Annotated in this window: 56 protein-coding genes and 3 tRNA genes (1 of these 59 cut by a window edge); 16 read left to right on the top strand and 43 right to left on the bottom strand. The window is 64.4% G+C overall.

Translation table 11 applies throughout. From position 1 onward, the window contains the following. The 7 genes from glpE to ACOJCM_RS09635 form a co-directional block, all read right to left on the bottom strand. Nucleotides 1–36, bottom strand: the start of a protein-coding gene (gene glpE, locus ACOJCM_RS09665) for a thiosulfate sulfurtransferase GlpE (RefSeq protein WP_445211841.1). Its footprint begins 303 nt before the window's first position; 36 of the gene's 339 nt are visible here — the first part of the coding sequence; the start codon lies at nt 34–36; its stop codon lies off the left edge, out of view. Nucleotides 37–62: 26 nt separating this feature from the next. Continuing rightward, nucleotides 63–890, bottom strand: coding sequence for a symmetrical bis(5'-nucleosyl)-tetraphosphatase (locus tag ACOJCM_RS09660; protein WP_445211840.1), 828 nt, complete (start codon nt 888–890; stop codon nt 63–65). Between the two features lie 35 nt (nt 891–925). Beyond that, the gene (gene apaG, locus ACOJCM_RS09655; RefSeq protein ID WP_445211839.1) at nt 926–1,324 is read right to left on the bottom strand and encodes a Co2+/Mg2+ efflux protein ApaG; all 399 of its coding nucleotides are present in this window, start codon (nt 1,322–1,324) and stop codon (nt 926–928) included. Next, complete coding sequence (gene rsmA / locus ACOJCM_RS09650; RefSeq protein ID WP_445211838.1) at nt 1,321–2,133, bottom strand: 16S rRNA (adenine(1518)-N(6)/adenine(1519)-N(6))-dimethyltransferase RsmA; 813 nt, start codon at nt 2,131–2,133, stop codon at nt 1,321–1,323. Before rsmA ends, apaG begins: the two co-directional genes overlap by 4 nt. Before the next feature lie 63 nt (nt 2,134–2,196). Further along, nucleotides 2,197–3,240, bottom strand: a complete 1,044-nt coding sequence (pdxA, locus tag ACOJCM_RS09645; RefSeq protein WP_445211837.1) for a 4-hydroxythreonine-4-phosphate dehydrogenase PdxA — start codon at nt 3,238–3,240, stop codon at nt 2,197–2,199. A 4-nt stretch (nt 3,241–3,244) separates the two neighbouring features. Then, on the bottom strand, nt 3,245–3,913 hold the full coding sequence (locus ACOJCM_RS09640; protein WP_445211836.1) for a SurA N-terminal domain-containing protein: 669 nt from the start codon (nt 3,911–3,913) through the stop codon (nt 3,245–3,247). Between the two features lie 58 nt (nt 3,914–3,971). Beyond that, nucleotides 3,972–6,407: an LPS-assembly protein LptD gene (locus tag ACOJCM_RS09635; protein WP_445211835.1), complete on the bottom strand. Its 2,436-nt coding sequence runs from the start codon at nt 6,405–6,407 to the stop codon at nt 3,972–3,974. Between the two features lie 137 nt (nt 6,408–6,544). On the opposite strand from ACOJCM_RS09635, the gene ACOJCM_RS09630 reads away from it, so the two are divergent. The 3 genes from ACOJCM_RS09630 (at nt 6,545) to ACOJCM_RS09620 (ending at nt 8,982) form a co-directional block, all read left to right on the top strand. Continuing rightward, the gene (locus tag ACOJCM_RS09630) at nt 6,545–7,585 is read left to right on the top strand and encodes an aminoglycoside phosphotransferase family protein (RefSeq protein WP_445211834.1); all 1,041 of its coding nucleotides are present in this window, start codon (nt 6,545–6,547) and stop codon (nt 7,583–7,585) included. Next, nucleotides 7,582–8,253 (top strand): N-acetylmuramate alpha-1-phosphate uridylyltransferase MurU, encoded by a 672-nt coding sequence (gene murU, locus ACOJCM_RS09625; RefSeq protein ID WP_445211833.1) that lies wholly within the window; start codon nt 7,582–7,584, stop codon nt 8,251–8,253. Before ACOJCM_RS09630 ends, murU begins: the two co-directional genes overlap by 4 nt. 309 nt (nt 8,254–8,562) lie before the next feature. After that, nucleotides 8,563–8,982 carry an OsmC family protein gene (locus ACOJCM_RS09620; protein WP_445211832.1) on the top strand — a complete coding sequence of 140 codons (420 nt, stop codon included), beginning with the start codon at nt 8,563–8,565 and terminating at the stop codon, nt 8,980–8,982. Nucleotides 8,983–9,042: 60 nt separating this feature from the next. On the opposite strand, the gene ACOJCM_RS09615 is transcribed toward ACOJCM_RS09620, so the two are convergent. From ACOJCM_RS09615 to phaR, 7 genes are all read right to left on the bottom strand, one after another. Continuing rightward, entirely contained in the window at nt 9,043–9,648 is a 606-nt protein-coding gene (locus ACOJCM_RS09615; RefSeq protein WP_445211831.1) for a DNA-3-methyladenine glycosylase family protein, read from the bottom strand. A gap of 7 nt (nt 9,649–9,655) precedes the next feature. Then, complete coding sequence (gene coq7 / locus ACOJCM_RS09610) at nt 9,656–10,300, bottom strand: 2-polyprenyl-3-methyl-6-methoxy-1,4-benzoquinone monooxygenase (RefSeq protein ID WP_445211830.1); 645 nt, start codon at nt 10,298–10,300, stop codon at nt 9,656–9,658. Nucleotides 10,301–10,411: 111 nt separating this feature from the next. Continuing rightward, the gene (locus ACOJCM_RS09605) at nt 10,412–10,756 is read right to left on the bottom strand and encodes a histidine triad nucleotide-binding protein (RefSeq protein WP_445211829.1); all 345 of its coding nucleotides are present in this window, start codon (nt 10,754–10,756) and stop codon (nt 10,412–10,414) included. A 47-nt stretch (nt 10,757–10,803) separates the two neighbouring features. Beyond that, nucleotides 10,804–11,676: a phosphoribulokinase gene (locus ACOJCM_RS09600; protein ID WP_445211828.1), complete on the bottom strand. Its 873-nt coding sequence runs from the start codon at nt 11,674–11,676 to the stop codon at nt 10,804–10,806. Further along, nucleotides 11,676–12,116 carry an acyl-CoA thioesterase gene (locus ACOJCM_RS09595; RefSeq protein ID WP_445211827.1) on the bottom strand — a complete coding sequence of 147 codons (441 nt, stop codon included), beginning with the start codon at nt 12,114–12,116 and terminating at the stop codon, nt 11,676–11,678. Before ACOJCM_RS09595 ends, ACOJCM_RS09600 begins: the two co-directional genes overlap by 1 nt. 46 nt (nt 12,117–12,162) lie before the next feature. Beyond that, nucleotides 12,163–13,458, bottom strand: a complete 1,296-nt coding sequence (gene purD / locus ACOJCM_RS09590; RefSeq protein ID WP_445211826.1) for a phosphoribosylamine--glycine ligase — start codon at nt 13,456–13,458, stop codon at nt 12,163–12,165. Nucleotides 13,459–13,592: 134 nt separating this feature from the next. Continuing rightward, nucleotides 13,593–14,069 carry a polyhydroxyalkanoate synthesis repressor PhaR gene (phaR, locus tag ACOJCM_RS09585; RefSeq protein ID WP_445211825.1) on the bottom strand — a complete coding sequence of 159 codons (477 nt, stop codon included), beginning with the start codon at nt 14,067–14,069 and terminating at the stop codon, nt 13,593–13,595. Between the two features lie 92 nt (nt 14,070–14,161). On the opposite strand from phaR, the gene ACOJCM_RS09580 reads away from it, so the two are divergent. Continuing rightward, nucleotides 14,162–14,875 carry a 16S rRNA (uracil(1498)-N(3))-methyltransferase gene (locus tag ACOJCM_RS09580; protein WP_445211824.1) on the top strand — a complete coding sequence of 238 codons (714 nt, stop codon included), beginning with the start codon at nt 14,162–14,164 and terminating at the stop codon, nt 14,873–14,875. Nucleotides 14,876–14,892: 17 nt separating this feature from the next. Here ACOJCM_RS09580 and rloA3 read toward each other — a convergent pair whose 3' ends face one another. Further along, nucleotides 14,893–15,447: a retropepsin-like aspartic peptidase RloA3 gene (gene rloA3 / locus ACOJCM_RS09575; RefSeq protein WP_445211823.1), complete on the bottom strand. Its 555-nt coding sequence runs from the start codon at nt 15,445–15,447 to the stop codon at nt 14,893–14,895. A gap of 178 nt (nt 15,448–15,625) precedes the next feature. Here rloA3 and ACOJCM_RS09570 point away from each other — a divergent pair, with 178 nt between their 5' ends. Beyond that, nucleotides 15,626–16,219, top strand: a complete 594-nt coding sequence (locus ACOJCM_RS09570) for a PRC-barrel domain containing protein (RefSeq protein WP_445211822.1) — start codon at nt 15,626–15,628, stop codon at nt 16,217–16,219. A gap of 44 nt (nt 16,220–16,263) precedes the next feature. Here the strand turns inward: ACOJCM_RS09570 and ACOJCM_RS09565 are convergent, their stop codons facing one another. From ACOJCM_RS09565 to ACOJCM_RS09530, 8 genes are all read right to left on the bottom strand, one after another. Next, entirely contained in the window at nt 16,264–17,559 is a 1,296-nt protein-coding gene (locus ACOJCM_RS09565; RefSeq protein ID WP_445211821.1) for a lytic murein transglycosylase, read from the bottom strand. Between the two features lie 122 nt (nt 17,560–17,681). Beyond that, complete coding sequence (gene mnhG / locus ACOJCM_RS09560) at nt 17,682–18,086, bottom strand: monovalent cation/H(+) antiporter subunit G (RefSeq protein WP_445211820.1); 405 nt, start codon at nt 18,084–18,086, stop codon at nt 17,682–17,684. After that, the gene (locus tag ACOJCM_RS09555; protein ID WP_445211819.1) at nt 18,079–18,348 is read right to left on the bottom strand and encodes a monovalent cation/H+ antiporter complex subunit F; all 270 of its coding nucleotides are present in this window, start codon (nt 18,346–18,348) and stop codon (nt 18,079–18,081) included. Before ACOJCM_RS09555 ends, mnhG begins: the two co-directional genes overlap by 8 nt. 22 nt (nt 18,349–18,370) lie before the next feature. Continuing rightward, nucleotides 18,371–18,844: a Na+/H+ antiporter subunit E gene (locus ACOJCM_RS09550; protein ID WP_445211818.1), complete on the bottom strand. Its 474-nt coding sequence runs from the start codon at nt 18,842–18,844 to the stop codon at nt 18,371–18,373. Further along, nucleotides 18,841–20,415: a Na+/H+ antiporter subunit D gene (locus ACOJCM_RS09545; RefSeq protein ID WP_445211817.1), complete on the bottom strand. Its 1,575-nt coding sequence runs from the start codon at nt 20,413–20,415 to the stop codon at nt 18,841–18,843. Before ACOJCM_RS09545 ends, ACOJCM_RS09550 begins: the two co-directional genes overlap by 4 nt. Then, a complete protein-coding gene (locus ACOJCM_RS09540) occupies nt 20,412–20,759 on the bottom strand; it encodes a Na+/H+ antiporter subunit C (protein WP_445211816.1) in 348 nt (115 codons plus the stop codon). Before ACOJCM_RS09540 ends, ACOJCM_RS09545 begins: the two co-directional genes overlap by 4 nt. 51 nt (nt 20,760–20,810) lie before the next feature. Continuing rightward, entirely contained in the window at nt 20,811–21,242 is a 432-nt protein-coding gene (locus ACOJCM_RS09535; RefSeq protein WP_445211815.1) for a Na+/H+ antiporter subunit B, read from the bottom strand. Then, on the bottom strand, nt 21,235–23,568 hold the full coding sequence (locus ACOJCM_RS09530) for a putative monovalent cation/H+ antiporter subunit A (protein ID WP_445212072.1): 2,334 nt from the start codon (nt 23,566–23,568) through the stop codon (nt 21,235–21,237). The genes ACOJCM_RS09535 and ACOJCM_RS09530 overlap by 8 nt, the downstream gene beginning before the upstream one ends. A 426-nt stretch (nt 23,569–23,994) precedes the next feature. On the opposite strand from ACOJCM_RS09530, the gene ACOJCM_RS09525 reads away from it, so the two are divergent. From ACOJCM_RS09525 to ACOJCM_RS09500, 6 genes are read left to right on the top strand one after another with little or no spacing between them, the layout of a single operon-like run. Next, nucleotides 23,995–26,805, top strand: a complete 2,811-nt coding sequence (locus ACOJCM_RS09525; RefSeq protein WP_445211814.1) for a monovalent cation/H+ antiporter subunit A — start codon at nt 23,995–23,997, stop codon at nt 26,803–26,805. Beyond that, entirely contained in the window at nt 26,805–27,149 is a 345-nt protein-coding gene (locus tag ACOJCM_RS09520) for a Na+/H+ antiporter subunit C (RefSeq protein WP_445211813.1), read from the top strand. The genes ACOJCM_RS09525 and ACOJCM_RS09520 overlap by 1 nt, the downstream gene beginning before the upstream one ends. Further along, nucleotides 27,146–28,702 carry a monovalent cation/H+ antiporter subunit D gene (locus tag ACOJCM_RS09515; RefSeq protein WP_445211812.1) on the top strand — a complete coding sequence of 519 codons (1,557 nt, stop codon included), beginning with the start codon at nt 27,146–27,148 and terminating at the stop codon, nt 28,700–28,702. Before ACOJCM_RS09520 ends, ACOJCM_RS09515 begins: the two co-directional genes overlap by 4 nt. Continuing rightward, complete coding sequence (locus ACOJCM_RS09510; RefSeq protein WP_445211811.1) at nt 28,699–29,196, top strand: Na+/H+ antiporter subunit E; 498 nt, start codon at nt 28,699–28,701, stop codon at nt 29,194–29,196. Before ACOJCM_RS09515 ends, ACOJCM_RS09510 begins: the two co-directional genes overlap by 4 nt. After that, nucleotides 29,190–29,459, top strand: coding sequence for a K+/H+ antiporter subunit F (locus ACOJCM_RS09505; RefSeq protein WP_445211810.1), 270 nt, complete (start codon nt 29,190–29,192; stop codon nt 29,457–29,459). Before ACOJCM_RS09510 ends, ACOJCM_RS09505 begins: the two co-directional genes overlap by 7 nt. Before the next feature lie 11 nt (nt 29,460–29,470). Further along, a complete protein-coding gene (locus tag ACOJCM_RS09500) occupies nt 29,471–29,905 on the top strand; it encodes a Na+/H+ antiporter subunit G (protein ID WP_445211809.1) in 435 nt (144 codons plus the stop codon). A gap of 58 nt (nt 29,906–29,963) precedes the next feature. Here ACOJCM_RS09500 and hemH read toward each other — a convergent pair whose 3' ends face one another. The 10 genes from hemH to rnr form a co-directional block, all read right to left on the bottom strand. Beyond that, the gene (gene hemH / locus ACOJCM_RS09495) at nt 29,964–31,040 is read right to left on the bottom strand and encodes a ferrochelatase (protein ID WP_445211808.1); all 1,077 of its coding nucleotides are present in this window, start codon (nt 31,038–31,040) and stop codon (nt 29,964–29,966) included. A 121-nt stretch (nt 31,041–31,161) separates the two neighbouring features. Further along, on the bottom strand, nt 31,162–31,464 hold the full coding sequence (locus tag ACOJCM_RS09490; protein ID WP_445211807.1) for a DUF6482 family protein: 303 nt from the start codon (nt 31,462–31,464) through the stop codon (nt 31,162–31,164). 160 nt (nt 31,465–31,624) lie between these two features. Then, nucleotides 31,625–31,918, bottom strand: coding sequence for a hypothetical protein (locus ACOJCM_RS09485; RefSeq protein ID WP_445211806.1), 294 nt, complete (start codon nt 31,916–31,918; stop codon nt 31,625–31,627). Nucleotides 31,919–31,995: 77 nt separating this feature from the next. Beyond that, the gene (gene dnaB, locus ACOJCM_RS09480; RefSeq protein ID WP_445211805.1) at nt 31,996–33,384 is read right to left on the bottom strand and encodes a replicative DNA helicase; all 1,389 of its coding nucleotides are present in this window, start codon (nt 33,382–33,384) and stop codon (nt 31,996–31,998) included. 171 nt (nt 33,385–33,555) lie between these two features. Continuing rightward, on the bottom strand, nt 33,556–34,002 hold the full coding sequence (gene rplI / locus ACOJCM_RS09475) for a 50S ribosomal protein L9 (RefSeq protein WP_445211804.1): 447 nt from the start codon (nt 34,000–34,002) through the stop codon (nt 33,556–33,558). Between the two features lie 15 nt (nt 34,003–34,017). Continuing rightward, nucleotides 34,018–34,872 (bottom strand): hypothetical protein, encoded by an 855-nt coding sequence (locus tag ACOJCM_RS09470; RefSeq protein WP_445211803.1) that lies wholly within the window; start codon nt 34,870–34,872, stop codon nt 34,018–34,020. A gap of 12 nt (nt 34,873–34,884) precedes the next feature. Next, complete coding sequence (rpsR, locus tag ACOJCM_RS09465; protein WP_010629658.1) at nt 34,885–35,112, bottom strand: 30S ribosomal protein S18; 228 nt, start codon at nt 35,110–35,112, stop codon at nt 34,885–34,887. Between the two features lie 24 nt (nt 35,113–35,136). After that, nucleotides 35,137–35,517: a 30S ribosomal protein S6 gene (gene rpsF, locus ACOJCM_RS09460; protein ID WP_445211802.1), complete on the bottom strand. Its 381-nt coding sequence runs from the start codon at nt 35,515–35,517 to the stop codon at nt 35,137–35,139. 159 nt (nt 35,518–35,676) lie between these two features. Continuing rightward, nucleotides 35,677–36,516, bottom strand: a complete 840-nt coding sequence (rlmB, locus tag ACOJCM_RS09455; RefSeq protein ID WP_445211801.1) for a 23S rRNA (guanosine(2251)-2'-O)-methyltransferase RlmB — start codon at nt 36,514–36,516, stop codon at nt 35,677–35,679. Beyond that, entirely contained in the window at nt 36,516–38,915 is a 2,400-nt protein-coding gene (gene rnr / locus ACOJCM_RS09450) for a ribonuclease R (RefSeq protein ID WP_445211800.1), read from the bottom strand. The genes rlmB and rnr overlap by 1 nt, the downstream gene beginning before the upstream one ends. A 265-nt stretch (nt 38,916–39,180) precedes the next feature. Between rnr and ACOJCM_RS09445 the strand changes: the two genes are divergently transcribed. From ACOJCM_RS09445 to ACOJCM_RS09435, 3 genes are all read left to right on the top strand, one after another. Next, nucleotides 39,181–39,267 (top strand) — tRNA-Leu (locus ACOJCM_RS09445). A 61-nt stretch (nt 39,268–39,328) separates the two neighbouring features. Then, nucleotides 39,329–39,415 (top strand) — tRNA-Leu (locus ACOJCM_RS09440). A gap of 45 nt (nt 39,416–39,460) precedes the next feature. Beyond that, nucleotides 39,461–39,547, top strand: a tRNA-Leu gene (locus ACOJCM_RS09435). Between the two features lie 244 nt (nt 39,548–39,791). On the opposite strand, the gene ACOJCM_RS09430 is transcribed toward ACOJCM_RS09435, so the two are convergent. From ACOJCM_RS09430 to coxB, 5 genes are all read right to left on the bottom strand, one after another. Beyond that, on the bottom strand, nt 39,792–40,676 hold the full coding sequence (locus ACOJCM_RS09430) for a DNA/RNA non-specific endonuclease (protein ID WP_445211799.1): 885 nt from the start codon (nt 40,674–40,676) through the stop codon (nt 39,792–39,794). Nucleotides 40,677–40,754: 78 nt separating this feature from the next. After that, complete coding sequence (locus tag ACOJCM_RS09425) at nt 40,755–41,030, bottom strand: Lrp/AsnC family transcriptional regulator (protein ID WP_043510462.1); 276 nt, start codon at nt 41,028–41,030, stop codon at nt 40,755–40,757. Nucleotides 41,031–41,139: 109 nt separating this feature from the next. Next, nucleotides 41,140–41,490 (bottom strand): hypothetical protein, encoded by a 351-nt coding sequence (locus tag ACOJCM_RS09420; RefSeq protein ID WP_445211798.1) that lies wholly within the window; start codon nt 41,488–41,490, stop codon nt 41,140–41,142. Continuing rightward, entirely contained in the window at nt 41,490–44,018 is a 2,529-nt protein-coding gene (gene ctaD / locus ACOJCM_RS09415) for a cytochrome c oxidase subunit I (protein ID WP_445211797.1), read from the bottom strand. The genes ACOJCM_RS09420 and ctaD overlap by 1 nt, the downstream gene beginning before the upstream one ends. Continuing rightward, nucleotides 44,015–44,971: a cytochrome c oxidase subunit II gene (gene coxB, locus ACOJCM_RS09410; protein ID WP_445211796.1), complete on the bottom strand. Its 957-nt coding sequence runs from the start codon at nt 44,969–44,971 to the stop codon at nt 44,015–44,017. The genes ctaD and coxB overlap by 4 nt, the downstream gene beginning before the upstream one ends. A 135-nt stretch (nt 44,972–45,106) precedes the next feature. Here coxB and ACOJCM_RS09405 point away from each other — a divergent pair, with 135 nt between their 5' ends. Further along, nucleotides 45,107–45,571, top strand: a complete 465-nt coding sequence (locus tag ACOJCM_RS09405) for a DUF2231 domain-containing protein (RefSeq protein ID WP_445211795.1) — start codon at nt 45,107–45,109, stop codon at nt 45,569–45,571. Between the two features lie 54 nt (nt 45,572–45,625). On the opposite strand, the gene ACOJCM_RS09400 is transcribed toward ACOJCM_RS09405, so the two are convergent. Continuing rightward, nucleotides 45,626–46,045, bottom strand: a complete 420-nt coding sequence (locus ACOJCM_RS09400) for a CopD family protein (protein ID WP_445211794.1) — start codon at nt 46,043–46,045, stop codon at nt 45,626–45,628. 352 nt (nt 46,046–46,397) lie between these two features. On the opposite strand from ACOJCM_RS09400, the gene ACOJCM_RS09395 reads away from it, so the two are divergent. Next, nucleotides 46,398–46,712, top strand: coding sequence for a high-potential iron-sulfur protein (locus ACOJCM_RS09395; protein ID WP_445212071.1), 315 nt, complete (start codon nt 46,398–46,400; stop codon nt 46,710–46,712). Nucleotides 46,713–46,791: 79 nt separating this feature from the next. Here ACOJCM_RS09395 and ACOJCM_RS09390 read toward each other — a convergent pair whose 3' ends face one another. The 4 genes from ACOJCM_RS09390 to ACOJCM_RS09375 form a co-directional block, all read right to left on the bottom strand. Continuing rightward, a complete protein-coding gene (locus tag ACOJCM_RS09390) occupies nt 46,792–48,348 on the bottom strand; it encodes a SpoVR family protein (protein ID WP_445211793.1) in 1,557 nt (518 codons plus the stop codon). An 18-nt stretch (nt 48,349–48,366) separates the two neighbouring features. After that, nucleotides 48,367–49,650, bottom strand: a complete 1,284-nt coding sequence (locus ACOJCM_RS09385; RefSeq protein WP_445211792.1) for a YeaH/YhbH family protein — start codon at nt 49,648–49,650, stop codon at nt 48,367–48,369. Nucleotides 49,651–49,673: 23 nt separating this feature from the next. Continuing rightward, nucleotides 49,674–51,596 (bottom strand): PrkA family serine protein kinase, encoded by a 1,923-nt coding sequence (locus ACOJCM_RS09380; RefSeq protein ID WP_445211791.1) that lies wholly within the window; start codon nt 51,594–51,596, stop codon nt 49,674–49,676. Nucleotides 51,597–52,006: 410 nt separating this feature from the next. Then, a complete protein-coding gene (locus ACOJCM_RS09375; RefSeq protein WP_445212070.1) occupies nt 52,007–53,950 on the bottom strand; it encodes an FAD-dependent oxidoreductase in 1,944 nt (647 codons plus the stop codon). Between the last annotated feature and the right edge of the window lie 331 nt (nt 53,951–54,281).

Below are 54,281 nucleotides of genomic sequence, written 5' to 3'. Positions count from 1 at the left end.
ATCTATCGTCAAATGTTGAAACGAGGGGGTCGCCATCTTGGCCTCCCTTGGCGTGAAATGGATCAGCGCTGCTGATGGCTGGACACGGCGATTCGCTCGCCGGTGGCGAGGTTCAATGCGGTGAGACTACCGCCCCATACGCAGCCGGTATCCAGTGCCTCGGCGCGCACCCGGGCGCCTTCGACACGCCCTTCCAGTGCCGCCCAGTGGCCGAAAACCAGGCGCGCCTCGTCGCTTCGGGAGTAGCGAAACCAGGGGGCGAAGCCGGCAGGGGCGCTGTCGAGCCCCTCCTTGGCACTGAAATCGAGGCAGCCATCGGCATCGATGAAGCGCATCCGTGTCAACACATTGACGATGGCGCGCAAGCGATCGATGCCCTCCAGCGAGGCCTGCCAGCAAGCGGGCTCGTTGCCGTACATGCGCTCGAGGAAGGCGCCACTGTGCTCACCGGCAAGCCGCGCCTCGACCTCCCCGGCCAGCTCAACCGCCTCCTCGACAGACCACTGGGGCAACAGGCCGGCATGGGCCATCACGGTCTCGCCCTGCCCATCGAAGGTCTGGCGCACCAATAGCGGACGCGACTGCAGCCAGTCAAGCAACGCGTCGCGGTCGGGCGCATCGAGTATGGCGTCCAGCGTATCCTTGCGATTGAGCCGGGCCCCGCCGCGCGCCACCGCCAGCAGGTGAAGATCATGGTTGCCAAGGACGGTAAGCGCGGCATCGCCAAGCGCATGCACCTCACGCAGGCAGGCGAGGGAACCAGGGCCACGGTTGACCAGGTCGCCGGCCAACCACAGGCGGTCGCGACCGGGATCGAAGTCGATCCGCTCCAGCAACTCGACGAACTCGGCATGGCAGCCCTGGAGGTCTCCAATGGCATAGACGGTCATGTCACCTTTCCTTGTGGCGTGAAGAATGGTCTCGCTCAGTGTACCTGGTTGGGCTTCGCCAGGCGGAAGGGGGCGATGGCCACCTCGAAAGGACGCTGGCTGGCGGTATCCACGCACGTGTAGGCGCCCTCCATCACGCCGACCGGCCCGTCGAGGATGGCCCGACTGGTATAACGGAACGTCTGCCCGGGACCGATCATGGGCTGCTGGCCCACCACGCCCTTGCCGCGCACTTCCTGCACCTTGCCGCTGCCCTGGGTGATTCGCCAATGCCGGGCCAACAACTGAACGCTGCGGCTCGAATGGTTGTGAATGGTCACGGTATAGCTGAAGACGTAGCGCGACTCGTCACGCGAGGACTCCTCGTCGCAGAAGGTGGGTTCCACGTCGACGAGCAATTCCCGCTCCAGGGGTACGTCCGAAACCTGATTCATATCGTCGTCTCCGTCGCGGCCAGATGGTTGGCGATGCGCACGAACTCTTCCACGCTGAGCGTCTGGGGCCGTCGTGCGGGGTCGATACCGAGGGCCGACATCGCCTCTGCGTCGATCACCCCCTTGAGGTTGTTGCGCAGGGTCTTGCGCCGCTGACCGAAAGCCTGGCGCACGACGCTGAACAGCAGCGCCTCATCGGTGGCAGGCCACGGCAACGCGGCATAGGGGGTCAATCGCACAATGGCCGAATCCACCTTGGGCCTCGGCACGAACGCCTCCGGCGGTACCGTGAACAGGTCGTCGACGCGGCAGCGGTACTGCGCCATGACCGACAGCCGCCCCCAGTCGGGGCCACCCGGCTCGGCCGCCAGACGCTCGACAACCTCTTTCTGCAGCATGAAATGCATGTCGGCGATGGCATCGCCTGCCTCTAGCAGATGTCCGATCAGCGGCGTGGAGATGTTGTAGGGCAGGTTGCCCACCACTCGCAGCGGCTCGCCATCGCCACGCAGCCGGCGAAAGTCGAACTTGAGCGCATCGCCTTCGTGAATGATGAAACCCGGCTGATTGAAGAATTGCACGCGCAGCCCCGGGATCAGGTCGCGATCGAGCTCGATCACCTCGAGGCGACCGCCTGCCGCCTCGATCAAAGGCTCCGTCAAGGCGCCCTGGCCGGGGCCTATCTCCACCAGTCTGTCGCCGGGGCGCGGCGCTATCGCCCGGACGATGCGAGAGATGATGCCGGGGTCACGCAGGAAGTTCTGGCCGAAGCGCTTGCGAGCGCGATGAACCGGCGGAGGCGATGCCATGGTAGGTTTCCTTCGTTCAATTCGGTGCCGAGACTGCCTGGCCCTTCTCGACGTTCATTGCTTCTATCTGGGGGTCGGCGCTGCGCGGCGAGCCATCTCGGCGGCCAGCGCCACGGCGACCCGCAGGCTGCCCGCATCGGCCAGGCCACGCCCAGCCAGGTCCAGCGCGGTACCGTGATCCACGGAGGTGCGCACCAACGGCAGGCCAAGGGTGATGTTGGCCGCTCGCCCGAAGCCGGCATACTTGAGTACGGGCAAGCCCTGGTCATGATACATCGCCAGCACGGCGTCGACGCCGTCAAGGTGGCGCGGGGTGAACAGGGTGTCGGCGGGCAGCGGCCCCTCCAGCAGGAAGCCTTCGACGCGCAGGCGCTCGAGACAAGGTGTGATCACCTCCAGCTCCTCTCGGCCCAGGTGACCTCCCTCGCCGGCATGAGGATTGAGGCCGCAGACGGCTATACGCGGCGCGGCAACGCCGAACCAACGCACCAGGTCCGCGTGAAGGATACGCACGATACGCTCCAGGCCGGACGCCGTGATGGCATCGGCCACGTCGCGCAGCGGCAGATGGGTGGTGGCAAGCGCCACTCGCAGCGCCGTGTCGCCTTGCCAGCCGGCATGCAGGGCGCTGTCGGTGGCCAGCATCATCACGACCTCGTCGACGCCACAGGCGTCGCGCAGGTACTCGGTGTGCCCACGAAACCCCGCATGGCCGGCATCGAGAATCACGCCCTTGTGCAACGGTGCGGTAACGATTCCCTCGGCGTGCCCGTCGAGGCAGGCAGCGATCGCCACATCGAGCGTCTCCAGCACGTAGCCGGCATTGCCCACGGCCAGCTCTCCCGGCCGGCTCGGCACACGCAGCGCTACCGGCCACACCGGCAGCATGCCGGGACGCGCCGGCGGCACCGGTTCGCCCGGCGTGAGTTCGAGCAGGCTGACCTCCAGGCCAAGTCGCTCGGCCCGCTCGGCCAGCAGCACCGGGTCGCCCACCGCCACTACCCGAGCGGAAGGAAGCTCTCCCTGCACCAGCTGCAGGGTCAGCTCGGGACCGATGCCGGCGGGCTCACCGCTGGTCACGGCCAGCACGGGGGCAGGCTGCGCCATGAGGCTAGCTGCCGTTGGCGAGCCGATTGTCGACGAAGGCTTCCGCACGGATTTCCTGCAGCCAGGCATCGAGTGCCTCGTTGGCCTTGCGCTGAAGTACCATCTGGCGTGCCTGGTCACGGCTCACGTTGCCGCCCTGCTGTTCGATAAAGCGTTCCACTTCGCGGTTGCTGACATTGACCCGACCGCCGATCTGGCGCTGGTGCAGTTCGCGCAGCAGCATTTCGCGGCGGATTTCCTCACGCACCGCCGCCATGGACAGGCCATCGGCCTCCAAGGCATCGGCGAACTGGTCGAGTGTCATGCCGTTGCTCTGGGCGATCTCGCGAATCTGTCGATTGAGTGCGGTGTCGTCGATGGAAAGGCCTGCATCAGCCGCCATTTGCAGCTGGATCTCCTCGAGGATGATCTGCTCGAGCATTTGCTCGCGCAGCATCGACTCGGGCGGCAACTGCTGGCCTTGAGCGGCAAGCTGGCTGCGCACCTGCGCCATGCGCTCCTCGAGCTGGCTCTGCATGATGGCCTGCTGGTTCACCACGGCCACGATACGATCCAGGGACTGGCGCTGCACGGGCTGGAAGTCCTGGCTCTGGGCCATGGCCGCAAGCGGCACGGCACCTAGGCACAGGGCGAGCCCCAGGGCGCCAAGGGTGGCGATTGGCGAAATCCGCATTTCTCTCTTTCCTCTCATATAGCTCACTTGTAGGGCTCTCGTAGCACAGTCCGAACGATCAGAAATCCGCGGATCGGTAGCCCGGAATGGCCCGCTCGAAGTAATCGCCGGCATCGCCGCCGACACCCCCCAGTCCCTTGAAGACGAAACGCACAAAGATACCGCGCTCGTTGTAGTCGTCGTCGATGGTGTTGGCCGTGTCGTTGTCGTTGACCCACTCGCGCCAGACGAGCTGCAAACCGTAGCAGCAGTCGTTCCACTGCACACCGGCCAACTGGTCGAGACTCCGGCGGTTGGTGTGGTCGTACAGGAAGCGGCCGATCAGGTCGATCCTCGGATTCACCTTGTAGGCGAAGGAGAGCTCGTAATCCTCACGATCATAACCCAAGCGATCCTCGTCTTCTCCCGAGGGATCGAACCCTTCGAGTTGCCAACGGTAGGCAAGGTTCAACACATGCCCGCGAGGATCGCGATAGGCGACTCCCACGCTGCTCCTCTCGGTTCGACTGCGATGATCGTCGTAGAGCCACTCGTAGCGTGTGCTCCATCGGTCGTTGATGCGCCAGTCGAGCCGCGTCACCAAGGGGGAACGTTCTCGAGTGGCCTGGTAGCGGCGCTCGCCACCGTCGGCTCGGGGGGGAGGCAACGTATCCGGGTCTCCGGCCATGTCGATGTTGCGGTCGTCGAAATAGACTGCCTGCCCTAAGCCCAGTGTAAAGCGCTCGCGACCGCTACCGTCCTCGAGGAAGCGGCTGCTGACGCCCAGCGAGATGCGATTGAGGTCGCCGATTCGATCCGAGCCCGAGAAGCGGTACGGCGACCACAACTGGTTCCACGAGAAGGCCCGTTCGTCGCTGTCGAAATCGGGGAACTCGCTCTGGTCCCGCGCCGGCACGAAGGCATAGTTGAATCGTGGCTCGAGCGTCTGGCGATACTCACGCCCGCCGAGGTCCAGCTCGCGTTCGAAGATCAGGCCGCCGTCGATCGAGGCGACCGGCACCGCCCGCTGCAACGCGGTGTCGCGCTCGGTATCGCGCTCGCCGTAATCGAGGTCGTAGGCGGTGTAGAGCCACTCCACCCGCGGCTCGAGATGCCCCCAGGTCTCGTCGAACCGCCAGCCGGTAGTGGGCGAGAGATGCATGCGGGTGCCGGTGGCCGACTCGCGCAGGGGCACCCGCGTGCGATCGACGTCGCGCCAGAAATGGGTGACGTTGGAGCGCCACTGCTGGTAGAAGCCGCCGGCCTGGGTCCAGCGCGCATTGGCGGTCAGGCTGGGCAAGCGGTAAAAGGGCTTGTCGCGATCACGTAGTGGGTCGTCCAGTTTCTGGAAGCCCTGTGCGCGGGCATCGAAATTCCACCGCTCTCCTCGGTAGTTGAGCTGAGCCAGACGCGGCATGTTGTTGGGGTCGTCGCCGAATACGCTGCCGTAATCCTCGAAGTAGCGGCCATCGCTGGCCGCGCCGTAGCGCAGGTTGTAGCTCGTGCGCGAGTCGTAGCGCCCGCTATGGCGATAGTCGACGTACCAGCGGTTCTCTCCCTCGAAACGCCGCGAGGCGTCGTTCGGGTCGTCGCTGGAGCCGCCATCGTCGTTTGCGAGAAAGGCCCCTTCGAGCTGGCCGGCATCACTGGGGTAGAGGTAGCGGTACTCGCCACCCATCAGCAGGCCGCGATCGCTGATCCATCGCGGCGTGATGGTGGCATCGTGATTGGGGGCGATATTCCAGTAGAACGGCTGGGCGTAGTCCAGGCTACCGCTCGAGAACCCCAGTTCGGGCCAAAGGAAACCGGTATGGCGTCGGTCGTCGATGGGAAAGCGCACCCAAGGCCAGTAGAACACCGGCACCCGCCCCACCTCCAGGCGTGCGTGACGTGCGGTGCCGAAACCGCTCTCGCGATCGAGTACCAGATCGCGGGTCGCCAGCCGCCACAGGTTGCTGCCGGGGTCGCAAGTGGTAAAGCTTGCCGATGTGAGGCGGAAACGGCCATCCTCCAACCGCTCCAGCTGCAGCGCGTCCCCCCGCAGGTGTTGGTCATGCACCACGAAATGCGCGGCATCGATGCTGGCCGCATCGCTGTTCAGGGAGAGTTCCCCGGCCTCGCCGCGTACCAGCAGGTTGAGGTCGCGCAGCGCGAGCGGCCCCTCGGCAAGCGCGCGATCGCGTTCGGGCGGCATGCTGACCCGCGGCGACTCGAGCTGGCTGTCGCTACGGCGCAGGATCACCTCGCCGCCGAGGATGGTCTCGCCGTCCTGGCCGTAATAGGCCGTGTCGGCTTCGGCGCGAACCTGGCCCGGCTCGTCAGTGGCCGGCAGACGGTAGTCGGGCGTTACGTAGACGCCGCGGCAGAGCGCCTCGGCGGGGCGGTCATCGCTCCAGGGGTGCCAATCCAACTGCCATGCCGGCAACGGCTCGAGCGCCACGACCTGCGGCGCACCCAGTATCAGGCCGGATGTGATCAGGCCGGCCAGTGCCGTTCCTGCATGTCGCTTGCCCATGGTCCCTCGATGTCCTTGGCGAAGAGAATCGGTATTATACAGACCGCACCCAGCCTGTCGTATGCGCCTGAACGGTCAGCATGCGGCGGTGCCCAACGGGCGTCAACCGGCACCGTCCGACACTGCAAGGAGCCAGCATGACCCAGGTCGACACCACGACGCGAATGGCGGCCCTGCGCCAATGGGCCGCCGCCCAGCATCAACTGCCCGCCGACGCTCTCGACCTGCGCCTGGCCGCGGGGGATGCCAGCTTTCGCCGCTACTTCCGCCTGAGCCTGCCCAAGGGGGGCACGCGCATGCTGATGGATGCCCCGCCGGCCCAGGAGGACAGCCGCCCGTTCGTTGCCATCGCCCAACGCTGGCGAGCCGACGGCCTGCCGGTACCGGCCCTGCACGCCGTGGACCTCGAGGCCGGCTTCATCGAACTCGACGACCTGGGCGACACGCCGCTGCAGGCCCGATTCGCCGACAGCGCGCATCCGCAAACCCTGGCCTGGCACGAGCGTGCCGTGGCGCTGATCCATGAACTGCAGAACCGCGCCGCGCCCGCCCCCCTGCCGGCCTACGATGCCGCCCTGCTCGGACGCGAGCTCGACCTGTTTCCCCAATGGTGCCTCGAGGAGTGGCTGGGCATGGCCACCCCCGCCGAATGGAGCGAGCTGCGCCAGGCATTGATCGACTCCGCCCTGGCCCAGCCGGTCGTCGCGGTACACCGCGACTTCGACGCCATGAACCTGATGGTACACGACGAGCGACTCTATCTGATCGACTTCCAGGATGCCGTGGCCGGCCCCATCAGCTACGACCTGATTTCGCTGCTGCGCGGTCGCTACTGCCGCTTCCCTGCCGAGCGCTTCGCCCACTGGGTCGAGGCCTTTCGTCAGCGGGCGATCGGCGACGGCCGCCTGTCCAGTGCCACCGATCGCGAGACCTTTCACCGTCAGGTCCAGGCCATGGCGGCCCACCGCGCGCTCAAGGTGCTCGGCATCTTCTGTCGTCTGACCCTGCGCGACGCTCGGACGGGCTACCTCGTGCGCCTGACGCACTTTCTCACTCACCTGGAGGAGAGCCTCGCCGCCCTGCCCGAGCATGCCGACTTCCAACGCTGGCTTGTCGGCACCTTCCGTCCCGCGCTCGAGAGAAAGCTGGCCGAAGAAGGCCTGCAGGAGGCGCCATGAAGGCCATGATTCTCGCTGCCGGCCTCGGCAAACGCATGCGACCGCTGACCGACCACTGCCCCAAGCCCCTGCTGCCGGTAGCCGACAAGCCACTGATCGTTCATCATCTGGAGCGGCTGGCAGCGGCCGGCATTCGCGAGGTGGTGATCAACGTCAGCTACCGTGCCGAGCAGATCGTCGAGGCGCTGGGCGACGGTAGCGCACACGGCGTCACCATCGCCTGGAGCCGCGAAGCGCAGCCGCTGGAAACCGGCGGCGGTATCCGCCAGGCGCTGCCGCAGTTGGGCACCGCCCCCTTCCTGCTGGTCAACGGCGACGTCTGGTGCAATTTTGATCCTGCCGCCCTGCCCGCGCTCGGCAACGACCTGGCTCACCTGGTGCTGGTCGACAACCCGACGCACCATCCCGCAGGGGATTTTCACCTCGACGATACCGGCCGGGTGCATCCCCAGGGCGAGCCGCGCCTGACCTACGCCGGGCTCGGCCTGCTCGATCCGGCTCTGGTCGCCGGCCAGGCACCGGGTGAGTTTCCCCTGGCCCCGCTGCTGCGCGATGCGATGCGCGCCGGGCGGGTCGGCGGCACGCACTTTCAAGGCCGCTGGGTCGACGTCGGCACGCCCGAGCGCCTGGCCGAACTGGATCGGGCACTGCGCAACCGCCAGGGCTGAGTCGGGCGCCACGGGGTGGTAAGCTGATCGGCTCGAACGTCTCGATAAGGAAGCCTTGCTCGTGAAAGCCAGCGTCAAGTGGACCGATGGTCGCCAGTTCGTCGCCTGGGCTTGCGAAGAGCGGATAGCGGCCGCGGTGGCCGTCGTGGATCAGCGCACCTAACCAATAGGAAGGAGTTCAGCTCGTGAAAGCCAGCGTCAAGTGGACCGATGGTCGCCAGTTCGTCGCCTGGGCTTGTGAAGAGCGGATAGCGGCCGTGGTGGCCGTCGTGGATCAGCGCACCTAACCAATAGGAAGGAGTTCAGCTCGTGAAAGCCAGCGTCAAGTGGACCGATGGTCGCCAGTTCGTCGCCGAGTCCGGCAGCGGCCATAGCGTCGTAATCGACGGCCCGCCCGATCATGGCGGGCGCAATACCGGGCCGCGCCCCATGGAGATGCTGCTCATGGGCATGGGCGCCTGCACCTCCTTCGACTTGCTGGAGATTCTCGAGAAGTCGCGTGCCGGCGTGACCGACTGCGTGGCCACCATCGAGGCCGAGCGTGCCGATGCGGTGCCATCCGTGTTCACCAAGATCCACGTGCACTTCACCGTCAGCGGGCACAACCTCAAGGAGAATCAGGTCAAGCGTGCCGTGGAGCTCTCCGCGGAAAAGTACTGCAGCGCCTCGATCATGCTGGCCAAGGGCGGGGTCGAGGTCACCCATTCGTACAGCATCGTCGACGACTGAGTCGGCGATTTCTCGCTTGACAGACGGGCCCGCCCAAGCGGGCCCTGGCATCTGCATCGGCTAGACGGGCGGCGCGTCCACGTGGCGCCAGAGATAAAGGGCGAGATGGGAGCGGTAGGGGGCAAAACGCGCTGCGGTGCGCAGCGTCTTGCGTCGCGGGCTGGTGAGGCGCTCGAGGGTCTTGCGCGCGGCCACGTCACCCTCCGGCCAGACATCCGGCTCGCCGAAGTAGAAGATCGAGATCATGTCGGCCGTCCACTGGCCCACCCCCCACAGCGCCGTCAGGCGCCGGGAGCGTTCGGCGTGGTCGAGGCCGCGTAGCGCATCGGCCTCGAGCCGGCCCGCACGCGCCTCCTCGGCAATCAGGCATAGCGCACGCACCTTGGCCCCCGACAGGCCGCAGCCTCGCAGCGCCCCACTGTTCGCCTCGGTGAAGAACTCCGTCAGCGGAGCTTCACCGGCAGCGACAACGACACGCGTCCAGATCGAGCGTGCCGCCTTCACCGAAAGCTGCTGCCCCGCCACCGAGCGACACAGGCGCTCGGCCAGCGGCCGGCTGTCGTCGACTTCGAGCGCGACCGGCCCGCCCCGCTCGATGGCGGCGGCGAGTCCGGGACTCAGCTCACGTGCAACCTCGACGAAGCGCAGGTGGATCTCTTCGGACATGGCACACTCAGAAACGATAGACGCTCTTGGTCATGACCTTGGACATCAGCGACATGCCGAACTTGATCGGCGCCGGGAAGCGCGCGCCGCCGGCCTCCAGCGCGAGATGGGCATGGTGCGCCTCGTCGATGGCCATCTGGCGCAGCACGGCACGCGAGCGATGGTCGCCTGCGGGCAGCCTGACCATATGGTCGTCCAGATGCTTGCCCACCTGTTCCTCGGTGGCCGCGACGAAACCCAAGCTGACCCGGTCGCCGATGGCGCCTGCCACCGCCCCCAGGCCGAAGGAGGCGGCATAGAAGAGAGGGTTGAGCACGCTGGTGTGACTGTCGAGTTCCTGCAGACGCTCGTCGCACCAGGCCAGGTGATCGACCTCCTCCTGGGCGGAGTGCTCCATCTGGCTGCGTACTTCAGGCAACTTGGCGGTGCAGCCTTGCCCCTGGTAGAGCGCCTGGGCGCAAACCTCGCCGGTATGGTTGACCCGCATCAGCCCCGCCGCATGGCGCCGCTCGTCGGCCGTCATCTCGTCATCGTGGATGTCGGCAGTGGCCGGCGAAGGGCGCGACGCCACAGCCGCACGGGGGATCAGCGTGCGCAGTACGGTGTCGAACTGATGGACCAGATTGTCGGCATGGGAGTAGTTGCGGTTCATCTCACCCTCTTCCTGTATACGGCAGCGCCACCCTGCCGGGTGGCGCCATGGACCAGGTGCACCTGATGCGTCGCACGCCTCGACGCGCGCGGCTTTCCCGCATAGCGCCGGCTAGCCAGCCGGCCAAGTAAAGCGTCGACCGCCCATCAGGTGCATATGAATATGATAGACCGTCTGCCCGCCCTGGTCATTGCAGTTCATCACCACGCGGTAACCCTCATCGGCGAAGTCTCGCTCCTCGGCCAGCCGGGCCGCGACATAAGGCAACCGGCCGACCAGGGCCTGATCGTTCTCCTCGATGTCGTTCAAGGTCGCGATGTGCTGCTTGGGTATGACCAGGATGTGGGTGGGGGCCTGGGGATTGATATCGTTGAACGCCAGCACTTCGTCGTCCTCATAGACGATATCGGCAGGGACGTCACGCTTGACGATCTTGCAGAACAGGCAGTCTTGCATCGGCTCGGTCTCCACTCTCTGGATCGGATCGGCGGTAACGCCGCGGCTCAACGAAAGCGTCGCTGGGACAGCAGGTGGCGCACCAGGGGTGCCAGGATCAGCTCGATGGCCAGCGACATGCGCGCGCCGGGAACCACGAGGGTGTGCGGGCGGCTCATGAAGGAATCCTGGATCATCGCCAACAGCCAGGGGAAATCCACCGTGGAGGGATCGCGGAAGCGGATCACCACGAACGACTCGGCATCGTTGGGGATGTCCTGCACCTCGAAGGGATTGGAGGTATCCACCGTGGGCACGCGCTGGAAGTTGATATGGGTGCGCGAGAACTGTGGCTGGATGTAGCGCACGTAGTCGTCCATGCGCCCCAGGATGGTGTCGATCACCGCCTCCTGGGAATAGCCGCGCATCTTGATGTCGCGATCGATCTTCTGGATCCACTCGAGGTTCATGGTCGGCGCCACGCCCACCAGCAGGTCCACATGACGGGCAATGTCGTGCTCCGCCGTGACCAGCCCGCCGTGCAGGCCTTCGTAGAACAGCAGGTCGGTGCCGCAGGGGAGCGGTTGCCACTCGGTGAAGGTCCCCACCCGATGGCCGGCCTCGATCATCTGCTTGTCTTCGGCGTGAATGTAGTGACGATAGGTGCCGGTGCCGTGCTCGCCGTACTCCAGGAACAGCGCCTCGAGACGATCGAGCAGATTGGCTTCCACGGCGAAATGGGAGAGCTGGTTCTTGCGTTCGGGCTCTTCACGGAAGATACGCGCCAGCTCCTCGCGGGTGTAGCGATGGAAGGCGTCGCCATCGACGAAGGCGGCGTGCACGTCCTCACGGGCGAACATGCGCTCGAAGGTACGCTTGACCGTGGTCGTTCCGGCTCCCGAAGAGCCGGTCACGGCGATGATCGGATACTCGCGCGACATCAGGCGCTCTCCGCTCCGACAATGGCTTGTTGCACGGCATCGGGAATGGCCACGCTGCGGCCCTGGGCGGGGTCGACCAGGACGACGCTGAGACGTGCCGTCGCTACCGGCCGGCCGCCTTCGGCATGGCGTACCCGATGATAGACGACGATGGTCTTGCCGGTCGGCGCCGGGATGGCCGTCTCCACCACCAGCGCATCCGGCCAGCGCGCCTCGGACTGGTATTGCACGGCGAGGTCGGCGACCACGCTGGGAAAGCCGCCCATGTCCCACTCGGTCAGCCCCAACGCACCAAACGCCTGGATGCGCGCCTCATGGAGCAGCGATACCAGGGTATCGTGGCCTAGGTGGCGTCCGTAATTCATGTCGGTGATGCGTACCGACAACGGCTGACGATGAACGATGGCGGACTCGGGAAATTCCAGCTTGAGGCGCTCCATGCTCGCTCCCTGATCTTGTTGTTGGACAGCGTCGGCCGGGCGCGATTCAACCGGCCTGGCGTTCGCGTGCGATGGCGCGATAGGCGATATCGTTGCGGAACTGTCGCCCGTCCCAGTGAATCGCCGCCACGCCCCGGTACGCCAGATCGCGCGCCTGAGACACGCCCTGACCCAGCGCGGTGACGCACAGCACCCGGCCGCCGACGGTGACGATACGCCCCTGCTCATCCTCGGCGGTGCCGGCATGGAACACCTTGCAGCCGGTGGCCTCGGCAGCTTCCAGCCCCTCGATCACGTCGCCCTTGCGATAACTGCCCGGGTAGCCGCCAGCGGCAAGCACCACGCCTACCGCGGCATGCGGATCCCACTCACAGGTATGGCCGGCCAGCTCGCCTTGCGCCCCCGCCAGGCACAGCTCGGCCAGGTCGGATTGCAGGCGCAACATGATCGGCTGGGTCTCGGGGTCGCCGAAGCGGCAGTTGTATTCGATGACCTTGGGATTGCCCTCGGCATCGATCATCAGGCCGGCATAGAGGAAGCCGGTATAGGGGAGACCTTCCGCCGCCATGCCGTGCACTGTCGGCATGATTACGCGCTCCATGATGCGCTCGTGCACGCTCTCGGTGACGACCGGTGCCGGCGAGTAGGCACCCATGCCGCCGGTATTGGGGCCGGCATCGCCATCCAGCGCCCGCTTGTGGTCCTGGCTGGTGGCCATGGGCAGCACCGTGGTGCCGTCGACCATGACGATGAAACTGGCCTCCTCGCCTTCGAGGAACTCCTCGATCACCACTCGGGCCCCGGCATCGCCGAAGGCATTGGCTTCGAGCATGTCGCGTACCGCGGCCTCGGCCTCGGCCAGGGTCATCGCCACGATCACGCCCTTGCCCGCTGCCAGGCCGTCGGCCTTGATCACGATGGGCGCTCCCTGCTCGGCGAGATAGGCCAGTGCCGGCCCGATCTCGGTGAAGGTGCGGTAGGCTGCCGTGGGAATGGCGTGACGTGCCAGGAAGTCCTTGGTAAACGACTTCGACCCCTCGAGCTGGGCGGCGCCCTGGGTGGGGCCGAAGATGGCCAGGCCCGCTTCGCGGAAGCGATCGACCACGCCATCCACCAACGGCGCCTCGGGCCCGACGATGGTCAGCGTAACGTGTTCGTCGCGCGCGAACGCCTCCAGACGCTCCAGGTCGGTCGCCTCGATAGCCACATTGGTCAGCCCCGACTCATGGGCCGTACCGGCATTCCCGGGCGCCACGAACACCCGTTCGACGCGGGGCGACTGACTAACTTTCCAGGCCAGGGCATGTTCGCGGCCACCGCCGCCGATGATCAAAACCTTCATCCGCTTGCTTTTCCTGTTGCTTGCTGCGCAGACCCGCTAGTGAACGGGCCTGGTATCCGGCTGGGAGGACGTCGCGGCATTATGGCAGAAAGCTGCCCGTCACGCCGCCCCGCTGCGAATGCGTTGGGCGGGTCTCACTTTTCTTCGTCGTCGTTCTTGTCTTTCTTCGGCTCCGGCTTACCGGGCTGCGCCTGGCCAATGGCTTGCTGCCAGAAGCGCATGTTCTCCTCGGCCATCTCGCGCATCAGTTCCATGGGCGAGTGACGCATGGCCTGTTGCCATTGGTCCTGCATGCGCTTCTGCTGTTCCAGCATCAGCTGCGTTCCCTGCTCGAGGTAGCGCGCCAGCGGCAGCGGCTGGGCCATGTCGTAGACACGGATGAATTGCGCCAGCAGGTCGTTGGAGAAGACCTCGGCCTCGCCATCGGCCTGCTCCTGTTCAATGATGATCGACAGCAGGATGGTGCGGGTCAGGTCTTCTCCGCTCTTGGCATCCTCGACTCGGAACGGCTCTTCGTCGAGAACCAGACGCCGCAGATCTTCGAGCGTCACGTAGCGGCTCTGTTGCGTATCATAGAGCCTGCGGTTGGCATACTTGCGAATTACGCGCACGATGGCACTCCTTGTTGTAAGGCAAACTGCCTTTGGCTGCTATTGTGCACCGCGCCACCTCCCTTGCAAATCGAAGCGACCAACGAGGCACAATGAACCTTATCCTGCTAACCCCCGAGGAGATGCGGCACGATCGTCTGGCGTGCCTGCGCGATCCACGCCGCCTGCGTCACCTCAAGGAGGTTCATCGCGCACGCGTCGGCGACAGCCTGACCCTGGGCCTGGTGGGCGGCGGCATCGGCCGCGGCGAACTCACACTGCTGACCGACGACGAAGCCCGCTTCACTCTCGAGGGCCTCGATGCAGCCCCGCCGCCGCCGCTGCCGGTGCATCTCGTCCTCGCCCTGCCCCGCCCACGGATGCTGGCGCGAAGCCTCGAACATGCCACCGCACTCGGTGTGAAGCAAATTACCCTGCTACATACCCGACGCGTCGAGAAGAGCTACTGGCAGTCTCCGGAACTTGCCCCAGCAAAGATTCACGAACATCTGGTGTTGGGACTCGAGCAGGCACGAGATACGGTGCTGCCCGAGGTGAACCTGGCCAAGGGCTTTCGCCCCTTTATCGAGGAGCGCCTGCCACGCCTGCTCGAAGGCCGGCGCGGACTGCTGGCCCACCCCGGCATGGCCCAGCCTTGCCCCACCGGCCTGACCGAATCCAGCGTACTGCTCATCGGGCCGGAGGGGGGCTTCATCCCCTTCGAGGTGGAACGCCTCCTTGCGGCCGGTTGCGAGGGCATCCACCTGGGCCCTCGCATCCTGCGGGTGGAAACGGCGGTTGTCGCGCTGCTCGCCAGGCTGCGCTAGCGCCAGCGTGACACTCGCTAATCGTCCACTTGATCGGAAGCATCGTCCTCGTCGGGATCATATTCCACCAGCGGCGCGTCTTCGCCGCAATTCGGGGCGTTGAGGAACGTTTCGCGCACATCCAACAAGCCCAGATGCCCGATGGTACGCCGCCCCAGCAGCAGGGGGTAGTTCATGTCGCCGCGATCACGAAGGCTGAACTGCTCTTCATAGATCGTATCGTCCATGCAGATCTTCATCAGCACCACGGGGCGACGATCGACGCCGCCGGCGCCACGCAGCTTGATGCTGCGGTGGAGCGGCAACTCCAGCCATTCGGAAAAGGTTTCGCCGTTCGCCTCGTCTTCCAGCTTGAGGCGGAAGCGCACCCACTCCTCACCCTCCTTGTCGAAACGTTCAACGTCGCGCGCATCGAGCGATGACGTCAGCGCGCCGCTGTCCAGCTTGGCCTTCACCTCGACGCCCCAAGGCTCGAGGGTGCTCTTTTCGACCCAGCCGAAGATCGGCTTCTCATCGTCGGCCAGCGCCGTCGACGAACCCGCCATACACAACGCTCCCATCAGCGCCAACATGCGCCGACGGGGCCGACTAGCCTGGCGGGCATTCCCCGCTCCCTTCGTGGGCATGGACGAATCTCCTTTCATCAACGACCCTTCTTGGATCCTGCTTCGGCACGCCGGACCGGCGGCCTGACACAGGCGTTACATTTACTACACTATCAATGACACCAAGGACGAGGAGGGCAATGCGATGACACAGCCACGCATCACAAGGATGACTCTTGCCACTTCAGCCGGCCTGCTTATCGCGGGCATTGCCATCGGTGCCCAGGCTCAGTTCGACCCCCAGGGGCTCTACTCCGGCCGCGCCATCTTCGATGCCGAGGTGCATTTCGAAGCAGCGCCGCATGCAGAGGCCAGCGAGGTCGTCGACATGCTGCTCGGCGACGACCAGAAAGTCCATGCCATCGTGGTCCGCACCAACGATGCCATCGGCCAGGACGGCGACACCCTGGTGATAACGAACGACCACTACCGCCTGGTCAACCATGAAGAAGAGGGCGACACCGCCCACGACATCATTGTCGAAGCCGAGGCAGAAGCGCTCGAGGCCATGCCACGCTATGACAAAGAGTGGTGGGGCATGGCACGGCAGCGTGCCCGTGAAGCCTGGCATACCGCCGGGGAAGGCGCCGAAAGCGCCTGGCACCAGACGCGCGAGGGGCTCGATCGCATTGGTGATGGCGCCGAATCCGCCTGGGAGCGTGCCCAGGAAGGCGCAGAGCGGGCCGGCAGAAATATCAGCGAAACGCTCGACGACTGGACGAGCGATAGCAACAACTGATCCTTCGGCGACCGCGGTGACCAGGCCGTCAGGCCTGGCCACTCTCAGCGCTGCAGCCGTTCCAGCAGGCTCACGGTGGCAAAGCCGTCCGGCGTGACGCCGATGCTACGCTGGAACTCCCGCAGCCCGGCACGGGTATTGGGCCCCATGACGCCATCCGGCGTTCCCACATCGTAGCCACGCTCGTTCAGCGCCTGCTGCAATTCACGTACCTGACGGCGAGAAAGCGGCTGTTCGTCACGTGGCCATTCGGCTCGGATCCCCTCGCGCCCGGCAATCCTATCGGCCAGCGTCGCTACTGCCAGGGCATAGCTGGTGGCGTTGTTGTAGCGCAGGATGGCGCGGTAATTGGGCCCTACCAGAAAGGCCGGCCCCCGAGCCCCGGCGGGCGCGATCACGGAGGCCTGCGCGAAATCGGGCAGGCTGCCGCCACCGATGCGGCCTACGCCCTGGGCGGCCCACTCGCTGCTTGAGCGGCGCGTGGAGAGTTCCGTCTGGGCATAGTCGAAATCTTGCGGCAGACGCACTTCCATGCCCCAGGGCTGACCGGGCTGCCAGCCGGCACGCGCCAGGTAGTTGGCGGTCGAGGCCATGACATCCGGAATGCTGTGCCAGATGTCACGCCGACCGTCACCGTCGCCATCGACGGCAAAGGACACGAAGCTGGAAGGGATGAACTGGGTATGGCCCATGGCGCCGGCCCAGGAACCGATCATGCGCTCCGGTGCGATGTCGCCGGCCTCGATGATGCGCAGCGCAGCCAGCAGTTCGCCGCGTGCGAAGTCTTGCCGACGGCCATCGAAGGCCAGGGTGGCGAGCGCCTCGAGAGTAGAAAAGTCGCCGAAATTGCCGCCGTAGTTGCTCTCGATTCCCCAGATCGCGACGATGATCTCCCCCGGCACTTCGTAGCGCTGCTCTACGCGCCGCGCTGTATCGCGGTGCTCGTCGAGCTTGGCACGCCCCTGGCTGACGCGGGCCTGGGACACGGCCCCGTCCAGATACTGCCAAATGGGGCGAACGAACTCGGGCTGGGAGCGGTCGAGCTCGAGGACGCGCGGCCGGTATCGCACATCCTTCAGAGCACGATCCAGTGTTGCTTCATTGATCCCCTCTTCCCGGGCCAGGCGGCGAAAGTCGCGCAGCCAGGCCTGAAAGTCTTCCGGTGCGGCTCGCTCGACCTCACCGCCATCAGCGTCGGGAGCGGCCGCCGCCCCGCCCTCCTCGCTGGAGGCTCTCTCCTCGGGCTGTGGCTCACCCGCCACGACATCCTGCACGGGACCGGTCTGGCAGCCTGACAGGAGAAAGAGGAGAAGTGCGGCGGGTAGATACGAGCGAGTCATGGCGGCAGTATTCCTTTACGTCGACGGCCACCGATGATGGCGCAGAAGCGGTCGTCAGGCCAGCCCTGCGAGGGGGCGGAATCGTCGCTTTGTGTAACCGAGCCTACCTGGCAGCCCGCCTATCACTTGGGGTCGTTGTCGCGAGGCTTGTGCACGGCATTGGAGTCCGTTTCCAGGCCGCTCTTGAGCTCGTGGGTCAACGGGTCGTAGTTGGGCCGCAGTTCATCCTTTACCGTTCCGCTCCACAGCTTGGAGCCGACGAAGTAGCCGGCGCGACCGATAACATGGGCCGCCACCGGCGCCGTCATCAAGACGAAGACGATGATGGCAAAGGCGCGCGCCACCACGGCAACTTCGGCGAAATGCAGCGCCACCGCCAGCATGATGAGGATGACCCCAAGCGCCGCCGCTTTCGTGGTGGCGTGCATGCGGGTCAGCAGGTCGGGCAGGCGCAGGATGCCCAGCGCCGCCAGCAGCATGAAGATGGCCCCGGTGAGGATCAAGAATCCCTTGATGGCTTCAATCATCGCGCGGCCCCCCGCGTTCGAGGAAACGGGCGAAACCGATGGCGGCCAGGAAGCCCATCAGGGCGATGACGATGGCGGCATCGAGAAAGCTCGACACGTCGGTGCGAATGGCATAGACCCCCACCAGGCCCACCACGATGCTGGCGAACAGCTCCAGCGCGACGACCCGGTCCGGAAGACTGGGACCTCGCACGACCCGGACGAAGGCAAGGACCAGGCCCAGGCTCATCAGTACCTGGCTGATCAGGATCACGACGTCCATAACGGCTTCTCCGGCGTCGGTGTCAACGGAACAGTTCCAGGGCGCGACATTCCATTTCCTTGAGGTTGCGGCGCAGCTCCCCTTCATCGTCGAGGAACATGGCATGGATATAGAGCACCTTGCGGTCGTCGGAAACGTCCAGGCTCAGGGTGCCGGGGGTCAGCGAGATCAGATTGGCCACCATGGTGATCTCGAGCTCCGTGCGCGCGGCAAGGGGCAAGGCGATGACCCCCGGCTTCATGTGCCATGGCGGCGTCAGGATATCGAACCCGACCCGCAGGTTGGCCTGAACCAGCTCCTTGATGAAGAAGCCGAGGAAGCGCAGAATCCGCGGCACCCGCGCCGGATAGCCGGCCAGGGCGTCGACCTGGGGCTCGATCAATACCAGGGTGATGTAACCGAATACCAGCCCGACCACCAGGTTGAGCCCCGAAAAGTCGCCGGACAGGACGACCCAGGCCAGGGCCAGCAGCAGGTTCCATATCGCACCGGTCATGGCCGCGTCTCCTCGTTGGCGGCATCGATCAAGGTATCTTCGACGCCAGCCGCCTGCCCCAGTACCGCCTCGATGTAGCCTTGCGGATTCATGAGCTGGTCGCCTATCCGGTTCATCATCGCCATCAGCGGCTCGGCGAAAATCCCGATCAGCAGCGCAAACAGGGCCAGCACCGTCACCGGAAGATACATCAGCCACAGGCTTGCCGGCACCATGCGGCTGTCGTCGCCTACCACCACCTCTTCGGCGGGCACCAGGTTATCCTCCGGCAGGGTCTTCCAGAACACCTCGTTCCAGATCTTGACCATGGAATAGAGCGTCATCAGCCCCACCAGCAGAGCGACCGCCGTGACGGTATACGCCTCCGCCTCGATACCCGCACGCACGATGACGAATTTGGCGAAGAAACCCGACAGCGGCGGTACTCCAGCCAGCGAAAAGGCGGAGAGGAAGAAGGCCACCGCCAGCCACGGCTTTTCGCGATACAGCCCTCCCATCTTCTTGAGATCGTAGGTGCCCTGGAGGCGTCGGGTGATGCCGCTGATCAAAAACAGGTTGGTCTTGACCACGATGTTGTGCATCACGGCGAAGATGCCCCCGGCAATCGCCAATGGCGTATACAGCGCCAGCCCCAGGATCATGTAACCGATCTGGCTGACGATATGGAACGACAGGATACGGCGGAACTCGAACTGAGCCGCCGCACCGAGCACGCCGGTGACCATGGTCAGCGCAGCACCCCATAGCAGCAGGTCCTGGGTATAGCCCAGCGTCTGGTCGAATAGCAGGGTGAAAACGCGAAACAGCGCATAGACGCCCACCTTGGTCAGCAGCCCGGCGAACAGCGCCGACACCGCTACCGGCGGCGTGTGGTACGAGGCCGGCAGCCAGAAGAACAACGGGAATGCCGCCGACTTGATACCGAAGGCGACCATGAACATCACCGCCAGCACCTCGACCATGCCCTCGTGCTCGGCCACCGCCAGACGCTGGGCGGCGTCGGCCATGTTAAGGGTGCCGACCATGCCATACAGCAGCCCCACCGCCGTGAGGAAGATCACCGAAGCCAGCAGGTTGAGGGTGACGTACTTGATCGCCCCCTCCATCTGCGCCTTCTCGCCGCCGAGGATCAGCAACGCGAAGGAGGCCACCAGCATGACCTCGAACCAGACGTAGAGGTTGAAGATGTCCCCGGTAAGAAAGGCACCAGCCACCCCGGCCAACAACAGGTGCATCAGGGGGTAGTAGCCGAAGCGCTCATGCCCCGGACCGGTGGAGGCCAGCGAATAGATGGCCAGAGCCAGGCCAATGATGCCGGTGAGCACCACCATCAACGCACTGAGCACGTCCGCCACCAGGGTAATGCCATAGGGCGCCGGCCATCCGCCCATCTGGATGACCACATACCCCTCGCGGCTCACCACGACCAGCAACCAGATGGCCAGGCCGAGCAGGGCGAGGTTACCGGCCACGGCGGTGAAACGCTGCATGGGACGCGACCGCCAGAACAACAGCGAAACGGCCCCCGAAAGCAATGGCAGAAGAACGGGAAGAGCGACCTCGGGCCTCACGTATCGGTTTCCTTCATCTTGTCCAGGTCATCGGCCTTGACGATCTCGTAGGCCCGCCGGATCAGCACCACGGCGAACGCCAGCACGCCGAAAGCGATCACGATGGCGGTGAGCACCACGGCCTGGGGCAAGGGATCTGCCACCGGGCCCAGCGGCGCGGTCAGCCCCTCGGGAATCAGCGGCGGCGCCCCGCGGGTCATGCCGGCCGAGGTGAAGATGAGCAGGTTAGCGGCGTTGGAGAGCAGCATCAGCCCGATCACCAACTTGACGATAGAACGGCGCAGCATGAGAAAGACGGCGGCCGCATAGAGCAGCCCTATGGCCACGGCCATCACCGGTTCCATGGCAATCCTCCCTCAGGTAACGACGATTGGGCACCGCCGGCGCCCCCGTGCTCAAGGCTCATCCTTGTCCACCTCCATCAGCGTCATGACCATGGCAAGCACCGATCCCAGCACCGCGATATAGACGCCGATATCGAAGATCAGGGGCGTCGACGCGTAGAAATCGACGCCGGGAATGGGCCACCACTGGGCGGTGAGAAACGGCTGGTCGACGAACCAGGCAGGGAACACCGAGATCATACCCAGCAGCAGACCCACGCCGATCAGGTCGCGGGGATCCACCATGCGCAGCACCTCGCGGGTGGCGCTGACACCGAAGGCGAACAGGTAAAGGGTAAAGGCCCCCGCCGCTACCAGCCCAGCGATGAAGCCACCGCCGGGTTCGTCGTGGCCGCGCAGCAGCAGGAAGACGGAAAACAGCAGTTGCAGCGGCATCAGGATGCGTGCCGCCGTATGCAGGATGAGGGTCCCCGACTTAACCATTGCCGGACTCCTTCTCGGCTACCGAAGGCTTGTCCGGCTTCGCCGTCGCCCTCAGCTTGAGCATGGCGACCACGCCGATGGCCGCCAGGGCCAGGACGAAGATCTCGCCCAGCGTATCCAGCGCGCGATAGTCGACCAGGATCACGTTGACGATATTGCGGCCATGGGCCAGCGGAGCGCTGTTCTCGATCATGTAGTCCGAGATCGGCACGAACTGGTCGATCCCCCAGGCGGTGAGGATCAGCAGCGTGACCAGTATGCCCAAGCTGCCCGCCACCAGGGCGTCACGTACCCGCTCGAGAGGCGTCGAGAGGGTGGCGAAGCGCGGCAGCCGGAACAACACCAGCACCAGCAGGATGACCGTCAGGGTTTCCACCAGCAACTGCGTGATGCCAAGGTCGGGAGCGCTGAACAGAATGAACGTCAGGGCGATGGAGAAGCCCATGATACCCACCGATACCACGGCGCTGAGCCGTGAGCGCGAGATGGCGGCGAACAGGGCGCCCATTACCATCAGCGTGGTCACCAGCACCTCATGGAAGCGCACGTCGAGTTCGAAGGCGATCTCGAGCGAGTGCCGCACCAGCAGCGAGTTGCCGACCAGCGCGATCAGTACCAGCACCATCACCAGAATGTAGTTGCGCATATAGCCATTCTGCAGGATGCGCGTCTGCCAGTCGGACACCACCGTGATGCCATGCATGAGCGCCTCGTAGCCGGCCTCGGGGCCGCGAGCCATGATCGGGTCGAGCCGTGCCAGGTGGGCGCGCAGGCGATCCCAGCGCTTGAACAGCAGGTAGCCCAGCACCAGGGTCACGAGCGACATGACCAGTGGGATGTTGATACCGTGCCACAGCGACAGATAGACGGTCACCGGTTCGCCCATGACCGCTGAAGCCGCTGCCGTCAGCACGCCCATGCCGGCCAGCACCGGCACCACGCCGAGCAGCAGCGAGAGCGCTGCCAGGCAGGCTGGCCCCAGCAGCATCGATACCGGGGCTTCGTGGGGCACGTGAGGCGTCGGCCGCCGTTCGCCGAAGAACGGGCGCAGGGCGACGATGGCCGCCACGGCGATGGTGAGAAATGCCGAGACGAAGGCGAGCAAGAGGACCAGCCAGCCGTAGACCTCCGCCTCGAGCGCCGCCTCGAACATCATCTCCTTGGCGATGAAGCCGAACAGTGGCGGCGCCCCGGCCAGCGACAAAGCCGCCACCACGGCAATAGTCGCGGTCACCGGCATCAGCGAGCGCAGGCCACCCAGGGCGGTGACGTCCTTGGTCCCGGTTTCGTGGTCCAGGATGCCAGCCACCATGAACAGCGCCCCCTTGTAGAGGGAGTGCGCCAGCAGGAAGGTGACGAAGGTGATCAGTGCCCCCTCGGTGCCGATGCCGAGCAGCATGGTCAAGGTACCGAGCGCCATGATCGTGGAATAGGCCAGCAGCTTCTTGATGTTGGTCTGACGGATCGCCAGGAAGGCGCCGGTGAACATCGTTACCGCTCCTACCACGGAGAGGATGGCGACCCAGGCATCACTGCCGCCCAGGCTCGGCTGCAGGCGCGCCATGAGGTAGATGCCGGCCTTGACCATGGTGGCCGAATGCAGGTAGGCCGATACCGGCGTGGGCGCCGCCATGGCGTTGGGCAACCAGAAGTGGAACGGGAACTGGGCCGACTTGGTAAACGCCGCCAGCAGCAGGCATAGCAGCATCGGCAGGTAGAGTTCGTGCTCACGCAGGTCGACCCCAGCGGCGGTGATCTCCGCCAGCGACCAGCTGCCGCTGACATTGCCCAGCATCGCCAGGCCTGCCATCAGGGCCAGACCGCCACCGAAGGTCACGAACAGGCCCTGGCGTGCCGATTTCCGAGCCTCGACGTCAGCATGACTGAAGCCGATCAGCAGGTAGGAGGTGATGCTGGTCAATTCCCAGAACACGAACAGGGTCAAAAGGCCGTCGGCCAGTACCAGCCCCAGCATCGACACCATGAAGGCGAGAATGACGACGTGGAAACGCGCCAGGTCGCGATGCCCCTTGAGGTAGCCGCCCGCATAGATCAGCACGAAGCTGCCGATGACCGTGATCAACAGTGCGAACAGCAGCGCCAGGCCATCGATGAAAAAGGAAAGGCTCATGCCCAGCGAAGGTACCCAGTCGAGCTGGAGGTAGAGGACCTCACCCTGCATGATGTGAGGCACCTGGCTCAGGAACCAGAGTGCCAGCAGGGCGGGAAATGCGGCCAGGACGAAGCTGGTGCGTGAGCCGAACCATTGATGCAACAAGGGGACAAAAGCGGCCAGCACGAACCCTGAAAGCACGGCAAATTGCATCATGCAGTTCCCTTCCGTCAGTTCATTCACCGGGCATGGATCCCCTTGCCTCGGCTGCGTCGAATTGCTGGCAAGCCAGCCTTGTCAATGCCCCTCCGCCTGCACTTTGCACCGATCATGAACCAGGTCAAGAAACGGTCATTAGGCCGAAAAAATACGCCCAAAGGATGAGCGTCAGCCGCCGCCCCAAGCTGTCTATTGCAGCGCAAAACGATTAAAATTTGCGCCGTGGCTGGCTACGGCGGGCATTGTTTTTACGGCGAAACGGCTTGCTAGTATAGCGATTTGACTCCGTTTTTTCATTCCCTCCGGTAGCCTGGGCCGCCGAATATCGAGCATGACGAACAGCTTGTGTGGTACTCGGCACGCACCACGTGAACGCGCATTATGCAAGCTCCGAGCCGCTGCCAGAATGGACGAACCACCATGTCGTTACTGTGGATTCCCCTTCTCACCACCGTCGGCGTCGCCGTTCCGGCAATGACCTCTCGTCTGGGGCGCAGCATTTGCGTCGCCGCCACGCTGATCGCTCCCCTTCTCGCCCTCGCCCTCTTACTGCTGCATGCCCCCTCCGTCATTGCTGGCGAGGTGATCAGCCTGCGGCTGAGCTGGATGCCACTGCTCGGCCTCGATCTGGCCTTGCGCATCGATGGCCTGACGCTGCTGTTCGCGCTGCTGATCCTGGGGATCGGCAGCCTGATCCTGTACTACGCCGGCCATTACCTGTCGGCCGAAGAGGACGACGGCCGCTTCCTCGCCTACATGATGCTGTTCATGACGGCCATGCTCGGCATTGCCATGGCGGACAACCTTATCCTGCTGTGGCTGTTCTGGGAACTCACCAGTATCGCGTCGTTCCTCCTGATCGGCTTCTGGGGCCACCGCAGCGATGCCCGACGCGGCGCGCGCACAGCACTGATGGTCACAGGCGCCGGTGGGCTCGCCCTGCTGGCCGGCGTCATATTGATCGGCCAGGCAGCCGGCAGCTTCGCCATGGCCGACGTGCTGACGGCAGGCGACCGCATCCGCGCCTCCGAGCACTATCCGCTGATCGTGCTGCTGGTGCTGCTGGGCGCCTTCACCAAGTCGGCCCAGTTCCCGTTCCACTTCTGGCTGCCTCACGCCATGGCGGCCCCCACGCCGGTCTCCGCCTTCCTCCACTCGGCCACCATGGTCAAGGCGGGCGTGCTGTTGATGGCGCGGCTGAACCCGGCACTGGGAGACACCGCCCTGTGGAGCCTCAGCCTGTCGCTGGTGGGGCTGGCGACAATGCTGTATGCGGCCTGGTTCGCCCTGCTAGAGCGCGACCTCAAGGGCATCCTCGCCTTCTCCACCGTCAGCCACCTCGGTCTCATCACGCTACTGCTCGGCCTCGGCAGTCCGCTGGCCATCGTCGCAGCCGTCTTCCACATTCTCAACCACGCCACCTTCAAGGCTGCGCTGTTCATGATGGTGGGCATCATCGACCACGAAACCGGCACCCGCGATATCGACCGCCTCGGCGCGCTGTGGTCGATGATGCCGCTGACCGGCACCATGACCGTACTGGCCGGTTCCGCCATGGCCGGTTTCCCGCCGTTCAACGGTTTCCTGTCCAAGGAGATGCTATTCGAGCAGAGCCTGCTCAACAATTTGCTCGGCGCGCTGAGCATCGTCATCCCGCTGCTGGTGGTGATTGCCGCCATGCTTTCGGTGGCCTATTCCCTGCGCCTGATCTGGAGCCTGTTCTTCGCCGCTCCCAAGCTGACCCGCGAACAAAAGGCCCAGCCACCGCTGCGGGCGCACGACCCCACACGCGGCATGCTCGCTCCCGGCCTGTTCCTGGCCGCCATGAGCCTGGTCGTGGGCCTGTTTCCGATGACCTTGGCCGCCCCCCTGCTCAATGCCGCGAGTCTCGCGGTACAGGGAGAGACGACACCGGTCTTCAAACTGGCCCTGTGGCATGGCTTCAACTTGCCGCTACTGATGAGCGCCGTTGCCGTTGCCGGTGGCATCCTGGTCCTGCGTCAGCACCGCCGTTTCGCCAAGCTCGCGGCGCTGTTCCCCGAGCGCAACGCCGGCTTGATCTTCGAGGCGGCGATCCAGCGCCTGATCAAGGCCTCTCTGTGGCTCACGTTGCGGCTGGAGAACGGCTCGCTGCAGCGCTACCAGGCGCTGCTGATCCTGAGCGCGCTGGTCATGGCCGCCCTCGGCCTGACCCGGCTGGATAACCTGATCGGCGAGCGCGGCATGCAGCCGCTCGACGGCATGCTGTTCCTCGGCGCCGGGCTGATGATCTTCGGCGCCATCGGCAGCGCCCTGAGTCACCGCTGGCGCCTGGTATCGCTGTTGATGCTCTCGGTAGTCGGACTCTCGGTATCGCTGACCTTCGTGCGCTTCTCCGCTCCCGACCTGGCCCTGACCCAGCTATCGGTGGAAGTCGCCTCGATGATTCTGATGATCCTGGCGCTATTCTTCCTGCCTCAGCGTCCGCCGCTGATGGTCTCGGGCCGACGCATCCTGCGCGACCTGTTCCTGGCCGCCTCGCTGGGGCTAGTGGTGGGCATGCTCAACTTCGCGCTGCTGACCCGCGAGACGCTGTCCATCGCCGATTACTTCCTGAGCGAGAGCGTACCCGGCGGAGGGGGCACCAACGTGGTCAATGTCATTCTCGTCGATTTCCGTGGTTTCGATACCTTCGGCGAGATCACCGTGCTCGCCCTGGCCGGACTTGCCACCTTCAAACTGCTCAACCGCCTGCGCCTGTTCATGCCGGCCGGCAACGTCGAGGGCATTCGCTGGTCGCGCCATCGCCACCCCCTGATCCTGGCGGTTGTGGCGCAGATCCTGCTGCCGCTGGCACTGCTCGTATCGGTCTATATCTTCCTGCGTGGCCATAATCAGCCGGGCGGTGGCTTCATCGCCGGCCTGATCACTGCCACCGCCCTGCTGCTTCAGTACATGGCCCGCGGTTATGACTGGACCCGCGCACGGCTGCGGCTCTCCTATCCGGTGGTCGCCGTATCGGGGCTGGCGATCGCCCTGGCTACCGGGCTCGGCAGCTGGCTGTTCGGCTACCCCTTCCTGACCTCGGCCTTCGATCACTTCCATCTGCCCCTGATCGGCGAGTTCGAGCTTGCCACGGCGATGCTGTTCGATGTCGGCGTCTATCTGACCGTGGTCGGTGCCACGCTGATGATCCTGGTCAACCTGGGCCGTGTCACCACCATGAACCGCCCGACACTGGAGGAACATTGATGGAAGCCCTGTTCTCGCTCGTCGTCGGGGTGCTCACCGCCAGTGGAATCTACCTGCTGCTGCGCGGCCGCACCTTCCCGGTCATCATCGGACTCGCGCTGCTCGGCTATGCCGTGAACCTGTTCCTGTTCTCTGCCGGCGGGCTGCATACCGATGCTGCCGCAGTCATCGGGGAGTCATTCGCCCCGGCCGACCCCCTGCCCCAGGCCCTGGTTCTCACGGCCATCGTGATCGGTTTCGCCATGACGGCCTTTGTCGTGATCCTGGCGATTCGCGCCCGTGGCGATCTCGGCTCCGACCATGTGGACGGTCAGCAGGGCGAGGATGGAGACATGCCGCAATGAGCCAGCACTTGATCTCCCTGCCTATCCTGCTGCCCATGCTGGGTGCCCTGGTGCTGCTGCTCTCGGGCAAGGCCAGTGATCGTACCCAGCGCCAGCTCAGCGTCGGCTTCACCGCCCTGCTGCTGATCGTTTGCCTGCTGCTGCTGCGCCAGGCCGCCAGCGGCGAGCTCATCTTCTATTCACTGGGTAACTGGCAGGCCCCCTACGGCATCGTGCTGATGCTCGACCGGCTCTCGGCGCTGATGCTGAGCCTCAACGCCGTACTGGCCGTGGGCTGCCTGCTCTTCGCCTGCGCCGGAGAGGATATGCGCGGCAGCAATTTCCACGGCATCTTCCAACTGCAGCTGATGGGCCTGAACGGTGCCTTTCTCACCGGCGACATCTTCAACCTGTTCGTGTTCTTCGAAATCCTGCTGCTGGCCTCCTATGCCCTGCTGATGCACGGCGGCAACAAGGCGCGAGTCGGTGCCGGCCTGCACTATGTGATTCTCAACGTGGCCGGCTCCGCGTTGTTCCTGATTGCACTGGGCGTGCTCTACGGCGCCACCGGCACGCTCAACAAGGCCGACATGGCCCAGCGCGTGGCCGAGATGTCGGGCGATGAGGCGGCCTTGGTCACGGCCGGGGGACTGCTACTGATCGTGGTCTTCAGCCTCAAGGCGGCCCTCTTGCCGCTCTACTTCTGGCTGCCACGCACCTACTCGGCGGCGCCCGCGCCGGTCGCGGCATTATTTGCCATCATGACCAAGGTCGGCCTCTATGCCATCCTGCGGGTGCAGTCGCTGATCTTCATCGACACGCCTGCCGCCTCCGCCATTGCCGGCTGGCTATGGTGGTCGGGGCTCGCCACTATCGTGCTGGCGGCCATCGGGGTGGTAGCGGCCCGCGACCTACGACCGCTGATCGCCTACCTGGTGCTGGTCTCGGTCGGCACCCTGCTGGCCGCCGCGGCGCTCGGCACGCCCGCCGCCATGACCGCGCTGCTCTATTACCTGCCCCATACCACCCTCATCTGCGGGGCGCTGTTCCTGATTGCCGAACTGATCGGCCAGCAGCGCGGCAAGGCTGGCACCCGACTGGTACGCGCACGACGCCTGCACCAACGCCAACTGCTCGGCATCCTGTTCCTGGTCGCCGCGGTGGGTGTGGTCGGGCTGCCACCACTGGCGGGCTCGCTGGCCAAGCTGCTGCTGCTGCAAGCGGTCGAGGGCAACGCCAGGCTGTGGCTATGGCCACTGCTGCTGCTGGCAGGGCTGTGCGCCCTCATCGCCATGTCCCGTGCCGGCTCGGTGTTCTTCTGGGCCAGTTACAAGGGCGAGGTCGCCGCCGGCAAGGTCAGCCGGGCCCAGCTCGCCGGCGTCGCCTGGCTGTTGGCCACCGCCCCGGCGCTGGTTGCCCTAGGGGGGCCCATCAGTCATTACGCCCAAGCCACGGCCGAGCAACTGGCCAGCCCCCAGGCGATCATTCACCAGCTGCTGGGCGATGAGCCGGAACGCGAACTCGTCCAGCTTCACCCGCTGATAGTTGACCAGCACCCGGGAGAGACACCATGAGAGCCTTGGGACGCTACCTGCCCACCCCCACGCTGTCGCTGGTGCTGTTGGCCGTGTGGCTGTTGATGGCGCGCAGCCTCGCTCCTGGCCAGGTGCTATTGGGCGTGCTGCTGGCAGTGACCATACCGTTGCTCACGCAGAGCTTCTGGGAGCCGCTGCCCCGGGTCAGACATCCGCTCAAGCTGGCCTGGTTCGTCCTGGTGGTGATGTGGGATATCGTCAAGGCCAACGTGCACGTCAGCCTGCTGATCCTGCTGCCACGGCGCGAGCCGCACCCCGGCTTCGTCGAGTATCCTCTCGAAGTGAAGGACCGCCTGGCCATTACCTTGTTGGCCAACACCATCACCATGACGCCCGGCACCGTGTCGACCAACCTCCGCCTCGACGGCTCCACGCTGCTGATCCATGTGCTGGACATGGATGACGAGCATGCCCTGATCCGCGAGATCCGCGATCGCTACGAGCGGCCGCTGAAGGAGATCTTCGAATGCTAGACACCGCCCTGTTGATCAGCCTGGGGCTGATCGTGCTGGCCATGGCCATGAACATCTACCGGCTCGCCATCGGCCCCGACGTCCCCGACCGCCTGCTGGCCCTCGATACGCTCTACGTGAATTCAATCGCCCTGATCGTCCTGCTGGGGCTTTGGCTCAACACCAAGACCTACTTCGAGGCGGCGATACTAATCGCGATGCTCGGCTTCGTCGGCACCATGGCCATCTGCCGCTACTTGCTGCGCGGCGACATCATCGAATAGGAGAGCGCGACATGACCTTCTACGTGATCGCCGAGGGCGTGATCTCCTTTCTGCTGGTGGCCGGCGGCGTATTCGCCTTTACCGGCTCGCTCGGCATGCTGCAGTTCAAGGATTTCTTCATGCGCCTGCACAGCCCTACCAAGGGCACCACGCTGGGCATCGGCTGCATTCTGATCGCCTCGATGCTCTACTTCACCATTACCCAGCGCGAGCTGCACGTGCAGGAGCTCTTGATCACCCTGTTCCTGTTCATCACCGCACCGGTCACCGGCCACATGCTGGCCAAGACCGGACTGCACATGCACCTGCGCTTCACCACCGGTACCCGCGGCTCGGTGCCCGAATTTCGTGACGAGGACGTGGGTCAGAGCCGTGTGGCAAGGCCCGCCCGCGCCAGGCATCCCTGGAAGTATCGCAAGAAGAAGCGGTCCCGCCAGCTCCGCTGAGACGACGGCGCTGGAGACAGCCCCCCGGACGGCGCACCTGCCGTCCGGCCGGCATGGTTCAGCTCAGCCAGCCGCCCAGTTCGTTCTCGGCGATGGCCAGCAGTGCGTCGATATGGTCGTCGCGATCGTTGAGGCAGGGAATGTAGGTGAATCGCTCCCCTCCGGCGGCAAGGAAACTATCGCGAATCTCCTCGTTGATTTCCTCGAGGGTTTCCACGCAGTCGGAGGCGAATGCCGGCGAGACCACCGCGATATGCTTCCTGCCCTGGCGCGCCAGCGCTGCCACGTGATCCACGGTCTGCGGGCCGACCCACTCCTCGGGACCGAACTGCGACTGGAAAGCAGTCTGGATCGCGCTTTCCTCCCAGCCCAACCGCTCGCGCAGCAGCCGGGTGGTCTTCTGGCACTGGCAGTGGTAGGGGTCGCCCTCGTGCAGGAAGCGCTTGGGCACGCCGTGGTACGAGGCGACCAGCACCTCGGGCGGCGTCTCGGCGGCGGCATACGCCTCGCGAACCGAACTGGCCAGCGCCTCGAGATAGGCCGGATGGTCGAAGTAGGCCGGCACGGTGCGTAGCGCCGGTTGCCATTTGAGCTTCATCAGGGTGCGGAAGGCCTGATCGTTGGCCGTGGCCGTGGTCGGCGAGGCGTACTGCGGATAGAGCGGGAAGAACAGAATGCGCTCGCAGCCCTCGGCCTGCATCCGGCGCAGCACGCTATCCGTGGAGGGGTTGCCGTAGCGCATGCAGAAATCCACTTGCACCCGCTCGCCATGGCGCGCCCTGAGCGCCTCGGCCAGCTTGCGGGTCTGCTCGCGAGTGATGGTCAGCAGCGGACTTTCGTTTCTTTCGGTATTCCAGATGCTGCGGTAGGCTTCCCCCGACTTGAACGGCCGCCGGGAGAGGATGACCAGTTGCAGCAACGGCTGCCACTTCCAGCTCGCATAATCCACGACGCGCTTGTCGGAGAGGAACTCGCTGAGGTAGCGACGCATCGACCAGTAGTCGGTGCCGTCCGGCGTCCCCAGGTTGGCCAGCACGACGCCGATCTTTGACCGGGGGATAGCGGGGTGTTCCGCCGGAGCCTGGGCGGGACGTTGACGCTCCGGCGAGCCCAATTCCACTTGCGATGCGGCCATGCCCTGCGCTCCTCATGATGAAGGATAAGGAGCGATTATTGTATCAGGCGCAAGCCCCGCAAGGGCATCGAGTTATACTATGAATACGATTTGTATAACTTGAATCAAGGAAGTGGTCCGGTCAAAAAACCAGCGGCATGCGTGACGTCAGCGGATCGTGATAATGCGCCTCGCGACCGACCACCTCGTCCTGCGGCACGTGCTGGACCAGGAAAGCACGATGAATCCCGGCACGCTGCAGCTCGAGATACACGTCCTCGAGGGAGCGGAAGACGGTGGGCTTGCCACGACGTGTCAGCAAGTGACGCGCCCCTTCCACGTCTTCCAGCTCCACCTGGTAGCAGTGGCTGCCGGAATGGGTGATGACCCGCACCTCGAAGTTGTCGTGACGGGTAACGAAATGCTTGAGCTCTTCGAATTCCATGGTTCCCTCCATGTCTTGGTGTCGTCCCGTTGGCCTATGCAGGATATGCGTCGGGCACAGCATGACTGTGCCCGATATCATTTACATGACAGTAACGTATTTTTCCTATGACAGCGCCTGCGCCGCGTGGTTCCAGCAATCCCCTGTACGCTACCGAATGTTATTGGTATTCCGAAGGGTCGATGGCCTTGGCCAGGGAATTGCGATCGACCCACTTGCCCGCCTTGGTTTCCTTGTAACGGAACACCACGCGGTCCCCCACTGCCACGGTCAGCTCGGCATCCTCGGTCTGGTAGCTATAGGCTTCGCCGTCAACGACAATGTGGAAGCGATAGAGATCCGGCATGCCCAGCCACTCCTTGAACGGTCCCTCGCGCTCGATCGACTGGAGCTCGCCGCGCGCTTCCAGCTTGGGGGTGCGCTGACGCTTGCCGCGCCGAAATCCGCCTGCCATGGTCTCTCCTCGAAAAACGACTGTCGGGGGCTCGGCATTATACGGGGCCGCACGCGAGGCTCAAGCGCCCGCCGGCATCATTCCCCGAACGCCTCACCGTAGCTGTCGGGCGCCAGATCCTCGAAGCGGGTGTACCGGCCGATGAAGGCCATGTGCACGGTGCCGATGGGACCGTTACGCTGCTTGCCGATGATGAGTTCGGCCAGCCCCTGGTTATCGGGATTATCCGGATTGTAGACCTCATCACGATAGACGAAAGCGATCACGTCGGCATCCTGCTCGATGGCGCCCGACTCGCGCAAGTCCGACATCACCGGGCGTTTATTGGGACGCTGCTCCAGCGAGCGGTTGAGCTGGGAGAGCGCCACCACCGGACAGCCGAACTCCTTGGCCATGCCTTTCAACGAGCGTGAGATCTCGGAGATTTCGCCGGTGCGGTTCTCCGAGAAGCCGGGGATCTGCATCAGCTGAAGGTAGTCGATCATCACCAGTGCCAGGTTGCCGTGCTCGCGCACCACGCGGCGGATGCGCGAACGCATCTCGTTGGGCGACAGTGCCGCAGTGTCGTCGATGAACAGCTGCTTGTCCTTGAGCAGGTTCACCGCCGAGGTCAGCCGCGGCCAGTCCTCGTCCTCGAGCTGGCCGGTACGCACCCGGGTCTGGTCGATGCGTCCCAGTGACGAGAGCATACGCAGCATCAGCGACTCGGCGGGCATCTCCATGGAGAACACCATCACCGGTCGGTCGCTGGCGATGACCGCATGCTCGACCAGGTTCATGGCGAAGGTGGTCTTGCCCATCGACGGGCGGCCGGCAATGATCACCAGGTCCGAGGGTTGCAGGCCCGACGTCATTTCGTCGAGATCGCGAAAGCCGGTCGAGAGCCCGGTCATCTCGCCCTTCATGTTGAACAGCTCGTCGATGCGGTCGACCGCCTTGGCCAGCAACTCGCTCATGCCGATGGGCCCACCCGTCTTGGGGCGTTCCTCGCTGATCTGGAACACCAGGCGCTCGGCTTCGTCGAGCAGCTCGTCGGCCGGGCGCCCCTGAGGGCTGAAGGCCCCGTCGGCGATCTGGCTGGCGGCACGAATCAGCTTGCGCAGGGTGGCCCGCTCACGAACGATGTCGGCATAGGCGCGTATGTTGCTGGCCGAGGGGGTGTTGCGCGCCAGCTCGGCCAGGTAGGCCAGGCCGCCCACGGTATCGAGCTGGTCGCGCCCTTCCAGCGCCTCGGACATGGTCACCACATCGAGCGGCTTGCCCGCCTCGGCAAGGCCGCTCATGGCGTTGAAGATGAGCCGGTGCTCGTAACGGTAGAAGTCGTCGGCCACCAGTCGGTCGGCCACGTTGTCCCAGGCCTGGTTGTCGAGCATCAGGCCGCCCAGCACCGACTGCTCGGCCTCGAGCGAGTGCGGCGGCACCTTGAGTGCAGCGGTTTCCTGATCGAGCTCGAGCGTGTCGTTCATGATACGGCAACCTTCCTGATGACGGGCCGTGCCATTCTACCCGATGCCAGGGTCCCGCCCTACTCTCCAAAACAGGGAAGACGCACCGATAGCTGCCGCACTTCCGCCAAAAAACAAGGGGCGCGGGAGTTATCCCGCGCCCCTTGGCGTCATGGCAAGCTTGCGTGAAGCTTACTCGGCGACCACGACCACGCGAACGGTGGCGTCGACTTCGGCATGCAGGTGCAGGTCGATGTCGTATTCGCCGGTCTGGCGAATCGGACCCTCGGGCATGCGAACTTCGCTCTTGGCGACTTCGATGCCGGCTTGACCCAGCGCCTCGGCCAGATCGCGCGGCCCGATGGAGCCGAACAGCTTGCCCTCTTCGCCAGCCTTGGCCACCAGCGACAGTTCGATCTCGGCCAGTTGGGCGGCGCGGGATTCGGCGATCGCCTTGCGCTCGGCAGCCTGGGCCTCGAGCTCGGCGCGCTGCGCTTCGAAGGCTTCCACGTTGTCCTTGGTAGCCGGCACAGCCAGGCCGTAGGGCACCAGGTAGTTGCGGCCATAGCCGGGTTTTACGGTGACCTTGTCGCCCAGGCCGCCCAGCTTGCCAATGTTGTCGAGCAGAATGACTTCCATCTCGTTAACCTCATGTCAGTCGCTGCGAGGGGCCAGACGGCCGCGGAAATCCACGAACACATCGATGAAGGCCGCCAGCAGCACGATCAAAATCATGGGCCAGGTAGTGATCAGCAATACGTAGAAAGCGACCAACCACAGCCCGTTCATACCCTTAATCCCGATGAAGCCGTGTACCAATGCAATGCCGGCTACCAGCAGCGGCACCCAGACCAGCATGGAAAGCGACGGCAACCCCAGCACCATGCCCACCACGCCGAGTACCACCAGCAGTCCGAGCTCGCGCGGCGCCAGGCGCAACGCATGGAACTCTTCGCGAAAGCCGCCGGGGTTGTAAAGCCCCGCCTGCCAGGCGCGCGCCAGCGCCAGGCAACCGATGGCGGCGATCAGCACGACCAGGCCGGTGATCCCGCCGATCAGCAGCGTGGCCAATTCCTCGGTATCGTAGCCCTGGTTGGTCAGCTCGATCAGCATGCGGTCGATCTCGGCCGACCCCTGACGCAACTGCTCCAGCAGCGGCTCGGTGCCGCCCGGCGGCACGAAGACGCCGAGCTGGATCAATGCCGCCGTTGCCAGGGTGCCGACGACCAGCGCTTCGCTCCAGCGCATGCGGGAGCGCAGCACCACCGCCATCAGCGCCACCAGCAACACGCTGGCCAGCGGTATGGCGTCGCCCTGGGTCCACCACCAGCCGGTGGGAACCGCGGCCGCCACCAGCACCGGCAAGGCCGGCGCCAGGCCACGACGTAACGTGACCAGTGCCACGATGGCGCCGCTCAGCCAGAACAGCCAGGGCACGATCGCAGCCAGCGCCGCGCCGCCTGCGGCGTAGGGCGTGCCGCGCATCAGCCATCGGGCAATCGGCAACATCGGGTCAGCGACTTACTGGTGGCTGTCGGTGTAGGGCAGCAGGGCCAGGTAGCGCGCGCGCTTGATGGCGGTAGCCAGCTGACGCTGATAGCGGGCCTTGGTACCGGTAATGCGGCTGGGTACGATCTTGCCGGTTTCGGTGATGTAGGCCTTGAGCGTGTCCAGATCCTTGTAGTCGATCTGCTTCACGCCTTCAGCGGTGAAACGGCAGAACTTGCGACGGCGGAAAAAGCGTGCCATGTAGAGACTCCTCGTTACGTGCTATCAGTTGGCTTCGGCAGTTTCTTCGGTGCGCGGCCTTTCTTCACGACGCGCACGCTTGTCGTCTGCCGGCTTCATCATCGGCGAAGCTTCGGTGATGGCTTCCTTGCAGCGCACCACCAGGCTGCGAATGATGGCGTCGTTGAAGCGGAAGATGTTCTCGATTTCCTCGAGAGTCTCGCCGCTGCACTCGACGTTCATCAGCACGTAGTGAGCCTTGTGAATCTTGTTGATCGGGTAGGCCAGGTGACGGCGGCCCCAATCCTCCAGGCGATGCACGGTACCACCGCTCTCGGTGACGATGCTGGAGTAACGCTCGACCATGGACGGCACTTGCTCGCTCTGGTCCGGGTGGACCATGAACACGATTTCGTAATGACGCATGGGGTCTCCTTTCGGGTTGGCAGCTTCCGCGTAAGGCAGTTGCACTCAAGGGAAGCAAGGAGGTGATAGTCGAAATAGCAACGCCCGCTCACGCAGGAACGGGCGCCTGCATTCTAGTGATCAGCGCCCCCAGATGCAAGGCAACGCTGCATTTGACACTCAGTTGCCTGCGCCGCCCTGACGCTGACGTACCGCCTCGAACAGGCATATGCCGGTGGCCACCGACACGTTGAGGCTGGAGACGCTGCCGGCCATGGGCAACTTGACCAGGTTATCGCAGGCTTCTCGGGTCAGGCGACGCATCCCTTTGCCCTCGGCCCCCATTACCAGTGCGGTAGGACCGCAGAAGTCGGCTTCGAACAGCAACGACTCGGCTTCTCCGGCAGTACCAGTGATCCACACGCCGAATTCCTTTAGCCGGGCCAGGGCACGCGCCAGATTCACGACCTGGTAAACCGGCACGCTCTCTGCGGCGCCGCAGGCCACCTTGCGCACCGTGGCATTGAGCGGGGCGGCCTTGTCCTTTGGCACGATCACCCCGTGCACGCCGGCGGCATCGGCACTGCGCAGGCACGCCCCGAAATTGTGCACATCGGTGACGCCGTCGAGTACCAGCAACAGCGGCGGCGTCTCATGGGGCCAGGCTTCCAGCTTGAACCAAAGGGCAGCCTCGCTCTCGAAGGCCAGCGGCGCGGCAAAGGCAACGACGCCCTGATGGGAAGCCTCCCGGGCCAGGCGATCCAGCTCGTCGCGCGAACGCAACTCGATCCGCGCTCCACCCTGCCGGGCCGTGTCAATGAGTTCGGCGAGGCGCTGGTGGGCCTCGCCTTCCTGAACCCACAGCACCCTCGGCACCTCGCCGCGCGCCAACAGGGCGCGCACCGCATGCACGCCGAAAACCGTATCCAACCCGCCCGGCGTACCCGGCGGGTTGGATGGAGAGCCTGTCACTCGCTTCCGTCCGCTGTCGCGCCTCGGCCCCTTGCGTCCAGGCGCCATCAACCGCGCGCCTTAGGCTTGCGTGGACCGCGGCGACGCTTGCCGCCCTTGCCCTTGCTGCCCTTCTCGTCAGCCTGCCCCTTGCCGGCGGCGGGCTTGGGCGTGAAAACCGCCTCGCTCTCGCCCCGGCTCTTGCGCGGCTGCCGCCTGGGGCGCGGCTTTTCGTTCTCCAGGGCGAAATCGATCTTGCGCTCGTTCAGGTCGACCCGTGCCACCTGCACCGTCACGCCATCGCCCAGGCGATAGCTCATGCCGGTACGCTCGCCCTTGAGGCGATGCTTCTCGGGCTCGTAGTGGTAGTAGTCGGAGGGTAACGAGGTCACGTGTACCAGCCCCTCGACATAGACCTCGTCGAGGCGCACGAAGATACCGAACTGGGTCACCGAGGCGATGGTGCCCTCGTAGACTTCGCCGAGCTTGTCGGACATGAACTCGCACTTGAGCCAATCTTCCACGTCGCGGGTGGCGTCATCGGCGCGGCGCTCGGTCATCGAGCAGTGCTCGCCGAGCTCGAGCATCTGCTCGAAGGTATAGGGGCACCACTTGCTGGGCGGCTCCACCGGTGCGCCCTCGGCGCGCAGCACGGTGTTGGTCTGGCGCGGCCCGCGGATCACCGAGCGTATCGCCCGATGCACCAGCAGGTCGGGATAGCGGCGAATCGGCGAGGTGAAGTGGGCGTAGGCCGGATAGGCCAGGCCGAAGTGCCCTTCGTTCTGCGGCGAGTAGACCGCCTGGCTCATGGAGCGCAGCATCACGGTCTGGATCACGTCGGCGTCCGGGCGGCCGCGAATCGCCTCGGCCAGTACCTGGTAATCCTGCGGCATGGGCTCATCGCCGCCGCCCACCGAAAGTCCCAGCTCGTTGAGGAACAGGCGCAGCTTGTCGAGGCGCTCCGGCGACGGCCGCTCATGGATGCGGTAGAGCGCCGGCAGGTCGTGCTTATCGAGGAAGCGCGCCGTAGCCACGTTGGCCGCCAGCATGCACTCCTCGATGATCTTGTGAGCATCGTTACGCTTGCGCGGCACGATCTTCTCGATCTTGCGCTCATCGTTGAAGACGATCGCCGTTTCGGTGGTTTCGAAGTCGATGGCACCGCGCTCTTCGCGGGCCTGGCGCAGCACACGATAGAGCTCGTGCAGCCCTTTCAGCGGCTTCACCAGGTCGCGATACTCTTCGCGCAAGGCGTCCGCCTCGGCATCGTCACCGTCGAGGATTGCCGCCACCTTGTTGTAGGTCAGCCGCGCATGGGAGCGGAACACCGCCTCGTAGAAGTGGTAGCGGCTGATTGTTCCGCTCTTGGAGATGTTCATCTCGCAGACCAGAGCCAGTCGGTCGACGTGCGGATTAAGGGAGCAGAGCCCGTTGGAGAGCAGTTCGGGCAGCATCGGTACAACCTGCCCGGGGAAGTAAACCGAATTGCCGCGACGGATCGCTTCCTCGTCGAGCGGCGTACCCGGGCGCACGTAGTGCGACACATCGGCGATGGCAACAAGCAGCTTCCAGCTACCGGACTTGGTCTTCCAGGCACAGACGGCGTCGTCGAAGTCCTTGGCCGTCTCGTCGTCTATGGTCACCAGCGGGACGTCGCGCAGGTCGATGCGGTGCTGCTTGTCCTGCTCGGCCACCTCAGCCGACATCCCGGCGATCTGTTCATGCACCTCGGGAGGGAACTCGGCAGGAATCTCGTAGCTGCGGATAGCGATGTCGATTTCCATCCCCGGGTCCATGCGTTCGCCGAGCACCTCGACCACTTCGCCGACCGGCTGCACCCGGGTTTCGGGCTGCTGCACGATCTTTGCCGATACCACCTGGCCGTCGCGCGCGCCTCCGCTGGCGCTGTGGGGAATGATGACCTCCTGGGTGATGCGCGGGTTCTCGGGGATCAGCACGCCGAACTCGGAGGTGTTCTCGCGGAACACGCCGACAATGGTCTGGGTATTGCGCGAGAGCACCTCGGCAATGGTGGCCTCATCGCGACCGCGACGGTCGCGACCGCTGATGCGTACCAGCACGTAGTCGCCGTGGAAGACCCGGCGCATCTGGCGCGGCGGAAGCACCAGGTCGGGTTTCTTGCCATCGTCGCGCAATACGAAGCCGAAGCCGTCGCGGTGACCCAGCACCTTGCCCTTGATCAGGTCGAGCTTGTCGATCAGCGCGTAGGCACCGGCACGATTGCGCAGCACTTGGCCGTCGCGCTCCATGGCTGCCAGGCGGCGACGCACCGCTTCCTGCAACTCCTCGTCATCGAGGCCAAGCATGCGGCTCATTTTTTCATGGGTGATCGGCTTGCCATACTCTTCCAGGCGCGCCAGCAGGTACTCGCGGCTGGGCGCCGGCTTGTCGTACTTATGGGCCTCGCGGCTGGCATGGGGATCGTCGCTGAGCGTCCAATGATTCATGCGTGGGGCATCCTTGGCAACGGAAGCAGCGTTCGGGGAAGGGCGCGGGCGAGTGGCCGCGTGCGTAGGGTGTTGCTAATGAAGTCGTTTGTCATGCCCGCAGTATAGCGCCGGTGCCGGCTCCACCCAACCATGGCGGCACGATCCAGTGACCAGGCCCGACGGGGCACGCCGAGCGTCGCCTTTACCTCTGCCTTGGCGGCCGGTGTATTTTCATCCGCCGCGCTTGCAATGGGCCATGAATTGGGTAAGATACGCGTCGCCTGCCCAGATGGCGGAATTGGTAGACGCGCTAGCTTCAGGTGCTAGTGTCCTTACGGACGTGGAGGTTCAAGTCCTCTTCTGGGCACCATCGCTTCTCGCGATGGTCGGGTAGGCGCCCTCGCTCTTTGTCAGCTCGATCGCTCGTGTTCGCCCAGGTGGCGGAATTGGTAGACGCGCTAGCTTCAGGTGCTAGTATCCTTACGGATGTGGAGGTTCAAGTCCTCTCCTGGGCACCATCCCCAGGGAACGCGAACACGACGGCAGCTACGACAGCATGATGCGCCCAGGTGGCGGAATTGGTAGACGCGCTAGCTTCAGGTGCTAGTGTCCTTACGGACGTGGAGGTTCAAGTCCTCTCCTGGGCACCACCGCTCTTACGAGCACATCGCGTCATGCAGGCTGAAGCATTGCTAGAGGGACTTTACGAATTAATAGAACCGCGACGAATCGCGGTTTTTTTGTGCCTGCGATTCGCTCGCGCAGCTATCCAATAAATCGGCGAGCGAGATGAAGCACAAGGCGCACGCAGCGCAGAAACCGGAGCCTATTGGGTTATAGGTGAGGATTTCGAGCAGCGCGCAACGAAGTGATTCGCTCGCGCAGCCATTTATTTCAGTAGCGGGCAGGCAGGCGGGCCACCTCTTCTAAAGCCCAGCCCTCCGCTACGACTTCCCCTTCCAGTACCTCGGCTAGTTCCTCAGGCAGCCGCGGGAAGAAGTCGAGCCCGGTACGCGCCTCGATTTCATCGATACTGACCAGGAACTCGTCCAGCGGCTCGTTGCCACGCACCTCCTGGGGCATGATGAAGGCCAGCGCCATGGGCTCTTCAGCCGGTACGACGATAATCTTGTAGAAGGCCTCGGGAATCTCGACGAGCCCCACCCGGCGGGTTACGTTGCCGAAAAAGTCTTCCGAGAAGACCGGCCCGGTAATCACCTGCACCACGCCAAAGCGCGGCACGACATGGTCGATCACCACCTCCTCCAGCCGCTGCCAGAGCCGGCGGTTGAGGTCGGGCCGCTGGGGCGAGATGTTGCTCATGAGGAACGATTGCTGCTGGGCCTGGCGTCCATGCACCGTGGCGATGGCGTAGTTGGGCGCCAGGTGGCCGCGGTCATACCCGCTGCCGGCATAGCTGTCGGCAGCGACCGGCCATAGGGTGCGCCAATCCTGGCGAAAGTCGGGCCGGGGGCCGGCGCGCGGGTCTTCGACCTCATGCAGCAGGTAGCTCACCCATAGCGGGTTGACGCGCACGTCCGACCAGCCCACCAGGAAACCCTCGTTGCGCAGCACGCGATGAACGGAAAGCGGGGTCAGGCTCTCCCAGGTGGGCACCCCCATCCAGCTCAGCTGGTCGCGGTACCCCTGTTCCTGTGTGTACCACAGGCCGCTACCGACCAGCACGAAGACGAAGGTCACGACGAAGCGGCGCAGTCGGGGGCGCCAACGGGGCAGCGCCGTGACACGACGCCTCGTCCTCGAACGGGCTGTAGCCATTCATCAGATCCATGCGAAGGGGCCTTCGGTCGGACGAACCGACCGAGGGCAGGATGAGTCGATCAAGCGAAGCGGCGCTTACCAGCCGAGAGAAAACATGGTTTCGAGATCGTGTCGCGAATGCACCTGCATGGCGTTGAGGGTTTCGGTATCGCGAATGCCCTCGACGGCATTGAGACGCTCGGTGACCAATTCGGCCAGGCTCTCGAAGTCACGGGTGCGGGCAATCGCCACCAGGTCGTAGCGGCCACAGGTAGAGTAGACCTCGCTGATGCCCTCGACGTCGGCGAGCCGCTCGGCTACGGCCTTGACCTGCCCCTTGTCGGTATTGATCAGGATCACGGCATTCTGCATCGGGCTCTCCCCCTCTGGAACCACCGCGGCAGGTAATTGCCGCGACCTGGCGCGAGTATAGCAGGCCAGCCACGCCGGCTGAATCCAACGCCCCCTGCCAGGCCGCCGCTTAGAGACAGGGGGGCAGGAATACCACCGGATAGCCGACGAATAGCGTCGCCCCTGACGCAAACAGGTAGTTGCCTGCCGCGGCGTGGCCAAAGAAACGCTCGCGACGCACCTCGGCCCGGCGCGCCGCTGCCAGGCTGGCCCAAGTCAACCATAACAACAGTGCCGTGGTGACCAAGGTCGACACGCCGACGATCAGGTTGATACCGGTCAACATGTCCCGCCCAGGGTCGGGGGGCGCCACCGAACAGGCCACCGACAGCCCACCGTAGATCGCCACGAACCAGATCCCCCATATCGTATGGCCGCCAACCAGGTGTATCGGATGGGTGAGCCTCAGGAGTCCCTTCATCAGTCCCCTCCCAGGATCGTCGGCAATAGCCAGATGGACACGAACAGCACCCAGTACACGGTCAGGTTGTAGTACCACAGGCGCAGCACCACCACCGGCTCCATGGGGGCCTGGGCGCCGACGAAGCCATAGCCGACCCGCGCCCCCTGCAGCAGGCAGAGCAGTGCACCCAGCAGCGCATGGATCAGCACGTAGACCAGCGCCACCAGCAGCGTGGCGTCGTGCGCGCTCTCGGTGGGGGTCAGCTCCGCCTGCCAGATGACCAGGCCCAGCAGGGCCGACTGCAGCGTGCCGAGCCCGGCGGCCAGGTACATGCCGCCGCCCAGCCCGGCATCGTTGTAACGGCGCAGCCGCCGAACCAGCTTGGCCAGCCACAGGGTGCCCAGCGTCAGAGCGATACCCGCCCCCACCAGCATCGGCATGGAGAGGGGCGAGGTGGCCGGCATCTGCCAATCGGGCGCCACGGTCCACAAGTAGAACCAGCCGAACAGCAACGAGAGGAAGAGCGACCCATTGGCCAGGTGCGAGACCGACATGGTCCACACGCCGGGGCCGTTCATGGTGCGTGAGTGCAGCGGCGGCTGGCCTGGCGCCACCGTGGGATCGGGCGCAGCCCGGGGGTGCGCGCCATTCTCCCATGACCAGCGCAGCAGCAAGATCGCCGCTACCAGCGTGGCCACGCCGGCCAGCGGGTAGAGACGGACCAGCAGGCTGATGCAGACGACCGCCAGGGCCACCGCGGCATGGAACGGCCACCAGGAGTTGGTCGGCAGGTGAATGACCTCGCGCAGCTTGCCGGTCAGCGGGTCGCTACCCCAGGTTTCGCGACGCCCATGATCGATGGTGTTGAGCCCGTGGCGCCCCTCGGTAATGGTGCGTGGCAGCGCCGGGTCGTCCCACAGCGGGTGGCGTGTCTCCAGCCGCGGCAGGCTCACGAAGTTGTAGGGCGTCGGCGGCTTGGGCATGGCCCACTCCAGGCCGTCCGAATTCCAGGGATTCTGCGGCGCCTTCCTGCCGAAGCGGAAATGCAGCGCCACGTCCAGGATCAACAGCGCCACGCCGGCCGCCATCATGAAGCCGCCTACCGACGAGATCAGGTTGTAGATATCCCAGCCCATCGCACTGTCATAAGTGAAGACGCGCCGCCGCATGCCCACGATCCCCGTCCAGTGCATGACCAGGAAGGTGATGTTGAAGCCGAGGAAGATCAGCCAGAAGCTCCACTTGCCCAGTCGCTCGGAGGGCATGCGTCCCGAAATCAGCGGCAGCCAGTAGTAGAGCCCCGCGATCAGGGGGAACAGCATGCCCCCAACCAGCACGTAGTGCATGTGGGCCACCACGAAATGCGTGTCGTGGACCTGCCAGTTGAACGGCACCAGGGCGAGCATTACCCCGGTCAGCCCGCCCAGCACGAAAATCACCAGGAAGCCGATGATCCAAAGCATCGGTAGCGACATGACCGGCCGCCCCAGCCATAGGGTGGAGAGCCAGACGAAGATCTGGATGCCGGTGGGAATCGCCACCAGCATACTCGCCGCGGAGAAGAAGGCCGTCGCCAGTTGCGGTATCCCCAGGGTGAACATGTGGTGCACCCACAGGCCGAAGCTGACGAAACCCATAATGACGATCGCCGCGACCACCCAGCCGTAGCCGACGATGGGGCGCCGGGCGAAGACGGGAAGCAGGGTCGCGACGATACCCGCCCCGGGGAGGAAGATGATGTAGACCTCAGGGTGACCGAAGAGCCAGAACAAGTGCGCCCACAGTACCGGGTCGCCGCCGCCGGCGGGATCGAAGAACGGCATGCCCGTGGCGCGCTCCAGCTCCAGCAGGATGCTGCCCAGTATCAACGGCGGGAAGCCGACCACGATCATCAGCGCCATGGCCAGGATGTACCAGGCGAACAGGGGCATCTTGTGCAGCGCCATGCCTTCGGTACGGGTACGCAGGATCGACACCACCAGCTCCACCCCGGCGGAAAGGGCCGAGATTTCCACGAAGGTGATCCCTAGCAACCAGAAGTCCGAGCCCCGGCCGGGGGAGTAGTCGCCGCTGCTGAGTGGCGTATACATGAACCAGCCGCTGGTCGGCGCCATGTCCAGCAGCAGGCTCGAGGTCAGGATGATGCCGCCGAACAGGTAGCAGAAGTAGCCGAAGGCGGAAAGACGAGGACAGACCAGGTCGCGAGCCCCGATCATCTTGGGGATCATGTAGATCGCCACCCCCTCCAGGATGGGGATGGCAAACAGGAACATCATCACCGTGCCGTGCATGGTGAAGACCTGGTTGTAGCCCTCGTGCGACATGAAGTCGTTGTCGGGGAAAGCCAGCTGGGTGCGAATCAGCATCGCCAGCAATCCGCCGATCAGAAAGTACACCGCGCCGGTAACCATGAACCGCAGACCGACGCTGGTGTGGTTGACCACGGTCAAAGCGCCCAGCCCGCGCGGATTGGCCCAGACCTCGGCCATGCCTCTGTGCAAGCGTCGTACTTCGGGAGTCAGCGTAGCGTCCTTGTTATCGCTCATGGTTCCAACGTCTCCAGCCAGGCACCGATTTCCTGCAGCGTCTCGGTATCGATATGGTTATGGGGCGGCATCCTGTTCCCGCGCTTGAGCGTCTGGTGGTGCTGTAGCCAGTAGGCGATGGCGCCCTCTTCCCTAGGCAGCACACCGGCACCCAGCGTGGGCCGGGAACCGATGTCGCTGAGATCGGGCCCCTGGATGTCATGGCTCACGTCGTCAGCGATGAGTTCCTGCGGAAAACCTGCGACCCGGTGACAGGCAGCGCAGTGCTCGCCGAACGCTTTCCGGGCTTCGTCGTGTCCCTCGCGTAGCTCGGGTGAAGTACGGCGTGCCTCCAGCCAGGCCTCGTAATCGTCACGCTCGAGTGCCTCGACGTGGAGCAGCATGTGAGTATGCTGCGCGCCGCAGAATTCGGCGCACTGTGCTCCGAACACCCCGGGTGCATCGGCACTGAGGCGAATGGTGCTATGCCGTCCGGGGATCATGTCCCGCTTGCCCCCCAGGCGCGGTATCCAGAAGGCATGGATGACATCGGCACTGGTGAGACGAAAGTCGACGGGCTCTCCTGCCGGCATCACCAGCCGGTTGGCGGTGATCACGTCGCGCTCCCCTTCCTCGCCGGGGTAACGAATTTCCCACCACCATTGGTGGCCAATCACTTCGATGCGCTCGGCCCCGTCGTCGGGAAGAGGCAGCATGCTGCGGCCGGTCGGCGCGGCGAAGACCAGCAGGGCGAGGATGCTGACCACCGGCAGCGCGATGCCGCCGCCCAGCACCCAGCGCAGCATGATGCGGCGCTCTTCGCGCGGCGTGCGCTGCGGCTGGTCGCGGCGACGGAAGGTAGACAACCAGAGGGCGTACACGCCGAGCGAGACGACAACGGTCACGGCGAGCATGGCCCACCACACCCAGAACTGTGAGCGCGCCGCCTCTCCCGCGACGTTCATGGTCGACATTTCACCGCCACACCCGGCCAATGCGCCGAACAGCGGCAAGGGGCTCCAGGCGAAACGGCGGGGGCGGTTGACCCGATGCCGGTCAAGGCGTTGAATGCCTGTGAGAGCATTGAACCGATCGCAAAGGACGCGAACATGGCTGACCAACCGAGACGCTCGATCAAGAGCCGCGCCGCCATCGCCGGCCACCCGCTTCATCCCACCCTGGTACATTTCCCCATCGCCTGCCTGATGCTGGTGGTCGGCAGCGACGTCCTCTTTCTCTTCTACGGGGACATGTTCTGGGCACGCGTCAGCCTGTGGCTTGCGGGAATAGGCGCGCTGGGTGGCTGGGTGGCCAGCATCGCCGGTCTCATCGACCTGATCACGGTCAGGCGCATACGCGAGCTGGTTCTCGGCTGGTGCCACGCCATCCTGGCCGTGATGATGCTGTCGCTGGCCTCGCTCAACTGGTTGTGGCGCCTTCTGCATCCGACCGACCTGCTGCCATGGGCCGTCGGCCTCACGCTGATGACGGCAGGGCTCATCGTATTGGCCGGCATCATCGGCGGTATGCTCGTCTACGATGAGGCCGTGGGCGTCGAGATCGACGACAAGTGAAGCGGACCATGCAGGGCGGGTCGAGTGGCGCATCGTGACTCTCCTTGTCATGCCTCAATCGAATGGCTTGCTCAGCACCAGCACCAGGACGGTGAGCATCAGCGCTGCCGACGTGGCCGCGACAAGCCCGCTGGCGGGCACCAGAAAGCGCTTGCGCTCCCGCTCCAGCCGCACGATAAGTGCCCCGCACAGGACATGGCACACCACCATCCCGCTGACGGCTGTCAGCTTCAGCACCAGCCAGCCCCCGGTCAGTTGCCCCACGATGAACAACAGGGTGCCGCTCATGATCGCCAGCAGGGCGAAGGGCGTGGCGACATGGGTGAAAAGGAAGCGCAGCAGCACCGGAACGGGTATGTCGAAAGACGATCCCTCTCGCGACCTGGCGCCAGCCAGCAGCATCGCGGGGAGATAAAGCAGAGAGGCACACCAGCACAACAGCGTGGCGATGTGCAGCACTTTGATCCACGGCATGACAGCATCCTTGCAGCAGCGGCGAGCCTTCACCCTACCCAATGTAGAGGAACGTTGCCAGATGGCCGGTTCGACTCGTCGTGAGTCACGACATCTGGTGTACGGTCGGTTAACGCGTTGACGCGGACCGCAACCGCCTGACACCGGCGGCAACACAACGAAACCAACCGCAATTGCGCTGGACCCCGAAAAAGTGTTTCCTCTGCTTAACACCTCAGAACACGATTCCCTCGACCCCGTCAGACAACCCAGGTTGGTGTGCGGTCACCCTCGTCAGCCTGGTCTGAATAGATTGTGCTTGCGCAGTGGACCGCGTCGAAGCAGGAGACCTTTCATGGCCAAGACCCCGCCCATGGGCAAACAGAACCGGCGCACTTTTCTACGCAATGGCTTGCTGAGCGTGGCCGCCCTGCCCCTGGGTATCGGCATCCTGTCACGCCAGGCTTTCGCCCAGACCTTGCCGCGGCTGGACCCCAGCAATGAACAGGCCAGGGCGCTGAACTACGTTGAAGTGGCGGAACGCGCCAGCGACCACCCCGCCTATGAAGAGGGGGAAACCTGCAGCAATTGCATGTTCTTCGAACGGCGCTCCGAAGGCTGCCAGCTTTTTCCCCAAAACAGCGTCGAGCCCGGCGGGTGGTGCCAATCCTGGGTTAGCATGGAGTAGGCGAAGCAGCCGCGGGTCCTTGCCGGCGTCCGCTGGGTCGCCGGCGCCGTCTCGGGCCAGGACTTGCTTCCATCCTTTGCTACTCTTTCGCTTCCTCGTCGGGCAGCGGCCATTGGTAGCGTCTGGCGACGCTACCATCCGTGGCGATCGACTCCAGCCTCACGGGGAACCCCCAAAGCTGATGCAAATGCCGGATCACCGGATAGACGCTGCGCCCCAGCGGCCGCCGACTGTCCTGCACATGGTGCAGCGTCAGTGACCGGTTACCGCGGATGTTGGCCTCGTAGACCTGGATGTTGGGTTCGCGAAGCGACAGCGCGTACTGCTGCGCCAAGGCCTCGCGAATGCGGCGATAGCCGCGATCGTCGTGGATGGCCTGGACTTCCAGCATCTCCTCCTGATCGTCATCGATGATGCTGAACAGCTTGAGGTCGCGTATGACCTTGGGCGACAGGAACTGCTGGATGAAGGATTCGTCCTTGAAGTTGCGCATGGCGAAGTGCACCGCCTCAAGCCAGTCGCTGCCTGCGGTATCGGGAAACCACTCGCGATCCTCGTCGGTGGGGCTCTCGCACATCCGCTTGATATCGCTGAACATGGCGAAACCCAGCGCATAGGGGTTGATGCCATTGTAGTAAGGGCTATCGAAGCCGGGCTGGCTGACCACGGCGGTATGCGATTGCAGGAACTCGAGCATGAGCCCTTCGTCCACCAAACCTTCGTCGTAGAGCCGGTTCATCAGGGTGTAATGCCAGAAGGAGGCCCAGCCCTCGTTCATCACCTGCGTCTGGCGCTGGGGATAGAAGTACTGCGCCAGCTTGCGCACGATGCGTACGATCTCGCGCTGCCAGGGGGCCAGCAGCGGGGCGTTCTTCTCGATGAAGTAGAGCAGGTTCTCTTGCGGTTCGGGCGGGTAGCGCCCTCCGCCGTGCAATCCCAGGGGGTCCTCATCCTGATCCACGCCACCAGGCAGTGCATCGGTGGGAGGCCGCCCCGGGATGGTGCGCCATAGCGTATTGACCTGGGCCTGGAGATACGCTTCGCGCTCCGCCTGGCGGCGCATCTCCTCCTCCGCGGAGATCGGTGAGGGCCGCTTGTAGCGGTCGACGCCGTAGTTCTGCAAGGCATGGCAGGCATCAAGCAGCTGTTCGACCGCCGTCACGCCATGACGCTCCTCGCATTCGGCCACGTACTTGCGGGCGAAGACCAGGTAATCGACGATCGAACCGGCGTCCGTCCAGGTCCGAAACAGGTAGTTGCCCTTGAAGAAGGAGTTGTGTCCGTAGCAGGCGTGGGCCATGACCAGCACCTGCATCATCAGCGTATTCTCCTCCATCAGGTAGGCGATGCAGGGGTCGGAATTGATCACCAGCTCGTAGGCGAGCCCCATCTGGCCGCGCCGATAAGCCTGCTCCACCGCCAGGAACTGCTTGCCGAAAGACCAGTGATGGTAGCCCACCGGCATCCCCACGCTGGCATAGGCGTCCATCATCTGCTCGGTGGTAATGATCTCGATCTGGTTGGGATAGGTATCCAGTCGATACTCGTCTGCCAGCCTGGCCAGCTCACGCTCATACGCTTCGAGGATCTCGAAGTTCCAATCGGAACCGGTGGCAATCGGCTTGCGTCGGGTCATGATGCCTCCTCGTTCACCTCAATGGGCGGCGCGGCGCTTGAACAGCTCGCGGAACACCGGGTAGATGTCTCCCGCCTCGACGATTTGACGCATGGCGAAACGGTCGGGAAACTCGGCGGCCACGGATTCGTACTCATCCCATAGCGCCTGGTGCGCATGCGGTGTGATCTCGACGTAGGTGTAGTACTGAAGGCGCGGCATCAGCGACTTGACCAATCGCTCGCGGCAGTTCACCGAGTCGTCATCCCAGTTGTCGCCGTCAGAAGCCTGGGCCACATAGAGATTCCACTGCGTGGGCGGATAACGGCGGGTAATGATCTCGTCGACCAGCGTCAGGGCGCTGGACACAATGGTGCCGCCGGTCTCGCGCGAATAGAAGAATTCTTCCTCGTCGACCTCCTTGGCTGCGGTGTGATGCCGTACGAAGACCAACTCCACCTTCTCGTAGTTGCGCTCGAGGAAGAGATAAAGCAGCAAGAAGAAGCGCTTGGCAATGTCCTTGTGGGCTTGGGTCATGGAACCGGAGACGTCCATCACACAGAACATCACCGCCTTGCTCGAAGGCTGCGGCTGGTTGACGAGATTGTTGTAGCGTAAGTCGTAGGTATCGATGAAGGGCACCGCCTCGAGACGCTTCTCGAGGCGCTCGATTTCCGTCTTGAGCTCGGCAATCCGCGACCGGTTACGCAGCACCGGATCCTTGCGCTCCTCCTCTTCCAGCGCCTCCTGTGCTTCGCGCAGTGCCCGTCGGATCGGTGCCCGCATGGCGATACGCCGGGCGTAGGCCTCGCGCATGGAGCGCACGATGTTGATACGCGACGGTACCCCGTCGCGAGTGACCCCGGCGCGTACCGGCTTTACCTCATCGAGGTCCTTGAGCGCCTTCCGCTCGAGGTGAGGCAGCTCCAACCCATCGAAGACGAAGTCGAGGAACTCCTCGCGAGTCAGGCTGAAGGCGAATTCATCCATGCCCTCGCCCTGGTTCGAGGCATTGCCCTCGCCGGAGCCGCCTCCACCGCCGCCCCCACCGGGGCGACGCAGGCGATCTCCCTCGACGAACTCCTTGTTGCCGGGGCTGACAATGGTCCGCTTGCCGCCCGGGCCGTGCTGGAACACCGGCTCCGAAATGTCGCGCGTCGGTATCGATACCTTCTCGCCGCGCTCCATGTCGGTAATCGAACGTCGATTGACGGCCTCCTCCACCGAACGCTTGATGTGCGTCCGGTAGCGGTCGAGGAAGCGTTGACGGTTCACGGCGCTCTTGTTCTTGGCGTTGGCGCGTCGATCGATGAAATAGGTCATGCTGACCTCCTGGCTCGCGCCGCTTATTGCGATTTACGCACCCGCAGATACCACTCCGAGAGCAGCCGCACCTGTTTCTCGGTATAGCCACGCTCCTTCATGCGTGCCACGAAGTCCTCGTGCTTCTTCTGGTCTGCCGTCGAAGCCTTGGCATTGAAGGAGATGACCGGCAGCAGCTCCTCGGTGTTGGCGAACATCTTGTGTTCGATGACGCCACGCAGCTTCTCGTAGGATTGCCAGCTGGGGTTCATGCCGTTGTTCTGGGCGCGCGCCCGCAGCACGAAGTTGACCACCTCGTGACGGAAATCCTTGGGGTTGGAGATGCCGGCCGGCTTCTCGATCTTCTCCAGCTCCTCGTTGAGGGCCTGGCGGTTGAACAGCTCGCCCGTCTCGGGGTCGCGGTATTCCTGATCCTGGATCCAGAAGTCGGCGTAGGTGACGTAGCGGTCGAAGATGTTCTGGCCGTACTCGGAATAGGATTCGAGATAGGCGGTCTGGATCTCCTTGCCGATGAAATCGACGTAGCGCGGCGCCAGGAACTCCTTGATGTAGCGCAGGTAGCGCTCGAAGGTCTCCTTGGGTAGATGCTCTTGTTCCAGGCGCTGCTCCAGGACGTATAACAGGTGCACGGGGTTGGCGGCGATCTCATGATTGTCGAAGTTGAACACTTTTGACAGGATCTTGAAGGCAAAGCGGGTAGAGAGGCCTTCCATGCCTTCGTCCACCCCCGCGGCATCGCGGTACTCCTGGATCGACTTGGCCTTGGGATCGGTGTCCTTCAGGTTCTCGCCGTCATAGACGCGCATCTTGGAATAAATACTGGAATTTTCCGGCTCCTTGAGGCGAGAGAGCACCGAAAACTGCGCCAGCATGCGCAGGGTGTCAGGGGCACAGGGCGCTTCGGCCAGGGAGGAGTGCTCGAGCAGCTTCTTGTAGATGTTGATTTCTTCGGTGACCCGCAGGCAGTAAGGCACCTTGACGATGTAGACGCGGTCGAGGAAGGCCTCGTTGTTGCGGTTGTTGCGAAATGCCTGCCACTCGCTCTCGTTGGAGTGCGCCAGCACAATGCCGTCGAAGGGGATCGCGCCCATGCCCTCGGTGGGGTTGTAGTTGCCCTCCTGGGTGGCGGTCAGCAACGGATGCAGCACCTTGATCGGCGCCTTGAACATCTCGATGAATTCCATCAACCCCTGGTTGGCCTTGCACAGCCCGCCGGAGAAGCTGTAGGCGTCCGGGTCGTCCTGGGAGTAGAGCTCGAGCTGGCGAATGTCGACCTTGCCCACCAGCGAGGAGATGTCCTGGTTGTTCTCGTCGCCCGGCTCGGTCTTGGAAATGGCGATCTGGTTGAGCCGCGAGGGGTAAAGGCGCACCACCTTGAACTGGGAGATATCGCCGCCGTATTCCTTGAGCCGCTTGGCGGCCCACGGCGACATGATGCTCTTCACGTAGCGCCGTGGAATACCATACTCCTTCTCGAGCAGCTCGCCATCCTCCTCGGGCGAGAACAGGCCCAGCGGCGACTCGAAGACCGGCGAGCCCTTGATGGCATAGAACGGAATGCGCTCCATCAGCAGCTTGAGTCGTTCGGCGAGCGATGACTTGCCGCCCCCCACCGGCCCCAGCAGGTAGAGAATCTGCTTGCGCTCCTCGAGCCCCTGGGCAGCGTGCCGGAAGTAGGCCACGATCTGCTCGATCGCTTCCTCCATGCCGTAGAACTCCGAGAAGGCCGGATAGCGGCGAATCACCTTGTTGGAAAAGATTCGGGAGAGCCGCGGATCCTTGGCAGTGTCGATCACCTCGGGTTCGCCGATGGCCTTCAGCATCCGCTCGGCGGCGCTGGCGTAGGCCAAGGGGTCCTCACGACACAGCTCCAGATATTCCTGCAGGCTCATTTCTTCCTGCTGGACACGAGAGAAGCGGTTCTGCACATGATCGAAGATGCTCATCGAAGCCTCCTGTTTGCCTTACCCCCCTTGACCATCGACCCTGATGGCTGCCGTGGGTTACTCACCAGCCTAGACACTTCGGGGCGCAGTGGGCGGCAAAGAATCAACGCAAGGGAAGGATAATCATGAGAACGCTGTGCGTGCCAAGGGTTCGATACGAGCAGGGCGGGAATTAAACGCTGCTTATACGCAGCAAGATTTATCCCGCAAACGGGGACAACGACAGAGGAATCCGCCACATTGAGACCGCGACAGCAGGTGAGGTTCGTCAGTGACAGGCATGCGCTACGTCCCGGCCCATGACGTCCGGCCCAATGGCCGGCCGTCACACGGGCCCGATGCCAGGCGTAGCAGCAAAAGAGATTTCTTCAGCATAGCGGTCGGAACGCGTTCTGCTCTCAACGCTGTCGCTACAGCCCCGCCGCTACCCGCGTGCCCTGGTCGATGGCACGCTTGGCGTCGAGCTCGGCAGCTTCGTCAGCGCCGCCGATCAGGTGAACCGCAACGCCCGCTTGCTTGAGCGGCTCGAGCATATCGCGCACCGGATCCTGGCCGGCACAGACCACCACGCTGTCGACCTCAAGCAGTCGTGGCTCCTCGTCATGGCGAATATGAAGGCCCGCGTCGTCGATGCCGACATACTCGCAGCCGGCCAGCGCCTCGACGCCACGATGGCGCAGCGACATGCGGTGCACCCAGCCGGTGGACTTGCCTAACCCCTTGCCGGGCTTGGAGCGCTTGCGCTGCAACAAATAGACCTGGCGCGGCGTATCGGGTCGCTCGGGCGGGCACAGGCCACCGCGCTCGGTGACGCTGAGGTCCACGCCCCATTCGGCGCACCAGGCCTCGCGATTCAGTGAGGGATGCCCCGCATGGGTGAGCAGTTCGGCCACGTCGAAGCCGATGCCACCGGCACCGATGACGGCCACGCGCTGCCCCACCCGCTCTGGATGCTGGATGGCCATGGGGTAGCTCAATACCTTGGGGTGGTCGATACCCGGCAGGTCGAGGCGCCGCGGACGGACGCCGCTTGCCAGGATCACCGCATCGAAACCGCGCAGCGCGTGCACGTCGGGCTCGCTGCCGAGCTTCACCGCGACGTCGTGCTTGGCCAGCATCACCTTGTAGTAGCGCAGCGTCTCGTCGAACTCCTCCTTGCCGGGAATCTTGCGCGCGAGGTTGAACTGTCCGCCAAGCTCACTGCTGCGCTCGAACAGTACCACGCGGTGGCCGCGACGCGCGGCGGTCAGCGCTGCCGACAGCCCCGCCGGGCCACCGCCGACCACGGCAATATCGCGCGGCGTCTCGGCCGGCTCGATGACCAGCTCGGTCTCGTGACACGCCTGGGGGTTGACCAGGCAGGAGGTGAGCTTGCCCTGGAAGGTGTGGTCGAGGCACGCCTGGTTGCAGGCGATGCAGGTGTTGATCTCGTCGTCGCGCCCCTCGTCCGCCTTGCTCACCCAGGCCGGGTCGGCGAGAAAGGGCCGCGCCATGGACACCATGTCGGCGTGCCCCTCGGCGAGCACGCGCTCTGCCACCTCGGGCATGTTGATACGGTTGGTGGTGATCAGCGGAATGGCGAGCTCGGCCTTCATGCGACGGGTCACTTCGGTGAAGGCCGCCCGCGGCACGCTGGTGACGATGGTCGGCACCCGTGCCTCATGCCAGCCGATGCCGGTGTTGATCAGGCTGGCCCCGGCGGCCTCGATGGCCCGCCCCAGCGCCACGACTTCCTCCCAGCTGCTGCCCTCTTCTACCAGATCGATCATCGACAGGCGGAAGATGATCAGGAACTCGTCGCCCACCGCTTCACGGATACGCGAGACGATCTCGACGGCGAAACGCATGCGGTTCTCGAATGGTCCACCCCAGCGGTCGTCACGCCGGTTGGTGCGCAGGCACAGGAACTGGTTGATCAGGTAACCCTCGGAGCCCATCACCTCGACACCGTCGTAGCCGGCCTCACGGGCCAGGGAGGCGCAGCGCACGTAGTCCTCGATTTGTTGCTCCACCTCATCGTCGGCGAGTTCGTGCGGCACGAACGGATTGATCGGCGCCTGGATCGGCGACGGCGCCACCAGCTCGGGGGAGTAGGCGTAGCGTCCCGCATGCAGGATCTGCATGCAAAGGCGGCCACCCTCGGCATGTACCGCCTCGACCACGCCACGGTGGTCCGCCACCTGCTCGGCCCGTTCCAGCGTGGCGGCCCCCTGGAATACCGCACCCGCCGGATTGGGCGCGATACCGCCGGTCACGATCAGGCCCACGCCCTCTCGGGCACGCTCGGCGTAGAAGGCGGCCAGGCGTTCGAAGCCGTGGGGAGCCTCTTCAAGGTTGGTATGCATGGAGCCCATCAGCACGCGGTTGGGCAGCGTCAGGTGGCCCACCTCGAGCGGACGGAACAGATGAGGATAGCGCACGCCGAACTCCTCCTTGGGGTCGAGTCACGGTTATTTTCAAACAACTGTATGATAGCCGGGCGGCAGGCGCAAAGGAAAAGAGGCAGCCGCCAGCACGAAGTGCTCATGCGCACCGGGCGAGAAGCAGAACGGAGGGAGTATAGACGATACGAAAAAGCCCCGAGCCGGAAGCTCGGGGCCAGAAATCGGATGGCGGACCGGACGGGACTCGAACCCGCGACCTCCGGCGTGACAGGCCGGCATTCTAACCGACTGAACTACCGGT

The sequence above is a fragment of the Billgrantia hypersalina genome (assembly GCF_052584175.1).
The sequence above is the reverse complement of the archived record's forward strand: the minus strand, read 5'-3'. Positions and strand labels throughout refer to the sequence as shown.

Excerpts from the sequence above, each read along its gene's own strand:
- ACOJCM_RS09660 (WP_445211840.1), bottom strand. The coding sequence starts at position 890 with ATGACCGTCTATGCCATTGGAGACCTCCAGGGCTGCCATGCCGAGTTC.
- apaG (WP_445211839.1), bottom strand. The coding sequence starts at position 1,324 with ATGAATCAGGTTTCGGACGTACCCCTGGAGCGGGAATTGCTCGTCGAC.
- rsmA (WP_445211838.1), bottom strand. The coding sequence starts at position 2,133 with ATGGCATCGCCTCCGCCGGTTCATCGCGCTCGCAAGCGCTTCGGCCAG.
- pdxA (WP_445211837.1), bottom strand. The coding sequence starts at position 3,240 with ATGGCGCAGCCTGCCCCCGTGCTGGCCGTGACCAGCGGTGAGCCCGCC.
- ACOJCM_RS09640 (WP_445211836.1), bottom strand. The coding sequence starts at position 3,913 with ATGCGGATTTCGCCAATCGCCACCCTTGGCGCCCTGGGGCTCGCCCTG.
- ACOJCM_RS09635 (WP_445211835.1), bottom strand. The coding sequence starts at position 6,407 with ATGGGCAAGCGACATGCAGGAACGGCACTGGCCGGCCTGATCACATCC.
- ACOJCM_RS09630 (WP_445211834.1), top strand. The coding sequence starts at position 6,545 with ATGACCCAGGTCGACACCACGACGCGAATGGCGGCCCTGCGCCAATGG.
- murU (WP_445211833.1), top strand. The coding sequence starts at position 7,582 with ATGAAGGCCATGATTCTCGCTGCCGGCCTCGGCAAACGCATGCGACCG.
- ACOJCM_RS09615 (WP_445211831.1), bottom strand. The coding sequence starts at position 9,648 with ATGTCCGAAGAGATCCACCTGCGCTTCGTCGAGGTTGCACGTGAGCTG.
- coq7 (WP_445211830.1), bottom strand. The coding sequence starts at position 10,300 with ATGAACCGCAACTACTCCCATGCCGACAATCTGGTCCATCAGTTCGAC.
- ACOJCM_RS09605 (WP_445211829.1), bottom strand. The coding sequence starts at position 10,756 with ATGCAAGACTGCCTGTTCTGCAAGATCGTCAAGCGTGACGTCCCTGCC.
- ACOJCM_RS09600 (WP_445211828.1), bottom strand. The coding sequence starts at position 11,676 with ATGTCGCGCGAGTATCCGATCATCGCCGTGACCGGCTCTTCGGGAGCC.
- ACOJCM_RS09595 (WP_445211827.1), bottom strand. The coding sequence starts at position 12,116 with ATGGAGCGCCTCAAGCTGGAATTTCCCGAGTCCGCCATCGTTCATCGT.
- purD (WP_445211826.1), bottom strand. The coding sequence starts at position 13,458 with ATGAAGGTTTTGATCATCGGCGGCGGTGGCCGCGAACATGCCCTGGCC.
- ACOJCM_RS09580 (WP_445211824.1), top strand. The coding sequence starts at position 14,162 with ATGAACCTTATCCTGCTAACCCCCGAGGAGATGCGGCACGATCGTCTG.
- rloA3 (WP_445211823.1), bottom strand. The coding sequence starts at position 15,447 with ATGTTGGCGCTGATGGGAGCGTTGTGTATGGCGGGTTCGTCGACGGCG.
- ACOJCM_RS09570 (WP_445211822.1), top strand. The coding sequence starts at position 15,626 with ATGACACAGCCACGCATCACAAGGATGACTCTTGCCACTTCAGCCGGC.
- ACOJCM_RS09565 (WP_445211821.1), bottom strand. The coding sequence starts at position 17,559 with ATGACTCGCTCGTATCTACCCGCCGCACTTCTCCTCTTTCTCCTGTCA.
- mnhG (WP_445211820.1), bottom strand. The coding sequence starts at position 18,086 with ATGATTGAAGCCATCAAGGGATTCTTGATCCTCACCGGGGCCATCTTC.
- ACOJCM_RS09555 (WP_445211819.1), bottom strand. The coding sequence starts at position 18,348 with ATGGACGTCGTGATCCTGATCAGCCAGGTACTGATGAGCCTGGGCCTG.
- ACOJCM_RS09550 (WP_445211818.1), bottom strand. The coding sequence starts at position 18,844 with ATGACCGGTGCGATATGGAACCTGCTGCTGGCCCTGGCCTGGGTCGTC.
- ACOJCM_RS09540 (WP_445211816.1), bottom strand. The coding sequence starts at position 20,759 with ATGGAACCGGTGATGGCCGTGGCCATAGGGCTGCTCTATGCGGCCGCC.
- ACOJCM_RS09535 (WP_445211815.1), bottom strand. The coding sequence starts at position 21,242 with ATGGTTAAGTCGGGGACCCTCATCCTGCATACGGCGGCACGCATCCTG.
- ACOJCM_RS09530 (WP_445212072.1), bottom strand. The coding sequence starts at position 23,568 with ATGCAATTTGCCGTGCTTTCAGGGTTCGTGCTGGCCGCTTTTGTCCCC.
- ACOJCM_RS09525 (WP_445211814.1), top strand. The coding sequence starts at position 23,995 with ATGTCGTTACTGTGGATTCCCCTTCTCACCACCGTCGGCGTCGCCGTT.
- ACOJCM_RS09520 (WP_445211813.1), top strand. The coding sequence starts at position 26,805 with ATGGAAGCCCTGTTCTCGCTCGTCGTCGGGGTGCTCACCGCCAGTGGA.
- ACOJCM_RS09515 (WP_445211812.1), top strand. The coding sequence starts at position 27,146 with ATGAGCCAGCACTTGATCTCCCTGCCTATCCTGCTGCCCATGCTGGGT.
- ACOJCM_RS09510 (WP_445211811.1), top strand. The coding sequence starts at position 28,699 with ATGAGAGCCTTGGGACGCTACCTGCCCACCCCCACGCTGTCGCTGGTG.
- ACOJCM_RS09505 (WP_445211810.1), top strand. The coding sequence starts at position 29,190 with ATGCTAGACACCGCCCTGTTGATCAGCCTGGGGCTGATCGTGCTGGCC.
- ACOJCM_RS09500 (WP_445211809.1), top strand. The coding sequence starts at position 29,471 with ATGACCTTCTACGTGATCGCCGAGGGCGTGATCTCCTTTCTGCTGGTG.
- hemH (WP_445211808.1), bottom strand. The coding sequence starts at position 31,040 with ATGGCCGCATCGCAAGTGGAATTGGGCTCGCCGGAGCGTCAACGTCCC.
- ACOJCM_RS09490 (WP_445211807.1), bottom strand. The coding sequence starts at position 31,464 with ATGGAATTCGAAGAGCTCAAGCATTTCGTTACCCGTCACGACAACTTC.
- ACOJCM_RS09485 (WP_445211806.1), bottom strand. The coding sequence starts at position 31,918 with ATGGCAGGCGGATTTCGGCGCGGCAAGCGTCAGCGCACCCCCAAGCTG.
- dnaB (WP_445211805.1), bottom strand. The coding sequence starts at position 33,384 with ATGAACGACACGCTCGAGCTCGATCAGGAAACCGCTGCACTCAAGGTG.
- rplI (WP_445211804.1), bottom strand. The coding sequence starts at position 34,002 with ATGGAAGTCATTCTGCTCGACAACATTGGCAAGCTGGGCGGCCTGGGC.
- ACOJCM_RS09470 (WP_445211803.1), bottom strand. The coding sequence starts at position 34,872 with ATGTTGCCGATTGCCCGATGGCTGATGCGCGGCACGCCCTACGCCGCA.
- rpsR (WP_010629658.1), bottom strand. The coding sequence starts at position 35,112 with ATGGCACGCTTTTTCCGCCGTCGCAAGTTCTGCCGTTTCACCGCTGAA.
- rpsF (WP_445211802.1), bottom strand. The coding sequence starts at position 35,517 with ATGCGTCATTACGAAATCGTGTTCATGGTCCACCCGGACCAGAGCGAG.
- rlmB (WP_445211801.1), bottom strand. The coding sequence starts at position 36,516 with ATGGCGCCTGGACGCAAGGGGCCGAGGCGCGACAGCGGACGGAAGCGA.
- rnr (WP_445211800.1), bottom strand. The coding sequence starts at position 38,915 with ATGAATCATTGGACGCTCAGCGACGATCCCCATGCCAGCCGCGAGGCC.
- ACOJCM_RS09430 (WP_445211799.1), bottom strand. The coding sequence starts at position 40,676 with ATGGCTACAGCCCGTTCGAGGACGAGGCGTCGTGTCACGGCGCTGCCC.
- ACOJCM_RS09425 (WP_043510462.1), bottom strand. The coding sequence starts at position 41,030 with ATGCAGAATGCCGTGATCCTGATCAATACCGACAAGGGGCAGGTCAAG.
- ACOJCM_RS09420 (WP_445211798.1), bottom strand. The coding sequence starts at position 41,490 with ATGAAGGGACTCCTGAGGCTCACCCATCCGATACACCTGGTTGGCGGC.
- ctaD (WP_445211797.1), bottom strand. The coding sequence starts at position 44,018 with ATGAGCGATAACAAGGACGCTACGCTGACTCCCGAAGTACGACGCTTG.
- coxB (WP_445211796.1), bottom strand. The coding sequence starts at position 44,971 with ATGTCGACCATGAACGTCGCGGGAGAGGCGGCGCGCTCACAGTTCTGG.
- ACOJCM_RS09405 (WP_445211795.1), top strand. The coding sequence starts at position 45,107 with ATGGCTGACCAACCGAGACGCTCGATCAAGAGCCGCGCCGCCATCGCC.
- ACOJCM_RS09400 (WP_445211794.1), bottom strand. The coding sequence starts at position 46,045 with ATGCCGTGGATCAAAGTGCTGCACATCGCCACGCTGTTGTGCTGGTGT.
- ACOJCM_RS09395 (WP_445212071.1), top strand. The coding sequence starts at position 46,398 with ATGGGCAAACAGAACCGGCGCACTTTTCTACGCAATGGCTTGCTGAGC.
- ACOJCM_RS09390 (WP_445211793.1), bottom strand. The coding sequence starts at position 48,348 with ATGACCCGACGCAAGCCGATTGCCACCGGTTCCGATTGGAACTTCGAG.
- ACOJCM_RS09385 (WP_445211792.1), bottom strand. The coding sequence starts at position 49,650 with ATGACCTATTTCATCGATCGACGCGCCAACGCCAAGAACAAGAGCGCC.
- ACOJCM_RS09380 (WP_445211791.1), bottom strand. The coding sequence starts at position 51,596 with ATGAGCATCTTCGATCATGTGCAGAACCGCTTCTCTCGTGTCCAGCAG.
- ACOJCM_RS09375 (WP_445212070.1), bottom strand. The coding sequence starts at position 53,950 with ATGGGCTCCATGCATACCAACCTTGAAGAGGCTCCCCACGGCTTCGAA.